At 55.4% G+C, this 57,671-nt stretch carries 58 protein-coding genes and 1 tRNA gene (2 of these 59 cut by a window edge); 21 read left to right on the top strand and 38 right to left on the bottom strand.

Annotated elements, in window-relative coordinates:
• The 6 genes from hisG to QP752_RS05035 all read right to left on the bottom strand — a co-directional run.
• Positions 1-644, bottom strand: partial view of an ATP phosphoribosyltransferase gene (hisG, locus tag QP752_RS05060; RefSeq protein WP_070362458.1) — the 5' portion only. It extends 205 nt beyond the left edge of the window; 644 of the gene's 849 nt are visible here — the first part of the coding sequence; the start codon lies at positions 642-644; its stop codon lies beyond the left edge, outside the window.
• Positions 645-656: 12 nt separating this feature from the next.
• Positions 657-920: a phosphoribosyl-ATP diphosphatase gene (locus QP752_RS05055; protein ID WP_070362457.1), complete on the bottom strand. Its 264-nt coding sequence runs from the start codon at positions 918-920 to the stop codon at positions 657-659.
• 41 nt (positions 921-961) lie between these two features.
• On the bottom strand, positions 962-1,630 hold the full coding sequence (locus QP752_RS05050) for an HAD family phosphatase (RefSeq protein ID WP_246814877.1): 669 nt from the start codon (positions 1,628-1,630) through the stop codon (positions 962-964).
• Positions 1,623-2,006: a hypothetical protein gene (locus QP752_RS05045; RefSeq protein WP_070477117.1), complete on the bottom strand. Its 384-nt coding sequence runs from the start codon at positions 2,004-2,006 to the stop codon at positions 1,623-1,625. The genes QP752_RS05050 and QP752_RS05045 overlap by 8 nt, the downstream gene beginning before the upstream one ends.
• The gene (mshC, locus tag QP752_RS05040; RefSeq protein ID WP_256020411.1) at positions 1,999-3,228 is read right to left on the bottom strand and encodes a cysteine--1-D-myo-inosityl 2-amino-2-deoxy-alpha-D-glucopyranoside ligase; all 1,230 of its coding nucleotides are present in this window, start codon (positions 3,226-3,228) and stop codon (positions 1,999-2,001) included. Before mshC ends, QP752_RS05045 begins: the two co-directional genes overlap by 8 nt.
• Positions 3,229-3,292: 64 nt before the next feature.
• On the bottom strand, positions 3,293-4,150 hold the full coding sequence (locus QP752_RS05035; protein ID WP_284804711.1) for an undecaprenyl-diphosphate phosphatase: 858 nt from the start codon (positions 4,148-4,150) through the stop codon (positions 3,293-3,295).
• Here QP752_RS05035 and QP752_RS05030 point away from each other — a divergent pair.
• The 5 genes from QP752_RS05030 (at position 4,149) to QP752_RS05010 (ending at position 7,853) form a co-directional block, all read left to right on the top strand.
• Positions 4,149-5,231: a YncE family protein gene (locus QP752_RS05030; RefSeq protein WP_284804710.1), complete on the top strand. Its 1,083-nt coding sequence runs from the start codon at positions 4,149-4,151 to the stop codon at positions 5,229-5,231. The two genes, QP752_RS05035 and QP752_RS05030, sit on opposite strands and share 2 nt — an antisense overlap.
• 2 nt (positions 5,232-5,233) lie before the next feature.
• Positions 5,234-6,343 carry a quinone-dependent dihydroorotate dehydrogenase gene (locus QP752_RS05025; protein ID WP_256041740.1) on the top strand — a complete coding sequence of 370 codons (1,110 nt, stop codon included), beginning with the start codon at positions 5,234-5,236 and terminating at the stop codon, positions 6,341-6,343.
• 107 nt (positions 6,344-6,450) lie between these two features.
• Positions 6,451-6,536 (top strand) — tRNA-Leu (locus tag QP752_RS05020).
• A 68-nt stretch (positions 6,537-6,604) separates the two neighbouring features.
• On the top strand, positions 6,605-7,261 hold the full coding sequence (locus QP752_RS05015; RefSeq protein WP_070363517.1) for a TVP38/TMEM64 family protein: 657 nt from the start codon (positions 6,605-6,607) through the stop codon (positions 7,259-7,261).
• Between the two features lie 43 nt (positions 7,262-7,304).
• The gene (locus QP752_RS05010; protein WP_070362453.1) at positions 7,305-7,853 is read left to right on the top strand and encodes a MarR family transcriptional regulator; all 549 of its coding nucleotides are present in this window, start codon (positions 7,305-7,307) and stop codon (positions 7,851-7,853) included.
• Here the strand turns inward: QP752_RS05010 and QP752_RS05005 are convergent.
• The 3 genes from QP752_RS05005 to QP752_RS04995 are packed head-to-tail and all read right to left on the bottom strand — an operon-like array spanning position 7,831 to position 10,339.
• A complete protein-coding gene (locus QP752_RS05005; protein WP_176754853.1) occupies positions 7,831-9,036 on the bottom strand; it encodes an SPFH domain-containing protein in 1,206 nt (401 codons plus the stop codon). The genes QP752_RS05010 and QP752_RS05005 overlap by 23 nt on opposite strands.
• Positions 9,036-9,467 carry an NfeD family protein gene (locus QP752_RS05000; RefSeq protein ID WP_070977209.1) on the bottom strand — a complete coding sequence of 144 codons (432 nt, stop codon included), beginning with the start codon at positions 9,465-9,467 and terminating at the stop codon, positions 9,036-9,038. The genes QP752_RS05005 and QP752_RS05000 overlap by 1 nt, the downstream gene beginning before the upstream one ends.
• 26 nt (positions 9,468-9,493) lie before the next feature.
• Entirely contained in the window at positions 9,494-10,339 is an 846-nt protein-coding gene (locus QP752_RS04995) for a DUF3097 domain-containing protein (protein WP_256000195.1), read from the bottom strand.
• 33 nt (positions 10,340-10,372) lie between these two features.
• Here QP752_RS04995 and QP752_RS04990 point away from each other — a divergent pair, with 33 nt between their 5' ends.
• Positions 10,373-11,122, top strand: coding sequence for a hypothetical protein (locus tag QP752_RS04990; protein WP_070362450.1), 750 nt, complete (start codon positions 10,373-10,375; stop codon positions 11,120-11,122).
• Here QP752_RS04990 and QP752_RS04985 read toward each other — a convergent pair.
• The 3 genes from QP752_RS04985 to QP752_RS04975 all read right to left on the bottom strand — a co-directional run bounded on the left by QP752_RS04985 (position 11,112) and on the right by QP752_RS04975 (position 14,764).
• Entirely contained in the window at positions 11,112-12,164 is a 1,053-nt protein-coding gene (locus QP752_RS04985) for a ferrochelatase (protein WP_284804704.1), read from the bottom strand. The genes QP752_RS04990 and QP752_RS04985 overlap by 11 nt on opposite strands.
• 19 nt (positions 12,165-12,183) lie before the next feature.
• Positions 12,184-13,731 (bottom strand): NlpC/P60 family protein, encoded by a 1,548-nt coding sequence (locus QP752_RS04980; protein ID WP_070977206.1) that lies wholly within the window; start codon positions 13,729-13,731, stop codon positions 12,184-12,186.
• A gap of 547 nt (positions 13,732-14,278) precedes the next feature.
• The gene (locus QP752_RS04975) at positions 14,279-14,764 is read right to left on the bottom strand and encodes a DUF6676 family protein (protein WP_256000198.1); all 486 of its coding nucleotides are present in this window, start codon (positions 14,762-14,764) and stop codon (positions 14,279-14,281) included.
• Between the two features lie 288 nt (positions 14,765-15,052).
• Here QP752_RS04975 and acnA point away from each other — a divergent pair, with 288 nt between their 5' ends.
• The 5 genes from acnA to QP752_RS04950 all read left to right on the top strand — a co-directional run bounded on the left by acnA (position 15,053) and on the right by QP752_RS04950 (position 20,957).
• A complete protein-coding gene (gene acnA / locus QP752_RS04970) occupies positions 15,053-17,833 on the top strand; it encodes an aconitate hydratase AcnA (protein WP_256008161.1) in 2,781 nt (926 codons plus the stop codon).
• 113 nt (positions 17,834-17,946) lie between these two features.
• On the top strand, positions 17,947-18,510 hold the full coding sequence (locus tag QP752_RS04965; RefSeq protein WP_070362446.1) for a TetR/AcrR family transcriptional regulator: 564 nt from the start codon (positions 17,947-17,949) through the stop codon (positions 18,508-18,510).
• Positions 18,511-18,536: 26 nt separating this feature from the next.
• Positions 18,537-19,265 carry a glutamine amidotransferase gene (locus QP752_RS04960; protein WP_284804700.1) on the top strand — a complete coding sequence of 243 codons (729 nt, stop codon included), beginning with the start codon at positions 18,537-18,539 and terminating at the stop codon, positions 19,263-19,265.
• A gap of 39 nt (positions 19,266-19,304) precedes the next feature.
• Positions 19,305-19,574: an ACT domain-containing protein gene (locus tag QP752_RS04955; RefSeq protein ID WP_070362444.1), complete on the top strand. Its 270-nt coding sequence runs from the start codon at positions 19,305-19,307 to the stop codon at positions 19,572-19,574.
• A 12-nt stretch (positions 19,575-19,586) separates the two neighbouring features.
• Positions 19,587-20,957: a PFL family protein gene (locus tag QP752_RS04950; protein ID WP_083329548.1), complete on the top strand. Its 1,371-nt coding sequence runs from the start codon at positions 19,587-19,589 to the stop codon at positions 20,955-20,957.
• Positions 20,958-20,975: 18 nt separating this feature from the next.
• On the opposite strand, the gene QP752_RS04945 is transcribed toward QP752_RS04950, so the two are convergent.
• The 9 genes from QP752_RS04945 to QP752_RS04905 are packed head-to-tail and all read right to left on the bottom strand — an operon-like array spanning position 20,976 to position 29,154.
• On the bottom strand, positions 20,976-21,224 hold the full coding sequence (locus QP752_RS04945; protein WP_143000871.1) for a PLD nuclease N-terminal domain-containing protein: 249 nt from the start codon (positions 21,222-21,224) through the stop codon (positions 20,976-20,978).
• A gap of 24 nt (positions 21,225-21,248) precedes the next feature.
• On the bottom strand, positions 21,249-22,877 hold the full coding sequence (locus QP752_RS04940; protein WP_070362442.1) for an ABC-F family ATP-binding cassette domain-containing protein: 1,629 nt from the start codon (positions 22,875-22,877) through the stop codon (positions 21,249-21,251).
• A gap of 44 nt (positions 22,878-22,921) precedes the next feature.
• Positions 22,922-23,314 (bottom strand): metal-sulfur cluster assembly factor, encoded by a 393-nt coding sequence (locus QP752_RS04935; protein WP_070362441.1) that lies wholly within the window; start codon positions 23,312-23,314, stop codon positions 22,922-22,924.
• A gap of 12 nt (positions 23,315-23,326) precedes the next feature.
• Positions 23,327-23,770, bottom strand: a complete 444-nt coding sequence (gene sufU, locus QP752_RS04930; protein WP_070362440.1) for a Fe-S cluster assembly sulfur transfer protein SufU — start codon at positions 23,768-23,770, stop codon at positions 23,327-23,329.
• A 3-nt stretch (positions 23,771-23,773) separates the two neighbouring features.
• Complete coding sequence (locus QP752_RS04925) at positions 23,774-25,045, bottom strand: cysteine desulfurase (protein ID WP_284804696.1); 1,272 nt, start codon at positions 25,043-25,045, stop codon at positions 23,774-23,776.
• Positions 25,045-25,800, bottom strand: a complete 756-nt coding sequence (sufC, locus tag QP752_RS04920) for a Fe-S cluster assembly ATPase SufC (RefSeq protein ID WP_070362438.1) — start codon at positions 25,798-25,800, stop codon at positions 25,045-25,047. Before sufC ends, QP752_RS04925 begins: the two co-directional genes overlap by 1 nt.
• Positions 25,801-25,823: 23 nt before the next feature.
• Positions 25,824-26,996, bottom strand: a complete 1,173-nt coding sequence (gene sufD / locus QP752_RS04915; protein ID WP_070362437.1) for a Fe-S cluster assembly protein SufD — start codon at positions 26,994-26,996, stop codon at positions 25,824-25,826.
• Positions 26,997-27,001: 5 nt separating this feature from the next.
• The gene (gene sufB / locus QP752_RS04910) at positions 27,002-28,447 is read right to left on the bottom strand and encodes a Fe-S cluster assembly protein SufB (RefSeq protein ID WP_070362436.1); all 1,446 of its coding nucleotides are present in this window, start codon (positions 28,445-28,447) and stop codon (positions 27,002-27,004) included.
• Positions 28,447-29,154: a metalloregulator ArsR/SmtB family transcription factor gene (locus tag QP752_RS04905; protein ID WP_071572611.1), complete on the bottom strand. Its 708-nt coding sequence runs from the start codon at positions 29,152-29,154 to the stop codon at positions 28,447-28,449. Before QP752_RS04905 ends, sufB begins: the two co-directional genes overlap by 1 nt.
• Before the next feature lie 141 nt (positions 29,155-29,295).
• On the opposite strand from QP752_RS04905, the gene mptB reads away from it, so the two are divergent.
• The 5 genes from mptB (at position 29,296) to QP752_RS04880 (ending at position 34,543) form a co-directional block, all read left to right on the top strand.
• Positions 29,296-30,942 carry a polyprenol phosphomannose-dependent alpha 1,6 mannosyltransferase MptB gene (mptB, locus tag QP752_RS04900; protein ID WP_284804757.1) on the top strand — a complete coding sequence of 549 codons (1,647 nt, stop codon included), beginning with the start codon at positions 29,296-29,298 and terminating at the stop codon, positions 30,940-30,942.
• A 6-nt stretch (positions 30,943-30,948) separates the two neighbouring features.
• Positions 30,949-31,881: an ABC transporter ATP-binding protein gene (locus QP752_RS04895; protein ID WP_070477084.1), complete on the top strand. Its 933-nt coding sequence runs from the start codon at positions 30,949-30,951 to the stop codon at positions 31,879-31,881.
• 59 nt (positions 31,882-31,940) lie between these two features.
• Positions 31,941-32,645: an ABC transporter permease gene (locus tag QP752_RS04890; protein WP_284804755.1), complete on the top strand. Its 705-nt coding sequence runs from the start codon at positions 31,941-31,943 to the stop codon at positions 32,643-32,645.
• 70 nt (positions 32,646-32,715) lie between these two features.
• Positions 32,716-33,663, top strand: a complete 948-nt coding sequence (locus tag QP752_RS04885; RefSeq protein WP_070362433.1) for a heme A synthase — start codon at positions 32,716-32,718, stop codon at positions 33,661-33,663.
• A gap of 28 nt (positions 33,664-33,691) precedes the next feature.
• Positions 33,692-34,543 (top strand): hypothetical protein, encoded by an 852-nt coding sequence (locus QP752_RS04880; protein ID WP_284804690.1) that lies wholly within the window; start codon positions 33,692-33,694, stop codon positions 34,541-34,543.
• Here QP752_RS04880 and QP752_RS04875 read toward each other — a convergent pair.
• Positions 34,540-35,454 carry a heme o synthase gene (locus QP752_RS04875; protein ID WP_070477079.1) on the bottom strand — a complete coding sequence of 305 codons (915 nt, stop codon included), beginning with the start codon at positions 35,452-35,454 and terminating at the stop codon, positions 34,540-34,542. The genes QP752_RS04880 and QP752_RS04875 overlap by 4 nt on opposite strands.
• A gap of 305 nt (positions 35,455-35,759) precedes the next feature.
• Between QP752_RS04875 and tkt the strand changes: the two genes are divergently transcribed.
• From tkt to pgl, 5 genes are all read left to right on the top strand, one after another.
• Complete coding sequence (gene tkt / locus QP752_RS04870) at positions 35,760-37,862, top strand: transketolase (protein WP_284804687.1); 2,103 nt, start codon at positions 35,760-35,762, stop codon at positions 37,860-37,862.
• A gap of 69 nt (positions 37,863-37,931) precedes the next feature.
• Positions 37,932-39,017 (top strand): transaldolase, encoded by a 1,086-nt coding sequence (gene tal, locus QP752_RS04865; protein ID WP_284804685.1) that lies wholly within the window; start codon positions 37,932-37,934, stop codon positions 39,015-39,017.
• Positions 39,018-39,029: 12 nt separating this feature from the next.
• Positions 39,030-40,568 (top strand): glucose-6-phosphate dehydrogenase, encoded by a 1,539-nt coding sequence (zwf, locus tag QP752_RS04860; RefSeq protein ID WP_071572603.1) that lies wholly within the window; start codon positions 39,030-39,032, stop codon positions 40,566-40,568.
• Between the two features lie 32 nt (positions 40,569-40,600).
• Entirely contained in the window at positions 40,601-41,515 is a 915-nt protein-coding gene (locus tag QP752_RS04855; protein ID WP_284804682.1) for a glucose-6-phosphate dehydrogenase assembly protein OpcA, read from the top strand.
• Positions 41,516-41,540: 25 nt separating this feature from the next.
• Entirely contained in the window at positions 41,541-42,269 is a 729-nt protein-coding gene (pgl, locus tag QP752_RS04850) for a 6-phosphogluconolactonase (protein WP_284804680.1), read from the top strand.
• A gap of 79 nt (positions 42,270-42,348) precedes the next feature.
• Here pgl and secG read toward each other — a convergent pair whose 3' ends face one another.
• The 16 genes from secG to fmt form a co-directional block, all read right to left on the bottom strand.
• Entirely contained in the window at positions 42,349-42,585 is a 237-nt protein-coding gene (gene secG, locus QP752_RS04845; RefSeq protein ID WP_070362425.1) for a preprotein translocase subunit SecG, read from the bottom strand.
• A gap of 113 nt (positions 42,586-42,698) precedes the next feature.
• On the bottom strand, positions 42,699-43,481 hold the full coding sequence (gene tpiA / locus QP752_RS04840) for a triose-phosphate isomerase (protein WP_070976872.1): 783 nt from the start codon (positions 43,479-43,481) through the stop codon (positions 42,699-42,701).
• Positions 43,482-43,505: 24 nt separating this feature from the next.
• Positions 43,506-44,723 carry a phosphoglycerate kinase gene (gene pgk, locus QP752_RS04835; protein ID WP_070362423.1) on the bottom strand — a complete coding sequence of 406 codons (1,218 nt, stop codon included), beginning with the start codon at positions 44,721-44,723 and terminating at the stop codon, positions 43,506-43,508.
• 105 nt (positions 44,724-44,828) lie between these two features.
• The gene (gap, locus tag QP752_RS04830) at positions 44,829-45,842 is read right to left on the bottom strand and encodes a type I glyceraldehyde-3-phosphate dehydrogenase (RefSeq protein ID WP_070976869.1); all 1,014 of its coding nucleotides are present in this window, start codon (positions 45,840-45,842) and stop codon (positions 44,829-44,831) included.
• A 381-nt stretch (positions 45,843-46,223) separates the two neighbouring features.
• Positions 46,224-47,198, bottom strand: coding sequence for a DNA-binding protein WhiA (whiA, locus tag QP752_RS04825; RefSeq protein WP_284804677.1), 975 nt, complete (start codon positions 47,196-47,198; stop codon positions 46,224-46,226).
• A gap of 47 nt (positions 47,199-47,245) precedes the next feature.
• Positions 47,246-48,214: a uridine diphosphate-N-acetylglucosamine-binding protein YvcK gene (gene yvcK / locus QP752_RS04820; protein WP_070976866.1), complete on the bottom strand. Its 969-nt coding sequence runs from the start codon at positions 48,212-48,214 to the stop codon at positions 47,246-47,248.
• A 37-nt stretch (positions 48,215-48,251) separates the two neighbouring features.
• Positions 48,252-49,142 carry an RNase adapter RapZ gene (rapZ, locus tag QP752_RS04815; protein WP_070477070.1) on the bottom strand — a complete coding sequence of 297 codons (891 nt, stop codon included), beginning with the start codon at positions 49,140-49,142 and terminating at the stop codon, positions 48,252-48,254.
• Positions 49,143-49,155: 13 nt separating this feature from the next.
• Positions 49,156-51,231, bottom strand: a complete 2,076-nt coding sequence (gene uvrC / locus QP752_RS04810) for an excinuclease ABC subunit UvrC (protein ID WP_284804674.1) — start codon at positions 51,229-51,231, stop codon at positions 49,156-49,158.
• A 15-nt stretch (positions 51,232-51,246) separates the two neighbouring features.
• Positions 51,247-51,780 carry a PH domain-containing protein gene (locus QP752_RS04805; protein ID WP_252930861.1) on the bottom strand — a complete coding sequence of 178 codons (534 nt, stop codon included), beginning with the start codon at positions 51,778-51,780 and terminating at the stop codon, positions 51,247-51,249.
• Positions 51,781-51,825: 45 nt separating this feature from the next.
• Complete coding sequence (ribH, locus tag QP752_RS04800) at positions 51,826-52,314, bottom strand: 6,7-dimethyl-8-ribityllumazine synthase (RefSeq protein ID WP_071572598.1); 489 nt, start codon at positions 52,312-52,314, stop codon at positions 51,826-51,828.
• Positions 52,315-53,583, bottom strand: coding sequence for a bifunctional 3,4-dihydroxy-2-butanone-4-phosphate synthase/GTP cyclohydrolase II (locus tag QP752_RS04795; protein ID WP_070977199.1), 1,269 nt, complete (start codon positions 53,581-53,583; stop codon positions 52,315-52,317).
• Positions 53,584-53,594: 11 nt separating this feature from the next.
• Positions 53,595-54,182: a riboflavin synthase gene (locus tag QP752_RS04790; RefSeq protein ID WP_070362415.1), complete on the bottom strand. Its 588-nt coding sequence runs from the start codon at positions 54,180-54,182 to the stop codon at positions 53,595-53,597.
• The gene (gene ribD / locus QP752_RS04785) at positions 54,182-55,147 is read right to left on the bottom strand and encodes a bifunctional diaminohydroxyphosphoribosylaminopyrimidine deaminase/5-amino-6-(5-phosphoribosylamino)uracil reductase RibD (protein ID WP_070362414.1); all 966 of its coding nucleotides are present in this window, start codon (positions 55,145-55,147) and stop codon (positions 54,182-54,184) included. The genes QP752_RS04790 and ribD overlap by 1 nt, the downstream gene beginning before the upstream one ends.
• A complete protein-coding gene (gene rpe, locus QP752_RS04780; protein ID WP_070362413.1) occupies positions 55,144-55,809 on the bottom strand; it encodes a ribulose-phosphate 3-epimerase in 666 nt (221 codons plus the stop codon). Before rpe ends, ribD begins: the two co-directional genes overlap by 4 nt.
• Positions 55,810-55,813: 4 nt before the next feature.
• A complete protein-coding gene (locus QP752_RS04775; RefSeq protein ID WP_284804673.1) occupies positions 55,814-57,268 on the bottom strand; it encodes an RsmB/NOP family class I SAM-dependent RNA methyltransferase in 1,455 nt (484 codons plus the stop codon).
• On the bottom strand, positions 57,265-57,671 hold the end of the coding sequence (gene fmt / locus QP752_RS04770) for a methionyl-tRNA formyltransferase (RefSeq protein WP_070477064.1). The gene runs 526 nt beyond the window's last position; 407 of the gene's 933 nt are visible here — the last part of the coding sequence; its start codon lies beyond the right edge, outside the window; the stop codon is at positions 57,265-57,267. The genes QP752_RS04775 and fmt overlap by 4 nt, the downstream gene beginning before the upstream one ends.

The raw sequence follows: 57,671 nt of genomic DNA, 5'->3' as shown, positions 1-57,671 counted from the left end.
TAATCGAGCATCAGGAAGTTCTCTGCGTTCAAGATGCCGCGGATACGCTGAAGCACTACCTCATGTTCGTTTGCTAGCGTTACGCCCTTACGCTTGATGACGACGGCTTCGCTGGCAAGAATGGGCTCCCCAAATGGTGCCAGCCCATGTTGTCGTAGCGTCGTACCAGTGGATACGACGTCAGCAATAACGTCCGCGACGCCCAACTTGATCGAAATCTCAACAGCGCCGTCAAGCTCAATGACTTCCTTCGGAGTGATGCCGAGCCCGTCAAGATAGTCAATCACGAGGTGCGGGTATGAAGTTGCTATCCGCTTACCTTCCAAATCAGGCACCGCCCACGTTTCAGACTGCGGGGCAGCAAACCGGAATGTCGATGCACCAAAGCTCAACGGAAGTACTTCTTCTACTTCGGCATGGGAATTGAGTGCCAAATCTCGCCCAGTGATACCCAGGTCAAGGTGGCCTTGAGCAACGTAAATAGCGATGTCGTTTGGGCGCAGGAAGAAGAACTCAATACCGTTTTCTTCATCCCAGATATTCAGGGCTTTTGACGTGCCCCTCCCCTTGTAACCGGCCTCTTTGAGAATCTGGAGCGCCTTCTCTGACAAAGAGCCTTTATTTGGAACCGCAAACTTAATCATCAGGCGAAATCCTTAGAGGTATTTATAGATGTCATCAGGGGTAAGACCTCGTTGCAGCATCATTACCTGGGTCCAGTACATCAGCTGGCTCATTTCCTCCGCCAGCTCCTCGTCAGACTGATACTCGGCAGCGATCCACACTTCACCAGCTTCTTCGATGATTTTCTTGCCGATGAAATGGGCGCCCTTCTCTAACGCTTGCACTGTGCTTGAGTCAGGGCGCTTGGAGTCGGCAGTTTCAGTGAGCTGAGCAAAAAGTTGATCGAAGTCCTTCACGCACAACACCTTAGCGGAAACAGAAGAGCTTTGAGCGCGGTTTATGGCGCGGAATACCACCTTGCAACATCATGAAGTGTCGCAGACTGTAAATCGCTGAAGGTGATTCTTGTGGCCGGCTTCGGGACATAGTCGGCCAAGCCAAGCACCCGTGCACCTGCCCTAATCGCTGCTTGCATTCCCGCCTGAGAGTCTTCAACTGCGATACAGCGCGACGGCTCAGCACCAACCAACTGCGCTGCTTTCAGATACATATCCGGAGCTGGTTTTGGGTTGGATACCTCATCTCCAGTCACGGTTGCTTGAAAGTAATCGTTGCCGATGAAGTCAATGCAGGTTTGAGCGAGCGCGCGTTCTGTGTTCGTCGCAATGGCCATCGGAATGCCATGGTCCCGCAGTATGTCAAGGACGTGGCGTATTCCCGGGTTCAGCTCAATACCTTGCCCTAGGAGTTGCTGCATCCGTTCTTGCATCCACCGCTTCAGCCGCTCTGTATCTCCGGGCTGCAAGGAATACCCGGTCCAAGTAGTGATGATGCTCAACGCTGTGGGGAAACTGACGCCCTCCGCTTTTCGACGCTCCTCCGCAGAAAGCCTCTTGCCCAAAAACTCAGACAGCTCAAAGGTTGCTTGCGCCCAAAGCGGCTCGGTATTGATGAGCGTCCCATCCATATCCCACAGCACAGCTTGGGGAGCGCGAACCCTACTCACGATTGAACAGCTCCTGGACGACGGATGGATCCGCGCCAATCTGTGCCGAGACCTTCGCGAAAATTCCCTCGATGTCCGACATCTCCTCTGGCTCGAGCACGGCATATTGATGCTTAGCGTTGAACTCTTCAAGATTGGCAATGAGGCCCGTGTAGAGGTCGCTGATGGTGGCGTCGTCAACCGGCTGCGCGACGAGCGACGCAGTGTCGAGAAAAATCTCGAGGATTTCACGGAGCTCAGGTAATACGGCAGGGTCAAATGGGGCTTCCCAGAGTTCGAGGTCCTGCTCTTGCAAATATTCACCGGATGCAAACACCCTCAAATCCTCGATGAACTCGTCGACATCGGATTGGAATGTGGATCGGAGACTACTCATCGTTGCTGCCTACCTTTACACCGAGTAAGCCTTCGATAGCTTGTCGAAGTAACCCGTTGTAATCGCCTTTGGCGGCGTCGATAATTTGAATCGCAGTTGGTGTGTCGAGGTCGTCAGCAAGGGCCTGGCGCAAATCTTGAATTGTTTGCTCCACGCGAGACTGCTGATCTGTCTGAGAAAGAATTGTGTGCCACGACTTGAGTCGATGCTCTGCTTGATCGAGTGCCTCGTAGGAGAAATCGCGGTCTTGGCGATAGTGGCCGGAGAAGACGGCAAGGCGAATCGCAGACGCTGAGTGTCCCTCTTCTGTTAGCTTGTGCACAAAGACGAGATTGCCGAGAGATTTCGACATCTTCACTCCCTCAAGCGCGATCATTCCCGCGTGCACGTAGTGGTGTGCCATCCGTTGTTCTCCAGTCGCAGCCTCAGCATGCGCGGCAGAAAACTCGTGATGTGGAAACGCTAGGTCCGAGCCTCCGCCTTGGATTGCAAACGGTACGCCGAGACGGTTCGCAGCGATGGCAGAGCACTCGACGTGCCAACCTGGGCGGCCGGGGCCGAAGGGAGAATCCCACGCGGGCTCCCCTTCCCTGTGTCCACGCCACACCAGCGCATCGAGTGAGTCTCGTTTCCCCTCACGGTCAGGGTCTCCCCCGCGCTCGGCAAAGAAATGCTCCATCTGCTCGCGCGTCATGTTTGACTCGTATCCAAACTGTTTGGTTGCGGTGATATCAGCGTAAATATCACCGTGGTCTAGGCGGTACGCTGCGCCGACGTCGAGCAAGCGCTGCACCATCTCAATGACCTCATCGACGGTCTCCATCGCGCCAACATAGTCCTGAGGCGGGATGACGGAGAGCACTTCCATGTCGCTGCGGAAAAGGTTGATCTGTTCCGTTCCCAGCTCGCGCCAATCGACGCCGTCTCGCTCCGCGCGCTCGAACAATGGATCGTCGACATCGGTGATGTTCTGCACGTAATGAACGTCGTGGCCGTTAGCAAGGAGCTGACGATAGACGAGATCAAAGGAGAGGTACGTAGCTGCGTGTCCAAGGTGAGTGGAGTCGTATGGGGTGATGCCGCAGACGTACATCCCCACCTTCCCCGAGTGATGGGCAGCTGTGTTAACGGGCTTTACCACCCTATCTGCGGTGTCATACAGAGACAGCGGCACCGGAGTACCAGAGACAGCAGGGACAACAGGTTGTGGCCAAGAATGCATAGTGACCACCATACCGCGGCACGCTCATGATGCGCGGTTACCGGCGTTCAAAGGCAAGCATTGCCTACACCGGCTGCATAGCTCCGGTAGCCAGCAGCACCATCACGATGATGCCAAGAGGTATGCGGTACGCAGCAAACCAGGAGAATGAGTGGTGCGAAACAAACTTCAGCAGCCAAGCAATGGAAATATATCCCAAAACAAATGCGATAGCGCTTCCGACGAGCAACTGCAGACCTGTTGCTGCTTGCCCTGCTTGCGGGTCAAACGCATCCGGTAGTGAGAAGATGCCTGATGCGAGCACAGCCGGGATAGCTAAGAGGAACGAAAAACGAGTTGCTACTTCCCGCTCAAGGTTCAAAAAGAGACCGCCCGAAATAGTGCCGCCTGAACGCGAAACACCCGGAATGAGAGCTAAACACTGCCACAGGCCCATCACGATGGCATCTTTTACTGTCAGCTGCTCGAAGCTACGCTTTTTCGTCCCGCGCTTTTCCGCCAAGATGAACACGAACGAAAACAAAATGAGAACCGTTGCAGTAATCCAAAGGTTACGGAAGTTCTCACGGATCAAGTCTTTCAGAGCAAAGCCAAGCACCCCGACTGGAATAGTGCCAGCGATGACCATCCACCCCATCCGGTAATCGAACCCGCGCTTCGTCTTATCAAACAGTCCGACACACCATCCAGAGAGGAACCTCCAAATATCCTTCGCAAAGAAGACCAGCACAGCGAGTTCGGTGCCGAGCTGAATGACAGCGGTAAAACTCGCGCCAGCGTCCTCGCCCCACAAAAGCTCGGACACAATGCGGAGGTGGCCTGACGATGAGACTGGAAGGAACTCGGTTAAGCCTTGGACGACCGAGAGGACAATCACTTGAGCCCATGTCATTGACTCTGCTAACTGAGAGGCGGCAATCATGTTGGAAAACCTTACCCGTGCGGAGAAAAATCCCCACATGCGTACAGCATTGATAAGGTTGACCTCCGTGAGAACAAAACGAAAAGTCGCCTTAATGCTGCCCATTATGGCCGTAGCTTTGGCTGTTGCGGCGTGTACTCCTGATGTCGTTGACCCAAATGACGCCATAAGTATGGGTAGCGCTGAACCAGTTGCGTCACCCCCTTCGGCACATCCTGACGGCCAGTTGCTTCAATTTGGCACCATCGTCGATGTGGATCAAACGAACGACTTGATTGGTGTGCGCACCCCGGATGCGCTTTACGTTGGGACCAGCGCACAATTCGAAGAAAACCGAGTAGAAGAGTTCAAGTTGGAGGATGCTTGCGGTGAAGTCTCGGCAAACGCTGGTCAGTTTGCGGTAGGGTGCGGAGATTTCATTGCCATCATTAACAAAGAGGGGCTTCAAAAAGTTGCTACCGACCACCCGGTGACTGTGGCAACAGTCACCTCGGACGGCAGTGTTTTAGCCGGAAGCGACAGTGCGAAGTCAGTGTGGTTGTATAGCAACGGTGAGCTCAAAAAGGAGTTTTCTGTCGCGCGCGAAACTGACCAGCTGCAGGCTGTTCCGGTAGATGGTGGTGCCGATTCCGTTGTGCGCGTGAACACATTTGACACCACCATTCAGGACCTTGATTGGGGCACAGGACGTCAGGGGGCAACGTTGCGTGCTGGGCTTGGCGTCGGCAAGGTTGCTGCTGGAGAGCACGGTATGGTGCTCGCTGCGGACGCGACGGGTAACCAGCTACTCGTGTACACCACCAATGAAGTCATCCGTCTCCAGCAGAGTGTGCCGGTGCCCTCCGGAGCGTGGGACGTCGCGTGGGATAGCGCTAATAAGCTTGCGTGGGTGACTTCAACCGAAAGGAACCTGGCGACTGCCTATGACATTTCCCACGGCGTCCCCGTTGAACGTGCTCAGGTCAGTACAGTTCCAGATGCACAAAGTATTGCAGCGCTCTCTGACGGAACACTCATTATCGGATCTGCGTCAGGTAGTGGCCTGCAAATAGTTTCCACTGAAAGCATTGAGGCCAAATAGAAATGAATCAACGCAATTTGTACGACACGGTATATGGGCTCGCACTTCGGGGAATGTTTACAATTCCGCCTGAGCGCATCCACGACATCATCATGGGCGGACTGAAAACCCTACAACGCCTAACTCCCCTCACCCGAGCTATGACTCGTGTCGTACGTGTCGACGGCCCGCTTCTCGAGCAGACGTTGTTCGGCGTGCGTTTCCCCGCCCCGGTGGGTCTCGCTGCAGGATTCGATAAGAACGCGGAAGCTCCGGACACGTGGTCGGCGATCGGCTTCGGTTATGCGGAATTAGGAACTGTGACCCCGAAGGCGCAGCCCGGAAACGAACGTCCACGGCTCTATCGCTTGCCGAAGGACAAAGCGATCCTCAACCGAATGGGCTTCAACAACGATGGCGCGCTGAGCATTGCAGAGCGTCTCCGAGCCCGGAAGACTCCTGAGATCGTTGGAATCAACATCGGGAAAAATAAGCTCTCCGAGGACGCAGTTGGCGACTACCGAGCTACCGCGACTGTGCTCGGCCCTCTGGCGGACTACCTTGTGGTCAATGTTTCTTCCCCAAACACCCCTGGGCTTCGCAACCTTCAGTCAGTTGAATCGTTGAGGCCAATCCTTGACGTGGTTACTACGGCAACTACGACGCCTGTGCTGGTAAAAATTGCTCCTGATCTCAGCGACGAGGATATCGATGCAGTTGCAGATCTGGCCGTCGAATTGAACCTTGCCGGCATCGTGGCGACCAATACGACCATCTCCCGCGAAGGCCTTCGAACCGATGCTGCCGAAGTGGAAGCCATGGGGGCGGGTGGTATTTCCGGCGCGCCGCTCAACAGCCGCGCGCTGGAGGTTTTGCGGCGTCTCCATGCGCGAGTCGGCGACCAACTCGTACTGGTCAGTTCCGGTGGCATTTCGACACCAGAGCAGGCATGGGAGCGTATTACATCCGGCGCAAGCCTTCTCCAGGGGTATACGCCGTTTATTTACGGTGGTCCGGGGTGGATCTACCGAATTCACAAGGACTTACAGAAGCAGCTTAAAGCCCATGGACTTTCCAATATTACAGATGCTGTTGGCTCCGAACTCCCCTGGATCGCCTTGAACTCCGACTAGCTTGGTGGCCTACGTTTGGGCACTTGTACTGGCGATTTGCATCTTGAATCAACGTCACTCTATAGTAGTGCAAGTGCCCAGCCGAGAGGTTGAAAGCAAAACACCCAGCCCGGGTGGCGGAATGGCAGACGCGCTAGCTTGAGGTGCTAGTGTCCTATTAACGGACGTGGGGGTTCAAGTCCCCCTCCGGGCACAATGACCGGCTTCCTCCAGGAAGCCGGTTTTTTGTTTAGGCCGCACTTAAAGACGAAGGGCAAACGGATGCGCCAACAGTCACCACTACGCGTGATGGTCATTTTGGTACTTCTCGCAATTGCACTGTGGGTGTGGCGCTTCTTTGAAATACCTTCGCTGTCGACGTTTCGCGAGTGGGCTGATAGTACGGGAGCCTGGTTCCCAGTCGTTTTCTGGTTGCTCTACGTACTCATCACACAGTTCCCGATCCCCCGTACGTTGCTCACCATTTCCTCCGGTGTTCTGTTCGGTGGTTGGTTTGGGATTCTGCTCGCTATCACCGCAACGACGGCCTCAGCAGGTCTTTCGCTAACTGTTGTGCGGTTTCTTTTACGTGACTGGGTTGAGAGCAAAATTTCTCACCCCAAGCTTCACATGATTAATGAACGGTTGGAACAGCGCGGTTGGCTGGCTGTAATGAGCCTGCGACTCATCCCCGGTATCCCTTTCTCGGTCATGAACTACGCTTCAGCGCTAAGTAGAGTCCGGCTTTTGCCGTTCATGGGGGCAACGCTCATCGGCTCGGCTCCTAACACGATTCTCGTTGCATTGTTCGGAGACACGTTGAGCGGAGATGCAAACCCAGTACTTCTCGGCGCAGTGTTTGCACTATCGGTTCTTGGCGTGACAGGACTGATTATCGACGCGCGCCACCCGGCGAAGCCGCGTCGAATAGAAGAGTAAAGGCTCGAGCGTGTACTTTCTTGAAGCACGCTAGTATGTACGCATGATTGCTGTGCATGCACGTTACCGTGGTCGCGAAAAAGGTCGCGCCGCGTTCGTCGAGTCCTCGGCTCACGCGCTCTCGACGCTTCCGGGTGTTTCGCCGTTCGAAGTCATTGGCGTTGAGGATATCCGCACAACAGTGGATGGGCCGGAGACGGCACTTAACCTCATTATGGCGCTGCTGTCAGATGGTAATTGGGCTGTCGGCCTGGGAATCACGCGCAGGCGACGTGCAGAGTTTGCCGCCACTGAGGCTGTCGGCACACGTGCAGCGCAAGTGAAAGTTATCACGGATGCTCATGCGCCTGACACCGAGGCAGAAGACATCTCAGCGACGTTTGCCCTGCTGGCGCACATTCTGCATAAGCGAACGTTTGAAGGCCGCGAAGCCACATCGCTCGTGCGCTCTGGGCTCAACCAAAATGAAGCCGCAGCGCAACTAGGTATTTCTAAACAGGCAATGAGCCAGCGCCTGCAGGCCGCCGGGTGGCAGGCCGAGCAGGCTGGCTGGAAACTCGCGCTACACCTTATGCGTCGCGCGAGTCATTAGATTCAATTGCCCGGTGTTCGCCCTTTTGGGCAACTTGCGGCGTTTCGGTCGGGGTAGAGACTTCGTCGAATGCGCTTGTCGGATCCGGGTCGTCGACGTGCTTGTTCGCGACGGCACGCGCCTCTGCAAGTGCCCGAGCAAGTTCAGGATCAGTGGAGGTATCAAACCACTGGTCCGTGCTGTCGTCTTCGCCGGCCATAGCGCGCGTTTGTGAATCTGCACGCTGGGGTTCGTAGCGGAACACTCCGTCGCTGTCCTTGCCAGCAAACGCCTTGGCGAACTGCTCCAAAGAATCGCCAAAGCTGTTCGGAATCATCCACATCGTTGATGCTTCATTGGCCGCGATCTTAGGCAGCTTCTCCAGGTACTGGTACGCAAGCATCTCCGGCGTCACCTCTGAGGACTTGATCGCCGCGTTGACTTTCTGAATGGCTCGCGCTTCACCTTGCGACTCAAGATATTTCGCCGCACGCTCGCCTTCCGCGCGTAGAATCATCGCCTGGCGCTCAGCTTCAGCCGCGAGAATAGCGGCGTGCTTCTCGCCTTCAGCAGAGAGGATTCGCGCCTGCTTCTCACCTTCGGCAGTTTTGATGTCCGACTCGCGCTTACCTTCAGCGGTAAGAATCATGGCGCGCTTTTCGCGGTCGGCTTTCATCTGCATTTCCATCGATTGCTGAATCGATGGTGGCGGATCAATCGCTTTCAGCTCAACGCGGCTAATACGCAGTCCCCACTTGGCGGTAGCAGCGTCAAGCTCACCCCTCAGGCGCCTGTTAATAGTTTCTCTCGAGGTCAGCGTTTCCTCAAGTGTCATCCCGCCGACGACATCACGCAACGTCGCGACGGATATTTGCTCAACACCTACCAAATAATTATCGACGCCGTAAATAGCCTTTGCCGGATCGTTAATCTGAAACGTCACCACAATATCAATTGCGACGGTGAGGTTGTCCTGCGTAATTACTGCCTGCGGAGGAAACGAAACGACCCTCTCGCGCGTATCAACGCGCGCTCTAACACGATCAATAAACGGCACCAGTAGTGTTAGCCCACCGGAAACGGTCCGTGTATAGGACCCCAGACGTTCAATAACTGCTGACTCACCTTGCGGGATTAGCTTCACAGATGCGAGCAGCACCGCGATTACCAAGATGAGCAGCAGCCCCAGTATTACCAAGGCCATTATGGCGACTCCTTCCATACGACGGCGATTGGGCCGTCAATATCTGAAACGATGACTGTGGAACCAGACTTAATGGTGTGGCTTGGATCAATTGCTCTCGCGGACCAAAGCGATCCGTCCAGTTGAATCTGACCGCTGCTCGGCGTGATCTCCTCAACCACTTGTGCACTCGCGCCAATGAGTGATTGGCCAAGCTCCCCCACCGCAGATGGGCGGCGCAAGCGCCTGTGCAAGTAAGGCCGGAGGAGGAACCAGAAACCGGCCGAAGCAACTACAAACGCCCCGATTTCAACCCCCAAAGGCACCCCGGCAAGCGCAATAGCAGACGTAGTAAGCGCCCCTGCTGCAATCATGAGGAACGTGAACTCCCCTACGGCGAGTTCAGCAACTGCGAATGCTACGGCAATGCCTAGCCAAATAAGACTACCCACGGCTTCACTATACAAAAACGATTCGGTCAGCAGTCGGATTTCTTAAGCTGCGGATTGGTGACAAAATCCACGAGTCGCTCAACTGCGCCGATAAGGGTGGAATCAAGATCTCGGTATGTCTCGACAGCATCGTAGACACGCCGCCAGCCATCCTTCGGGCTGCCCCACCCGGCACGTTGGCAAACCCCTGTCTTCCAATCCTCTCCGTAAGGCACCTTTGGCCAGTTCTTCAACCCAAGTCGTTCCGGCTTTACGGCTTCCCAGATGTCGATGTATGGGTGGCCTGTGACAAGTACGTGTGGACCTACCCCCTCGACGAGGCGGGACTCTTTTGTGCCGTCGATGAGGTGGTCAGCAAGCACACCGATGCGTCGCCCCGGTCCCGGGTGGAACTCCTCCAGCCTGTCGCTCAAGTTGTCAAGCCCCTCAAGATACTCAACGACGACACCTTCGACTTTGAGGTCGTGCCCCCATACCTTCTGCACGATAGCGGCGTCGTGAATACCTTCCACCCAAATTCGGCTTGGCTGCGCAACTTTCGCTTTCGCGTTAGCTACTTTTCGTGAACCGGAGTTTGAGTGGGTGCTCGATTCCTGCTGCGGAGCGACATAGCGGTGTAAGGAGACTCGCTGTCCCTCTACTTCGAAGGCTCCGGGAAGCATCTTAAAAAGGCGTTGTTGTCCGTGCCTGTCCTCGAGACGAACGAAATCACCGTCGTACGTACGCTCAAAACCAACCACGGCTCCCACGAATTCGTCGCCCACAATCTCAACGATGATGCCTGGCTCTGCGGGGATGCTGGGATACTTGGGCTTCTTGTTGCGCGAATGCCCTTGGAAAATATCTCCGCTGTAACGATTATCCGGTGTCATAGTGGCACTAGTCTATCGGTTACCATCAGACGAATGAATCTTCGCGCGCATGTTTACTCGCCACTGCAAAACACTGCGGTGTGGATCGCAGCGTGGTTGTATCACGTGACGTCGACAGACGAAACGCTCGCAGCACTTGACGAGCTCGGTGGAGGCCACCATTATGGCACCGGTGGGGGCGTAGAATTGCTCACCGAAATTCGCAGGGTAGCTAATCTTGAGTCCCGCGAGCCGGTCGTGCGGCTAGTCCTAGGTGGAGCGGGCGACACTCCTGCGCTGTGGGCGCACACAGCAGCGGCGGAAGCAATGACGGATGCAGGAGCCTTGATCATCATCGGGGCAGAAGGGCTCTATCACATTCTCATTCCGAGCTTCGAAACAGACGGCGTGCACTGGCGGTGGTTCGAGGATTATCGACGCCCACCAGAACCAGACTGGCTATCTCCTGGTGAGGCCGACCAAATGCTGAGAAGCGCAACAGATCAAGCTGCGATGATGATTGAGGCCGTCGCCCAGCCCAACGAAACGCTGTCCTCACCCCGACTGACGGTCGGCCATATCACCGATTTCTATGACACCCCAGGATTGCCAATTGCCACCACGCCAAGGGCAGCTCAGATTTTTGCGCGCGCGGATAGAGTCTCGGCGATCGTCGAGACGGTGACAGATCGGCTGGGAGATCACTCTTTTGATCAGCACTTGCTCGTATTGGGAAGGAGCATCCGAAGAGCGCGAACAGCAGGCGTTGCGGAAGCCGTTCGCGATTTTCGGGCTACTCGGTAACGCGCGGACGAATCGGAGCGCAGCAACCAGTGTGGCAAGGAACACCATTTTCGGTGCAGCCCTGCACCGAAATCGTGGACAGCGTAGGAGGCGTCGTGCCGCGGCTAATGCATTCTGCAATGTCAACGATCATCGATGCGAACCGCGGCTCGAGACCGATAGTCGGGACCCTGGTGAATTCAACGCCGAGCTTGTCGCACTCAGCCTTCAATTCGGTATCGAGATCCCACACAACCTCCATATGGTCAGTCAAGAACCCGATCGGCACGCAAACGATGTGAGTGACTCCCTGTTGATGGAGCTCCTTGACGCGGTCGATAATATCGGGCTCTAGCCACGGAGTCTGCGGGTTGCCGGAACGCGATTGCCAAACGTTTTCGTAAGTCTCTACTCCTGCATGCTCGGCGACGAGGCGCGAAGCCTCAAGGACCTGTCGCGAGTAAAGATGTGCGTCCTCGTGGACGCCAGCGGCGGCATCTGCAGCTGTGGGAATTGAGTGCGCCGAGAAGAGGATCCGGGTCGTTCGCAAAGCCTTGTCATCAAGTGACTCCATTGCTTGCTTCAACGAATCGCCCATGAGCCGGACAAACGTTGGGTGCCCGTAGAACTGCCACAGTTTTGTGAAATGCAGCTCAGGGTGTGCCTGGTGCAACCGAGCAATATCCTCATCATACTGACGGCAAGCGGAGTAACCGCCCCAAGCGCTCGTAGCGAAAACGAGGATGTCCCGATGCCCAGCTTCTGAGATTTCGCGTGCGGTATCTTCTGCGAAAGGATGCCAATTCCGATTTCCGAAATAGACCGGAAGATTATGCCCCCGCCTACTCAGCTCGGCACGAAGCTGCTCGATGATTTCTAGATTTTGGCCATTAATTGGGCTCACTCCACCGAAGTGGAAATAGTGCTCACCAACTACTTTCAACCGCTCTTTCGGGATGCCCCTGCCGCGTGTGACATTTTCGAGGAATGGAATTACTTCGTCCTCCCCTTCTGGTCCACCGAAAGAGAGCACGAGCAACGCATCGAAGTTTTTGAATGCCATGGGGAATGATTCTAATGAACTAAAGCAGACGGACTGCATTCGCTGACATACCAGACCAACGAACTGGAGCAATCTGAACATTCTGGCCAGCTTGGGGAGCCTCGATCATCATGCCGTCGCCGAGGTAAATTGCCACGTGCTGACTGCCGCCAGGGCCCCAGAACAAGAGATCGCCACGTTGTGCTTCACTCGGCGCAACTGGAGTTCCTCGCTGGTACTGGTAGCCCGTGTAGTGCGGCAGCGAAATTCCTACGCCAGCAAAGGCGTAGAGTACAAGCCCAGAGCAATCGAATCCAGACATGCTCCCGCCATTCACACCCACGGTTGGACCATTCGCGTCACCACCGCCCCAAACATACGGCGTACCGATCATCGCTTCGGCACGGGCGATTACTGTCTCTACAGACGAGGAATTTGCCGACGGTGCTAAGGCAGACCGAACTTCATTCGTAATCGACTCGAAAGTGCCAACTGCAGGAACGACCTGCGACAGATCGGAAGTAGCAGAGTCAGGCTGACCAGCGGAGGAATCAGCAGCCAGAACACTATTTAGCCCCTGTGCGAAAGCAGCAATGACGTCACTTGTGCTCGAGCCTCCATAGGGGTTCGCTGTTTCGCTGTGATCAGGCTGAGAGGAACCAACGAGGGCTTCAGAAGCGACGATGGTTGCCGCTTGGGTCAGCAAGTCAGTGACATCGCTCCCCTCGGAGTACTCGAGCCGCGGCGTATCTGCCTGGTTGGAGACCTCCACATATCCACCTGTACGCTGCGCCGTATTCACGGCTTGTACTAGTGCTTGTTCATTTGGAACCTCAGCTCCGGGGGCAATTTCGTTCATTCGTTCTTCGACGGCGTCAAGAAGCTCAGGCGAAACCTCATACGTTTCAGCTGGAGTCTCCTGAACCTCAGCTGACTGCGGCGCAGGGCTATTTGAGATGCCACGTTCCTGCGCGACGTCGCTCTCGATGCTGTTCAACTCCGCAGATGCAGCCTCGCGCTGCTCAATGACATCGTCTAGTTGTGAAGACAGAGAGGCAAGCTCATCACGCGTAGCGGATTCTGCGGCCGCAGCTTCGTCCGCAGCCTGCTGCGCAACTTCACTGGCCTGGCGCTGCAGAGATTCATCGTTCGCAGCCTCGAGGCGTGCTTGCTCAACTTCGGCGAGCTTTTGCTGTTTTTCCTCGCTTCGTTGACGGAGAAAGAGTGAACGGTCAAGTACATCCTTTTGCGATTGCTCTCCACCGAGTGCCTGAATCGGGCTTCCACCAGCGGAGTTGCGATACTGCGACCGAGTCACTGCGGATAGCTCAGCACGAGCTTTCTCAACTGCCGCCTGCGATTCCTCCAGACGACGCTTCGCCTCCTCAGCACCGCGGCGTGCCTGCTCAGAACGAGACTGAGCATCATGGAGGTCTACAAAAGCACGATTTGCCGCTTCCCGTAGTTGACCAATTTTCAGGTCTAGTTCGGCGATCTCAGCTTGCGATGCTGAAAGCTTGGCTACTAGAGCAGACGCAGTTGACTGCGCTGCGGGAGCAGCAACAGCAGGGCCCACAGGAGAGCTCAATGAAAAAGCCAACGCGAAACTGGTTGAACAAGCAAGGGTGCTGGACCAAACCTGGCGAGCACGCGTTCGCGTGCTCTTCGACGGGGTAACCACGAAGGTGCTCCTCACGCCGCACCCAACATCAACTCATGCAAAGTCTCACGCCGGACAAGCAAGCGAGTGACTAGCTCGCTGTCAGGCAAACCCGACCTGTGAAGACTCCGCGTGCTGAGACGAGTACGGCTCTGTTAAATCGACTACTGAAAACAGCCTCACGGTTGTGTACGACGCAAACATAGACGTGGTTTGACTGGACCACACGTGTCAAAAGTCAGTGCAACTTCCTTGACTAGAGGAAAGCTCTGACACGTTTGCAACACACCTCAGCTCATGAGGCAACAAACAAACCATACGACACTTAACTGATTTGTTACACAAACTTTATCTTCAGTAACAGAAGTTAAGGATTTTCACTTGACGACGAGAGCTCTAACCTTGGATTATGTAGGCACCAAAGTGGCAGTGTGATTATTGTCACTTAAAAGTCGCTAATCGAAACGTCAAGGCTCTACGCCTGACGCCAATTCTGGATAGCGGTGGCTCCACACGTGACGATGAGGACTACTGCAACCGCAATCAATACCGAAATCCAATCAAGCTGCCTAGAGGATGCCTCTTGCAGAAACTGCGCCACCCCATCTTCGTAGCTTGAGGCCCGTACAGAGGCGAGCTGGCCAGCCTCGATTGAGGACCGTGGAAACTTTTCTGATGTAGCAATGGCGACATCGGGCGTTCGGATATAGATAGTTTCGATTCCGGTGGCAAGATTGAGGTCTTGCGCCAGATCTCTTAACTCAGGAAGGCGGGGAGGCGTCGAGTCGAGAAAAACGAGCCCCACATTAAGGCCAGAATGATCATGCGCGCTCGACAAGGTGGAAGATAGTGACTGTTCCAGGCTGCCGGTGCCTTCATTGGCAGTCTCGAATGCGATACCGTCAATATTGAGCTGATCTACAAGGCTATCGAATCGTGGGTCTGGATTTTGGTATTGCATGTCGCGGCTACATTCCTCTGTGGTCGATGGGCCCCTCATTCTATCCTGTATGGCGATAATCACCTTGTACTCCCCCGTACAGTTCGCCTTAACTGCGGAGATTGTTGGGTTGTGCCCCAAATGGGGGGTTTAGCTCCATTTTTTCTCAAATCTTCCCTGTTGGACAACAAACATTACATCCGTACTGTTATCATTGCTACGCATAGGCGGTTAATCGCATATCTTTGAGGTTGACCGTTTGGACCTTGTTCCAATTTATCTGGTTTACGACGAGAAACGGAGCTTACTGTGACCGAAAGCAAGAACTCCTTTAACGCCAAGAAGTCGCTTCAGGTCGGCGAGAAGTCTTATGACTACTTCGCACTTGATGCGGTTGAAGGCATGGAGAAACTTCCATACTCCCTCAAGGTTCTTGGTGAAAACCTCCTCCGCACTGAGGATGGCAAGAACGTGACCAAGAAACACATCGAGGCTATTGCGAACTGGGATCCAGATGCCGAGCCATCTGTAGAAATTCAGTTCACCCCTGCCCGCGTCCTTATGCAGGACTTTACCGGTGTTCCTTGTGTCGTGGACCTGGCCACCATGCGTGAGGCAGTTTCCACACTCGGCGGTGATCCTGATCAGGTCAACCCGCTGAACCCAGCCGAGATGGTCATCGACCACTCTGTGATCATCGAGGCGTTCGGTTCCACCAACGCTCTCGACAAGAACGTCGCAATCGAGTACCAACGCAACGAGGAGCGCTACCAGTTCCTGCGTTGGGGTGCTGAGAACTTCTCGAACTTCCGCGTTGTGCCACCGGGGACCGGTATCGTTCACCAGGTCAACATTGAGTACCTCTCCCGTGTTGTATTCGATAACGATGGCGTTGCATACCCAGACACCTGTATTGGTACCGACTCCCACACCACCATGGAAAATGGCCTTGGCATCCTGGGCTGGGGCGTTGGCGGTATTGAGGCTGAGGCTGCAATGCTTGGCCAGCCAGTTTCGATGTTGATCCCACGCGTTGTCGGATTCAAGCTCACCGGTGAGATTCCTGCCGGCGTCACCGCTACCGATGTTGTGTTGACGATTACCGAGATGCTGCGCGAGCATGGCGTGGTTCAGAAGTTCGTCGAGTTCTACGGCAATGGTGTAAAGCAGATCCCGCTTGCAAACCGTGCGACGATCGGCAACATGTCGCCTGAGTTCGGCTCCACCTGTGCGATCTTCCCAATCGATGAAGAGACCATCAACTATCTGCACCTCACCGGTCGTTCCCAGGAGGACATCGACCGTGTGGAGGCATACGCGAAGGCTCAGGGCATGTGGCTTGAGCAGGACGCTCCAGAGGCGAAGTACTCCGAATACTTGGAGCTTGATCTCTCAACGGTCGTTCCGTCTATCGCTGGCCCGAAGCGTCCGCAGGACCGCATCCTCCTGTCCGAATCCAAGGACACCTTCCGTAAGCAGCTGCCGGACTACAACGATGCTGGCAACGAGACCTTTGAGCCAGTTCGTGCGGCGAAGGTTGAGACAGTTGACTTCAATCAGTCCTGGCCTGCAAATGGAGAATCTGCAGCGGTCGGCGCAGAGGGTCGTGCTTCGAAGCCCGTTATCGTTGAGTCGCCGCAGGGTGGCGAGTACACCCTGGATCACGGCATGGTTGCGATTGCAGCTATTACTTCCTGCACCAACACTTCCAACCCATCGGTCATGGTTGGCGCTGCTCTGCTCGCACGCAAGGCTGCGGAAAAGGGTCTGAAGGCGAAGCCATGGGTTAAGACAATCATGGCACCGGGTTCCCAGGTTGTCGACGGCTACTACGAACGCGCCGATCTCTGGAAGGACCTCGAGGCTGTTGGCTTCTACCTCACCGGCTTCGGCTGTGCATCCTGCATCGGTAACTCTGGTCCTCTGCCAACAGAGGTCTCCGACGCTATCAACGAATACGACCTGACCGCGACCGCAGTCCTGTCTGGTAACCGTAACTTCGAGGGCCGCATTTCTCCTGACGTCAAGATGAACTACTTGGCTTCGCCTCTGCTCGTCATCGCCTACTCCATCGCTGGCACGATGGACTTCGATTTCGAGACCCAGCCACTCGGCCAGGACCAGGATGGCAACGACGTCTTCCTGAAGGATGTATGGCCATCAACTGAGGAGATTGAATCCACCATTGCTGGCACAATCTCCCGTGAGATGTACGAGGCTGACTACGCCGACGTCTTCAAAGGTGACAAGCAGTGGCAGGATCTGGATATCCCAACCGGCAAGACATTCGAGTGGAACGACGATTCCACGTACATCCGCAAGGCCCCGTACTTTGATGGAATGCCAGCTGAGCCAAACGACGTTTCGGACATCGATGGTGCTCGCGTCCTTGCCAAGTTGGGTGACTCTGTAACGACGGACCACATCTCCCCTGCTTCGTCCATCAAGCCAGGTACGCCGGCAGCAAACTACCTCGATGCAAACGGCGTCAAGCGCCAGGACTACAACTCCTTCGGCTCACGTCGTGGTAACCACGAGGTCATGGTTCGCGGTACCTTTGCCAACATCCGTCTCCGCAACGAGCTTGTTGAAGACGCTGGTGGCTACACTCGCGACTTCACCCAGGAAGGTGCACCGCAGGCATTCATCTACGATGCTGCACAGAACTACCAGGCCGCTGGTATTCCGCTTGTCGTCCTGGCAGGCAAGGAATACGGCACTGGTTCTTCCCGCGACTGGGCCGCAAAGGGCACGAAGCTGCTCGGCGTCCGCGCTGTCATCGCTGAGTCCTTCGAGCGTATTCACCGTTCGAACCTCATCGGCATGGGCGTGCTTCCACTGCAGTTCCCAGAAGGAAAGTCTCACGCATCGCTCGGGCTCGACGGCACAGAGACGATCTCCATTAGCGGCATCACAGCGTTCAATGAGAACGGAACGATCCCTGAGACCGTCCGTGTATCCGCAACGAAGGATTCCGGCGAGACCGTAGAATTCGACGCTGTAGTCCGCGTAGATACACCAGGTGAGGCTGAATACTACCGTCACGGCGGTATTTTGCAGTACGTTCTTCGCCAGATGGTCAAGAACTAACACCGTAGTTACGTAACACGCTTGAGGGGTCTCCGCGGTATGTGGTGACCCCTTAAGTCTTTCTTTTTCTCCAATGCAATTATTAAGTAGCTCGAAAGGTTGGGCGCCTGACTATGCCGATCATTAGTGATGCAGAGCTCGCGCGGCGTCGCAAAGAAATCTTGGATGCGTCGAGAGCATGCTTCGCCAAGTATGGGTTTGAAGGAGCTACCGTAGCTCGTTTGGAAAAGGCCACTGGCAAAACGCGTGGTGCTATTTTTCATCACTTCGTAGACAAGGAAACGTTGTTTCTCGCCATCGCCAGCGAGGACGCTGAACGCCAAGCTGAGGTAGTTAGCCGACAGGGGCTCGTAGAAGTTATGCACGACCTCTTGCAACATCCGGAAGAAAATGACTGGTTCGTGACGCGTTCTGAGATTGTTCGAAAGCTCCGCACGGATCCTGCATTTGAGGCTCGGTGGAGGAAGCACCAGGAAGTACTTGATGAGGCCGTGCGGAAAAGGCTGGAATCGAATACGGCGATGCGGCAAGATGTGCCAATTGAAGTAATGCAGACCTATCTAGAGACAGTTCTGGAAGGATTCATAATCAAATTGGCCGCAGGTGAGCCACCAGAGCAGCTGGAAGCAATGCTAGACGTTGTCGAGCAGTCTGTTCGATCTTCGGTTTCTAGCTAGCTACCGGGCGATATAGACTGTTCGTCATGTCTAAGTTGCTTATGGTGTCGCTGCGAAATGGTGAGATCGGTGCTGACGTTGCTCACGCCGAGTACAACGACGTACTCAAAGCGACGAAGATGGATCAGACAGCTATAGAGCTCTGTCATATCTCTGACGAGCACGCCCAGCTGAAGTCACTGGATTCAGTTGAAGGCGTGATCGTTGGAGGTTGTTCTTTAAACGTTTCAGATGCACATACCTCAGCGTGGGCGCAGCATGTAGATGCTGTGCTCACTGAGGTTGTGGAATCTGGAAAACCCGTGTTCTTCGTTTGTTTCGGAACGAGCTGGCTGGTGCACTACCTCGGAGGAAACATCGTTCACACGCATCCAGAGGACTCTGGCCCGACACAGGTTTCGCTTTCAGACGCCGGTAAACGTGACGTACTGCTTCAGGGGTTCCCAGGGAACTTCACAGCGCTGACCGGACATACCGAGAATCCTGACGAGTCCACCCTCCCGCCCTCACTTGAGATATTGGCAGTTGGGAATAGTTGTCCGGTTCAGATGATTCGGTACGGTGATCATGTTTGGGCGACGCAATTTCATGCGGAGATGGATGCCAAAGCAATGCAGACTCGTATGGACTTCTTCGCTAACTATGGGTACTTCTCTCCGGAAGACTACGACAAGATCGTAAAGGGGCTGCCTCTTCACGATGTTTCGTGGGCAAACAGAGTTTTACAATCATTTACGCAATACTGCGTGGGTTGAGTAGAAACAACTTGTTTCTGGTAGCTAGAATTCCTACTTATGCATGCAATCATCACAACCACAGGTAAAGACCGTGTAGGCATCATCGCAGGAGTTGCGATCGCCGCGGCTGAGGTAAACCTCAATATCGTAGATGTTTCCCAAACTCTCATGGATGACTTCTTCACCATGATCATGCGTGTGGAACTTCCCGAAGGCGATGTAAACATGGAATCACTGCAAACTCACCTTTCAGCAGCTGGTGAATCTTTGGGGGTCATTGTTCGGATCCAGTCCGAGGACCTTTTCACCGCCATGAACGAAATCTAGGGAGGGGTTGCTGTGGCTGTTGATTTTGATTTCAAGTCCCAACACATTCTTGACGTCATCAAGATGATTGAGGACTACCGGCTGGACATTCGTACTGTAACAATGGGAATCTCACTCATCGGTTGTACACGTCCCACTATGGATGCAACGTGCCAGGCGGTCTACGACAGAGTGACGACGAAGGCAGCCCGTCTGGTAGAAGTTTGCCAGGACATTGAACGCGAGCTCGGTATTCCCATTGTGAACAAGCGAGTCTCCGTTTCTCCCATTGCTTTGGTCGCAGCTGGGGTGGACGGCAATCCGGTCGACATTGCAAAAGCGCTTGACAAAGCGGCGGGTGAGCTGGGAGTCAACTTCGTAGGTGGTTACTCGGCGCTCGTTGAAAAGGGGGCAACCACCTCTGATATGCGTCTCATCGAGTCCATTCCGGAGGCATTGACCGTCACGGAGAACGTGTGTGGCTCGGTGAACATCGCTACTTCCCGTGCTGGTATCAACATGGATGCTGTCGCGAAGATGGGGCGCGTCGTGAAAGAGGCAGCGGAGCTGACCAAAGACCGTTCTTCGATTGCGTGCGCAAAGCTTGTTGTGTTCGCAAATGCTGTGGGTGATAACCCATTTATGGCCGGAGCGTTCCATGGCATTGAGGAGCCTGACGCGGTTGTTTCAGTTGGTGTATCAGGCCCTGGTGTCGTCGACAATGCGATCCAGCGGCTCGGAAAAGCCAGCTTGAACGAGGTAGCTGAAGAGATCAAGAAGGCTGCGTTCAAGATCACCCGCGCAGGCCAGCTGGTTGGCAACCTTGCTTCAGAACGTCTCGGAGTGCCATTTGGCATCGTCGATCTCTCCTTGGCACCGACCGCTGAGGTTGGTGACTCCGTTGCGCATATCCTCGAACACATGGGGCTAGAGCAGGTTGGCACGCACGGCACGACGGCTGCGCTCGCGCTTCTTAACGACGCCGTCAAAAAAGGCGGCATGATGGCCTGCTCCCGTGTCGGAGGGCTTTCTGGATCCTTTATTCCGGTTTCGGAAGATAAGGGCATGATCGACGCGGTCCGCGCTGGCTCCATCAGTATGGACAAGCTCGAAGCGATGACGTCGATCTGCTCTGTCGGGTTTGACATGATCGCCATCCCCGGCAACACCTCGGCGGAAACGATCGCGGGGATGATCGCTGATGAGGCTGCAATCGGCGTCATGAACCATAAGACCACCGCAGCGCGCCTCATCCCCGTACCGGGCACCAAGCCGGGCGACGAGGTAAACTTCGGTGGCCTCCTCGGCTACGCCCCTGTAATCGAGGTAGGTACAAAACAAAATACGGAGTTTATTCAGCGCGGTGGCTTCATCCCTGCGCCGGTCCACGGGTTCCGGAATTAAACACCCCAGCGGTGGGGCTTACTTCCTCCCGAAGAGGAAGTAAGCAATCCATCCAAACATATTCACGCCGCCCACGGCAGGGCCCCATACCCACTTCGAGCCGCGGATTTTCCGGTTATCAGTCCTGGCCAAATGAACTAGCGCCGTAATTTTGCCCAGTAAATCGATGGAGGCGAGCGATGCAATGAGCCTGCGCTCCTGCGCGGACATGCCGCTCCAGCTATTACGTACGTCAAGTAACAGTGTTTCGAATCGTGTCGTATTCACGACCTCCACGTTACACTGAGTCGACTACGCCAATTCGACGATCTCCATATACTCGTCGCTCCACAGGTCTTCATCGCCTTCAGGCATGATGATCACTCGCTCTGGCTCGAGTGCTTCGACAGCTCCAGGGTCGTGCGTGACGAGAACGACAGCGCCGGTATAGGTTTTCAGCGCATCCAATACTTGCTGTCGGGACTGCGGATCCAAGTTGTTTGTCGGCTCGTCAAGAAGAAGGACATTTGCGCGCGAGGAAACGAGCGTTGCCAGCGCTAACCTCGTTTTCTCACCACCAGACAGTGTTCCAGCTGGCTGGTCTAGCTTGTCTCCCGAGAACATGAACGCCCCGAGTAGACCGCGTAGATCCTGCTGCCCTGCATCTGGGCAGGCTTCGATCGTGTTCTCCCAGACTGTTTTGTTACCGTCGATCGTGTCGTGCTCCTGGGCGAAGTACCCGATCTTGAGGCCATGCCCTGACACGATTCCGCCTTCCCCATCCGTGCGTTCAACGCCAGCAAGTAACTTGAGCAGCGTCGTCTTGCCTGCACCATTGGTGCCAAGCACTACAACTCGGGATCCTTTATCAACAGCTAGATCGACGCCAGCGAACACTTCGAGGGAGCCATACATTTTGGTAAGGCCCTTGCCAAACAAGGGTGTCTTGCCGCATGGTGCTGGCTTCGGAAAGGAAATAGACGCTACTTTATCCGCTACACGAATGTCATCAAGCTCACCCATCATGCGCTCAGCGCGAGCAAGCATCTGTTTAGCAGCTGCAGCCTTCGTCGCCTTCGCTCCGAGTTTGGCCGCTTGTTTTTGCAGTGCGGAAGCTTTCTTTTCCGCATTAGCGCGTTCACGGCGGCGTCGTGCTTCATCGAGTGCCCTGGCATCCTGGTACTTCTTGAAGCCCATGTTGTAGACATCAGCCTCAGCGCGCACTGCATCAAGGAACCAAATCTTATTGCATACTGCCTCAAGCAACTCAACATCGTGCGAAATCATGATCAAGCCACCATCGTGCTTGCTCAAGAACGAACGCAGCCATGTAATAGAGTCCGCGTCGAGGTGGTTAGTGGGCTCGTCGAGAAGCAGTGTGGTTTGGGACTTTCCAGAACCCGCCCGAGAGGCGAAAAGGATCTGTGCCAACTCCACGCGACGGCGTTGACCACCGCTGAGGGTACTGAGCTGTTGGTCGAGCACTCGTGCTGGAAGCCCGAGGTTGTCACATATCTGCGCAGCCTCTGCGTTCGCCTCGTAACCGCCTAGCGCGTGGTACTGCTCTTCGAGCCGGGAAAACTTCTCGATTGCTTTATCACGGGTCGCACCATCTGACTCTTCCATGATGGAACGCTGCCGATCCATCGAGCGTTGGATCTGATCAAGGCCTCGCGCCGAAAGAACGCGATCTCGGGCACTCTGCTCGATATTGCCTTCTTTGGAGTCTTGTGGCAGGTATCCGATCTCGCCAGTACGAGTAACCGTGCCCGCGTAGGGTTCTGTTTCTCCTGCGAGGATTCGCATCGTAGTGGTCTTCCCGGCACCATTTCGGCCGACGAGACCGATTCTGTCACCAGGTTGAACACGGAGATGCTGCCCAGGCGCTTCGAGAAGCGTCCGGGCTCCTACACGGACTTCGAGATCATTAGTAACAATCACAAAGGGTTACTCTACAAGGCCGCGTGAGTAGACGAAAACGTGGTCTAAACAGCGAAACCTAGTGCACGCAACTGCTCGCGCCCTTCTTCCGTAATCATCTGCGGTCCCCATGGTGGCATCCACACCCAATTGATGACGACTTCATCACACACAGTATTCGTCGTGATAGCGTGATCAGCTTGTTCTTCGATGACATCGGTAAGCGGGCAAGCCGGCGAAGTCAACGTCATGTTGACGACTGCTCGGTGGACATTATCGTTAGTTTCTACCCACACGTCATAGACAAGTCCAAGGTCAACAACATTGATACCCAACTCGGGGTCAATGACGTCGTGTAGGTACTCCTCTACTTCACCACAGATTTTGAGCTGTTCCTCGGTCTGTGCTGGCCGCTCGTCGCCATCGCCAAGGTTCGAAGTGTGATCGTTGTCCACCATATTTTCGCCTTTCTATTTGTCTAACGCCTCGGACGTGGCGGCTTCAAATGCTTTCCAGCCCAACAACGCACACTTGACGCGAGCTGGGAACTTAGAAACACCTGCGAACGCAATGCCATCGCCGATGGCTTCCGGATCCCCTTCTTTGGTCCCGCGAGAGGTGATCATTTCCTCAAACGAGTGCAACTTTTCCATCGCATCCGCAACAGGTAGCCCCACCAGTTCTTCTGTCATCACACTGGTTGAGGCTTGGGAGATCGAGCAACCTTGAGCATCGTAAGAGACGTCTTCAACCGTCTTTCCGTCGGCAGACAGGTGCACACGCAGCGTCAGCTCATCACCGCAAGATGGGTTGACGTGGTGCACCTCCGCTTCGTACGGTTCGCGCAGCCCCTTATGCCGTGGGTTCTTGTAATGGTCCAAGATTACTTCTTGGTACATAGACTCTAGGTTCATCGTCTAGGAATCCTCCTCGACTCCGAAGAAGCGGCGCGCTTCGCGAATGGCTTCAACCAAGGCGTCTACTTCCTCTTTGGTGTTGTACAGGTAGAAACTAGCGCGAGAGGTTGCCTGCACCTCGAGTTCTCTGTGAGCAGGCCACGCACAGTGGTGGCCGGTGCGGATAGCAACACCGTGAGCATCAAGCACCTGTCCTAAATCATGCGGATGCACGCCATCGACGGTAAAAGCGATCGCACCGCCGCGCTGTTCAGCCACCGCAGGACCAGCGATAACTAATCCTGGAATCTCTTGCATTCGTTCCAGGGCATACTCCGTCAACATATGCTCGTGGCGTTGGACATTTTCCATTCCGATGGATTCCAAGAACTCGACGGCAGCACCAAGGCCAACGACCTGGCTTGTCATCTGCGTGCCAGCTTCGAACCGTTGGGGCGTCGGCGCATACGTCGAAGAGTCCATCTTGACGATCTCGATCATGGATCCACCTGTCAAAAATGGTGGAAGTTCCCTGAAGATCGACTTTCTCGCGTATACGGCGCCCACACCAGAAGGTCCACACATCTTATGCCCTGAGAACGCTGCAAAGTCGACGCCAAGCTCGTGAAAGTTAACAGGCATATGCGGAACAGATTGGCACGCATCAAGGACCGTGAGTGCTCCTACTGCGCGAGCACGCCTCACGATTTCATCGACGTCCGCTACTGCACCAGTTACGTTTGATTGGTGCGTGAACGCAACAACTTTTACAGTATCGTCGAGTTCCAAGCTGTCAAGGTCGATGCGTCCATTAGCAGTCATCGAGTACCACTTGAGCGTTGCTCCAGTGCGGCGGGCCAGTTCTTGCCAAGGCACGAGGTTCGCGTGGTGCTCCAGTTCAGTGACAACAATCGTGTCTCCGCGTTTGATCTGGTGCTTACCGGCACGATCATCACCAAGAACATATGCGACGAGGTTCAGAGCCTCAGTAGCGTTCTTCGTGAATGCAATCTCCTCCCCGTCAGCACCAACAAAGTTAGCGATACGCTCACGGGCAGTTTCATAAGCGTCTGTCGCCTCCTCAGCCAGTTGGTAGGAGCCACGATGGACTGGTGCAAATGTGTTCAGGACGAATTCTTGCTCAGCGTTCCACACAGACTGCGGACGCTGGGACGTAGCCCCGGAGTCCAAATAGACGAGGGGCTTCCCATCGCGCACGGTCCGACTCAGGATCGGGAACTCTGCGCGAATCGCGTCTGTGTTCAGTGTTCCATCGGAATGTAAGTATCCCATTAGATGAACTTTTCGTATCCCTCTGCCTCGAGAACATCAGCCAACGAGGCGTCGCCAGTCTGGATGACCTTGCCATCCGAGAAGATGTGAATGAAGTCAGGCTTCACATACTCCAGGATCCGCTTGTAGTGGGTGATCATTAGGACACCGCCGTTGGTTTCTTCCTGGTAGCGGTTGATCCCCTCGGATACGATTCGCAGCGCATCGACGTCAAGGCCGGAGTCCGTTTCGTCCATCACAGCAAACTTCGGCTTGAGCAACGACAACTGCATGACCTCATGTCGCTTCTTCTCACCGCCAGAAAAGCCTTCGTTGACCGAACGCTCAGTGAAAGAAGAGTCCATCTTCAACAAGTCGCGAGCATCATTGAGTTCACGAACCCAATCGCGAAGCTTCGGCGCTTCCCCACGAACAGCAGTCACAGCAGAGCGCATAAAGTTCGAAGAAGAGACGCCCGGCACCTCAACTGGGTACTGCATTGCCAGGAAGAGTCCGGCGCGAGCGCGTTCGTCGATATCCATCTCGAGGATGTTCTCACCATCGAGGAGTACTTCGCCTTCAGTAACTTCGTAGCGTGGATGACCAGCGAGCGTGTAGGCAAGCGTGGACTTACCGGAACCATTCGGCCCCATGATGGCGTGAGTCTCTCCGCCCTTAATAGTGAGGTTTACGCCCTTGAGAATCGGCGTTGGCTCTTGACCTTCCTCGGTCGGCAGGACGTTTGCGTGGAGGTTCTTGATTTCCAGGGTAGACATTGTTTTACTGATTCCTTTTCGTTTTACTGGTTCGTTTGCTCGAGCTCTCCGGCCACACGTGCAACGAGTTCTTCACGGAGGTCTTCGAGCGGGACCTGATTGAGGACCTCGTTAAAGAATCCGCGAATGATCAAGCGCGTGGCTTCGTCCTCAGGGATGCCCCTGGACCGGAGATAAAACACTTGCTCGTCATCGAACCGACCAACGGTTGCGGCATGGCCGGCTCCAGCGATTTCACCAGTCTCGATCTCGAGGTTTGGAATTGCGTCAGCGCGAGCACCATCCGTCAAGACCAGGTTCCGGTTCGTTTCATATGTATCTGTGCCGTGCGCGCCTGCGCGAATCAGCACATCACCGACCCAGCAGGTTCGTGCTTCTGGCAGATCCGACGCCTTGTCGCCTTGCAACGCACCCTTGTACAGCACGTTCGACCGGCAGTTCGGAACGCTGTGGTCGACCAGCATACGGTTTTCGATGTACTGACCCGCGTCCGCAAAGTAAACGCCGTTGAGCTCGACGTCTGCCCCCGGAGCTTGGAACTTTACGCGTGGGGTGATGCGCACGATCTCGCCACCGAAAGCTGCGACGTTGTGGCGCAGTACCGAATCGCGCTCCATCAAGATGGACTGTTGACCAATGTGTACTGCGTCCAAGTCCCAGTCCGTATCTACGACTGCGCGTACGTGCGCGCCTGCGCCGATATGCCAATTGACGTTGTCTGCATGCACACCTGTGCCGGTGTACTTGACAACGATGTCAGCCTCTGCATGGGTCCCAACTTCAAAAAGGATCGTTGCAAAGGATGTCACGTCGGCGCCGGCACCAGTGATGGTGACGGTGATGGGCTTGGACAACTTGCTGTTACCAGGCACGGTAATCAAGGTGCCGGTTTTCGCGCTCGACCATGCTTGTGCAGCAACGCGGTCTACGGGCGCGCCGGCTACTTTGAGCTGATCGTCAGCTGCGTCAAGCTCCGTGACGACGACCTCATCTGGCGCATCAATCGTGATCTGGGCGTCAGCCTGTTGCGGGAACTCCCCGTTGTGCAGACCTCGGATGCGGCGAAGTGGAATGAACCGCCAGACTTCGTCACGTCCACGTGGAACGGGAAAATCCTCAACATTGAACGACGAAAACAGATCTCCCTTGTTGTTGTGAGGAGTTGCATTCGATACGGGATTAATCGTTGAAGTCATGGTGATTAGCCCACTGATCCTTCCATTTGCAATTCAATCAGACGGTTGAGCTCCAGGGCGTACTCCATCGGGAGCTCCTTGGCAATAGGCTCGACGAAGCCACGGACAATCATCGCCATAGCTTCTTCTTCGGCAATACCGCGGGACATCAGGTAGAACAGCTGCTCTTCAGAGACCTTGGAGACTTTCGCCTCGTGTCCGAGCGTAACCCGATCGTTCCTAATGTCGTTGTACGGGTAAGTGTCAGAACGAGAAATGTCATCGACAAGCAACGCGTCGCACTCAACGTTCGAGGCGGAATCATGCGCGTTTGCGTTGATCTGTACCAGGCCACGGTAGGCCGCGCGTCCGCCACTGCGCGCAACTGACTTTGAAACGATTGAACTCGAGGTGTGCGGAGCCATGTGTGTCATCTTGGCACCGGTGTCCTGGAACTGTCCTTCACCAGCAAAAGCGACGGAAAGCACTTCGCCACGGGCATACTCGCCAGTCATCCAGACTGCTGGGTACTTCATCGTCACCTTTGAACCGATATTGCCGTCGACCCACTCCATCACTGCGCCCTCTTCGGCCTTAGCGCGCTTGGTGACGAGGTTGTAAACGTTGTTCGACCAGTTCTGGATCGTGGTGTACCGGCAGCGGCCACCTTTCTTCACGATGATTTCAACGACCGCGGAGTGAAGCGAGTCGGACTTGTAAATCGGGGCGGTGCATCCTTCTACGTAGTGGACGTAGGCGTCCTCATCAACGATGATGAGCGTGCGCTCGAACTGGCCCATGTTCTCGGTATTAATACGGAAGTATGCCTGGAGCGGGATATCGACGTGGACGCCCGGCGGAACATAGATAAACGAACCGCCTGACCATACTGCCGTATTCAGAGCTGAGAACTTGTTATCGCCAGCGGGGATGACCGAGCCGAAGTACTCCTTAAAGATGTCCTCGTGCTCGCGAAGCGCGGTGTCAGTGTCTACGAAGATGACACCCTTCTTTTCGAGATCCTCACGAATCTGGTGGTAGACAACTTCAGATTCGTACTGCGCAGCAACACCAGCGACTAGGCGCTGCTTTTCTGCCTCAGGAATGCCAAGCTTGTCGTACGTATTCTTAATGTCTTCAGGAAGGTCATCCCAGCTCGTAGCTGGTTGCTCCGTAGAGCGGACATAGTACTTAATGTTGTCAAAGTCGATGCCACTCAGGTCTGCGCCCCAAGTCGGCAGTGGCTTCTTTTCAAAAATGTCCAAAGCCTTGAGGCGCTGTTCCAGCATCCATTCTGGCTCTTCCTTAATGCCAGAAATGTCCTTGACTACCCCAGCGTTAAGACCACGCTTTGCTGCCTGCCCGGCAGCGTCTGGGTCGTGCCACCCGTAGTTGTAGCTACCGATTGACTCGATAATCTCTTCGTCGTTCATTGGTTTCTCTAAACCGGGTGCGGGATTAGCTTTCGTCATTATTTTCCGCTCCTTTCAGATACGTTATTTTTCGGCCCGTGAACAGCAGCGAGTGGAATGTTTGTTGTGCAGACACCATTGCCCTCTGTAATGGAGGCAAGTGGTTGGATGTGTCGGCCTACGATCTTAGCGATCATTTCTTGCTCTGCTTCGCAAATTTCGGGATGCGCAGACGCTACTTGTGACACCGGGCAGTGATGCTGACAAATTTGAATTCCAGTTCCTGCCTGAGTCACCGAGGCAACATAGCCGTGACGCTCTAAAACGGACACGACTTCGAGCACGACTGATTCAAGGTCGCCACTGCTTGATCGCTCCGAAATCGGCTCCACTTCTTCAAGGATGCGTTCAATCCTAGTTTTGGCGAACTCTTTGACTGCTTCATGGCCGCCAAGTTCTTCAAGAGCTTCGATTGCATCAAGCGCCATATTCTCATAGTTGCTACCGAAGCTTTCTCGGCCTTCTTCCGTCAAGCAGTAGTGCTTCGCGGGACGGCCTCGCGGTGGCTCTTCTCCAGCAACCGGCAGTGGCTCACACGTCTCAATGAGTCCAGCCTCAGTGAGCTTATCCAGGTGCCGACGGATACCGGCAGCTGAAATTCCAGTTTGCTCACCAAGCGTTGATGCAGTCACCGGTCCGCTTTTCAGCAAGAGCGCCATCACTCGCTTGCGAGTGCCACCGTCAACTGACCGCGCTTGGTTCAACACTGGCTCACCTCGCTTCGATCTGCTTTGATCTCTGACTTTCCAACCGATTGGCTGTACACCGACCGGCCTTTACACAACACTACTGTGTCCTAATTCAATGTGCACGTTTAACCCGGTCGTTCGGCTACAATCTTGCCTGTGTTGTTCCAGGATTCACCGATAAAGTCTTTGCTTGATGCGTTTCCTCGCATCGGCAAGCCTGGATCACGGTCGGCTGGGCTGCACCGAGTCTCTAAAGAGGTTTGGCGAGGACAAGACTTTCGTTCAACCAACTACGCTGAGCAGAACCGGTTCGCCGTACTTCGATGGCTGGGTTTGGTCGGCACACTTCTCATTGGCTTGGGAGGCCTCGGGGGCGGGGCCTTGCCGGTCGTCGATAATCCTTGGTTCTCTCTGCCTGGCGGGGCCTTGCTTGGCCGAATGATGCAAGCGTCGTCTTCCATAGTTCTGTTCGGAGTAGGACTCTTGGTCTCCGCTTGGTTGTGTATGGGCCCCTTCGTTGGCGTAAGTGGCCAGAGGCCCCGCGTTTCGACGCCGCTTCTTATGCGAACATTCGTTGCATGGGTTGCTCCTCTGGTGATTACCGCTCCCCTCTTTACCCAAGACATCTATTCATACTTAGCTAATGGTGCAATTGTCCGGTTTGGTCTTGACCCGTACTCCGCTGGACCAGTCGAGCTTCTCGGGCCAGAACACCATCTAGCGCGCTCGGTCCCGTTTATTTGGGCGCATTCTCCAAGCCCCTACGGGCCTGTCGCGTTAGGTATTGCAGCGGCAATTTCTCGTATTACCTCCGACTCTATTGTGCTCGGGGTGATTGCGCACCGCGTCGTATCACTCGTCGGAGTGCTCGCCGCAGCGTGGGGGATCCGAAAGATTGCCGGCCGCTGTGGTGTACCAGAGACTGCCGCGCTGTGGCTCGGGGTGCTCAATCCGCTAACGATTCTGCATCTCATTGGTGGCATCCATAATGAAGCAATCATGCTCGGATTGGTGTTAGTCGGGTTTGAACTGGGACTTCGCGGGGCCGACAGGTTGAGGACCATCAGTTCAGCGCAAGCGTGGGGTTACCTGGCTCTCTCCGCGATCACCATTACCTGTGGAGGACTAGTCAAAGTGACAGGCTTTCTCGGTCTCGGTTTTATAGGCATGGCAATCGCTCGTGTGCTTGGGCAACGCCAGCGAAAAGCTACAGCTCTTAGCATCGCGGTGCTTTTTCAGACATTTATGCTCATTGTCACTACTGCCACCGTTTCACTTATGACAGGCATTGGGCTCGGATGGGTCACTGGTCAAGGCGGAGCAGCGTCGATTCGTAGCTGGCTTTCGATTTCAACAGACGTGGGCGTAATCAGCGGCTTTCTAGGAATGCTCCTAGGTCTCGGCGACCACATTGACGCAGTTCTCATTGTCACCCGCGGGATTGGAGTGGCCATCGCGGTGGCGTTTCTGGTTCGCCTGCTGTGGGCTACGTTGCGGGGAGCCATTCACCCTGCAGGTGGACTTGGCGTCGCAACGCTCGTGCTTGTTATATTCTTCCCAGTTGTACACCCTTGGTACCCTCTGTGGGCTATTTATCCCCTTGCTGCATGGGCAAATAGGTTCTTTTTCCGCGCCGGGGTGGCTGTGTACTCTGCTGTGTTTAGTTTTCTGGTGCTACCGCGTGGTCTCGGCCTGCAAGCAAAGACAGTTTTCACTATTTACGGTGTCTCAGCCTGTTGTTTTGTCGTATTTGTTGGGCTCAGTTTCCTGTTGTATCGGCGCTTTGGTGCCGGCAGGCTACACTAGCTATCCATGAACGCGCCTGTTCTTTCAGTTGACAATGTGAAGAAAACTTTTGGGGACGTTACTGCTGTAGATGGAGCATCGTTTGCCGCAAAAGAAGGAACCGTGCTGGCCTTGCTCGGTCCGAATGGAGCCGGCAAGACAACGACCATCGAGATGTGTGAAGGATTCACCCGGCCAACCTCAGGGACAATCACGGTACTAGGCGAAAACCCTGCAACCCACCCTCAGCGTGTGCGAGACCGAATTGGGATCATGCTGCAGGGTGGCGGATCATATTCGGGCGTCAAAGTCAGAGAAATGCTGAAGCTTTCGGCTTCATACAACGCGAACCCTCACGACCCTGAGTGGCTCATGGCCCTCCTAGGGCTCGAGGGAGTCGCCAATACCACGTATCGACGCCTCTCCGGAGGGCAAAAGCAACGCTTGTCCCTGGCGCTTGCACTTATAGGTCGTCCGGAGCTGGTTTTTCTTGATGAGCCAACCGCTGGCATGGACGCACAGTCCCGCAACGCTGTGTGGGATATTGTTTCTGCGCTAAAACGTGACGGAACCACGATCGTCCTAACTACTCACCTGATGGACGAGGCGGAGTCGCTCGCCGATGACATCGTGATTATGGATCATGGAAAGGTTGTCGCCGAAGGTTCACCGGCGGACCTGACCAGCGGATCATTTGAGCAGCAAATCACGTTTGGTACGGCGCAACCACTCGACCTCGAGAAGCTGAAGCAGCACGTGGCTTTGTGTCAGATCGATACAGCTGTGGCCCAAGTTCGCCCAATGCGCTACGTAGTCAACGGTTCGGTTTCTCCTGAACTTGTCGCCTGTATTACCGAAGAAGCACTTCGCCAATCCGTGCTGATTCGGGATATGCAAGTAAGCCACATGGCGTTGGAAGAAGTGTTTTTGAACATCACCGGTAAGGAATTAAGGAGCTAGCGGTGCACATCAAGGAAGGAACCTTTACGCCCGCCCCGCAACGGTCTTCGAAGTTTGCGATGGCCAGCGCTCAGGGACTCATCGAAAGCAAGCTGATGCTCCGTCACGGCGAACAGTTGGTGCTCAGCATCTTCATCCCGGCAGCGTTGCTCATGGCATCAGTATATTTGCCTGTTTTTGGGGATGACTACAGCCTCGACACCCTGGTGCCGATGGTGTTTGCCGTCGCGGCGACCAGCTCTGGATTTACGGGCCAGGCGATTTCGCTCGCCTTTGACCGCCGATACGGTGCGCTGAAGCGGACCGGTGCTTCCGGAGTCCCACCGTGGACGATCATCGTCGGAAAAATCCTTGGCGTGGTCGCGATGGTCTGCGTCCAGATTGCGGTGCTAGGAGCTGTTGCAGGTTTCCTTGGCTGGCGCCCCTCAGTCGTTGGCGCGGTGCTTGGTGCCTGCGTCTTGTTCCTGGGGGTTGCTTGCTTTACTTCCTTGGGCTTGCTCATGGGCGGCTCGCTAAGTTCCGAGATGGTCCTTGCCATTTCGAATTTAATGTGGGTGATCATGATGGGAATCGTGGGTTGGGTCGTCTATTCTGGCGACCTTAGCCACGCTGGTTGGTGGAACCTAGTACCCACGGTTTCGCTGGCAGCTGGTATTTCTGATGCACTCGCGCTGACTGCGAATGGTCCTGCGTTGCTTAGCTTGCTAGCGTGGCTCATCGTCGGCGTTGGCTCAAGCGTTCGCTTCTTCCGTTTCGATGATTAAGGCCATGCGCTCATCGACTAAGATTCGAGCCTGAATAGTCGAACGTGTTTTATACGTCCAAGGAAAGTGCATGACTTTACAACAGACCGGTGCGCCGATGACGCATCAGGATAAAAAGCAAGCCCCCAGTCTGAAGTTGCAACGAACTCTAGCCATGATTCTCTTGCTCTGCCAAGGCGGGATCACCGTAACAGGGTCGTTGGTGCGAGTGACCGGTTCGGGGCTTGGTTGCAATACGTGGCCACTTTGCCATGAAGGTTCGCTTGTCCCCGTCGCTGGTGCCGCACCTTGGATTCACCAAGCCATTGAGTTTGGAAACCGCCTGCTTACTTTCGTGGTCGCGGCTGCCGCGATCGCCGTGCTTTGGGCTGTCTACCGCGCATCCCGCGGTCGAGATGCCCAATTCTTGGCATGGTTCTCCCTCGTCGGCGTGGTTGTCCAGGCGATTATCGGCGGTATTTCTGTTCGCCTTGATTTGCAGTGGTGGGCGGTCGCCGTGCACTTCTTGCCTTCGATGGTGCTCGTGTGGGTCGCTGCATTGCTCTACATGCGTTTGGCAGAAGACGAGTCCACGGTTGCTCAAGACCGCTACCCCGGGCACATCCGAGTGATCGCCGTGATCGCTGCCGTTGCGTTGAGCTGTGTACTTGTGACAGGAACGATGGTGACAGGGTCCGGCCCGCACTCGGGTGACGCAAGCGTCGGTATGGAAGGTCGACTTGCGATTGACACAGCGTTGTTGGCATATATTCACGCAGGATGCATGTACGCGTATCTACTTCTTACAGTGATCACATTTTTCCTGCTACGTAGAGCGAAAGCCCCGCATGCGGCACAGAAAACTTCCTGGATTCTTCTTGGACTCATCGTGGTCCAGTGGGCAGTAGGTTTAAGCCAGTACTACATGGGCGTGCCGCGTTGGACGATTCCGATCCATATTGGGCTGTCGTCTCTAGTTGTAGCGTTCACCGCGTTCTTGTACGCGCACGCTGTGCGTCGTGAGTTGCTGTATCGCTAGACGCAAACACCATGTAGCCTGAGAAAGTATGAAAGCGATTGAGTTCGACGCGCAGCAGGTGCGTTGCATTGATATCGCTTCACCGTTCCCCAGCGATAGAGAACTTCTAGTCGAAGTCCTCTACGCTGGGTTTTTTCTTCACGACACCTCCTTCGGCAACCAAGGATGCGGTCGTGTCCTGAAAGACCCCCTCGACGAGGTTGCGCCAGGAACTGTGGTTGCGTGGAGCGATGCCACCGGCCCCATCGCCGAGCAGGTTGTCGTTGACCGAAGCCGGGTAGTCGCTGTATCGGACCTGATCGCCCCACGCATTGGTGCTTCAATGTTGAGGCCGGGAATGGCCGCAAGTTATTCGCTATTCGAAGTTTTGAAGCTTGTGCAAGGTGAAGCTGTCGTCGTCACGAATGCAGGTTCCGCAATTGGGTTGTACATGATTGCAATCGCTCGAGAGAAGGACATCATCGTGTATGCCGTTTCGGAAAGCGAGGAAGGCCGAGTAGCAGCAGATGAGGCTGGAGCAACAGCCGTATTCAGTGGCCAGCCAGGGACTGCTGCACAGATCAAAACGCTCAATGATGGGATCGGGGTGGATGCAGTTGTGCTAACACGCCCCGACTTCAAAAATGGCTTTGCGCACGAAGTTGGGCGCGGCTCTGCGCGTACGTGTTGCTATGAGGACTTAGCGTCGATACGAATGGATGCCAACGGCTTCCGTAAGCATGCACAGACCGTGACCAGAGTGCTCGAAGAAACACGATGGGAACCGCCAGTTCACGTGTGTGAATCAATAGATGACGCCAGCTCGCTACTGGGTTCCGAAACTTCGGAGGTTTGTGACAATGACCTTGGAGCCATCAAGCTCCAAGGATCCACGTGCTAGAAGAAGGTAGCGAATAGTGGAGTCCAACCGAGCACCGCATCAACGGAAAGCCCCAAGAACAACGCCGCAAGATAGTTGTTGGAGAGAATAAACAGCTTGAGCGGTTTCACCTTCTCCCCGCGCTTTACCCCAGCATGCAGCTGTGTGGCAACGGCGAGGAACAATGCACCCGAAATCAGCGCGGTTGCAAGATAGATCCACGAGGTGGCGGGAACCAGGAGCAGGGACACCCCGACGGTCCACCATGAGTAAATGAGAATCTGACGGGTTGTCTCCGCAGGGGAGGCTACCACCGGCAGCATCGGGACATTAGCGCGGGCGTAATCCGCTCGGTACTTCATTGCCAGCGCCCAAGTGTGCGGTGGCGTCCAGAAGAAGATGATCATGAACATCACGATCGCCTGCCACCACGCATCCTTGGAGCCGTCGGTGACATTATCTCTAATTGCCGCCCAACCGACCATCACAGGCATGCAACCTGCTGCGCCGCCCCAGATGACGTTCTGCCAAGTTCGCCTCTTCAGCCACTTTGTATACACATAGATATAGAAGAAGTTGGTCAGAATGATAAAGAACGCCGCGAGCCACGACTTACACAGGAATCCAAGCCAAAGCACACTCGCGACGAGAAGCGCCCAAGCAAATACGGCGGCTTTCTGTTTGGTGACCTTTGCCCGGACAAGTGGCCGTGCACGCGTTCGCCCCATTTTCTGGTCAATGTCGTAGTCGGCGACCATGTTAAATGCATTTGCCGCACCGGCCCCCATCCAACCACCGAACAGCGTTGCAAGAATGAGCCACACGTGCACAGTGCCACGGTCTGCTTGCAACATTGCGGGGATAGCTGCCACTAGAAGAAGTTCAATGACCCTGGGCTTCGTAAGCGCGAAGTATGCCTTGATGGTCTCCAATACTTCTCCTCCACATCAAACTTCAACCGTTCGGCTAGAACTCTTACGCAACATTGGTTCGCGTTCAGGTGTCGAGCATTTCGGCTGATATGGTACCGCAACGCATTACACGATGATCTTTTCAGCCCTCTTATACTTTGACCCTCCCGGTGATGTTAGCCTCCGCTCACCAATTTGTCAGAATTAACGTGGCGGCTACACCCGCGAGTTTTCTTCGCACTACACCGTTGGGTGTCACCACCACAAAGCGAGTTTTACACTAGGCTGGGTCCTGTTCTGTTTCCATAGCATGAATCGAGGATTCTGTGACGCTTTCAGCTGAACTTCAAGCAAAAACTGTACGTAACTATCCCGAAGACTGGACCGACGTGGATACGCGGGCAGTTGATACAGCCCGAATCCTCGCGGCTGACGCCGTGGAAAACTGCGGCTCTGGGCACCCAGGCACTGCGATGTCGCTCGCACCTCTTGCATATACGCTCTACCAGCGGGTGATGAATGTAGACCCCGCTGACCCACATTGGGCAGGGCGCGATCGCTTCGTATTGTCAAACGGCCACTCTTCCCTGACACAGTATGTTCAGCTCTACCTGGGGGGCATGGGACTTGAGCTCAAAGACCTCCAGCAGCTTCGTACCTGGGGTGCTAAGACTCCCGGTCACCCTGAGTACAACCACACGGACCACGTAGAGATTACAACTGGCCCGCTCGGCCAGGGGTTGGCATCAGCAGTTGGTATGGCGATGGCTTCGCGCCGGGAACGTGGCCTGTTTGACCCTGAGGCTCCGGCTGGCGAATCGCCGTTCGATCATTTCATCTACGTCGTGGCTGGAGACGGTTGTCTTCAAGAAGGTGTCACATCGGAGGCTTCATCTCTCGCAGGGACGCAGCAGCTCGGAAACCTGATTGTATTCTGGGATGACAACAGGATTTCGATCGAGGATGATACCCAGATCGCGTTCACTGAAGACGTTATGAAGCGCTACGAGGCCTACGGCTGGCAAACACTAACGGTTGAGTCCGGCGAGGACGTCGTCGCGATTGAGAAAGCGATCAAGGAAGCACAGTCCGACACCAATCGCCCAACGATCATTCAGGTAAAGACGGTCATCGGCTTCCCTGCTCCTACGCTGCAAAACACGGGTGCAGTACACGGCGCAGCTCTCGGTGCGAAAGAAATCGCAGCTGTCAAAAAGATTCTCGGCTTTGATCCGGAGATTCACTTCCCGGAGGAAGAGTCCGTTATCACCCATACTCGAAAGCTCCGGGACCGTGGTGCTGCGAAGCGTAAACAGTGGGACGAGACGTTTGCTGTTTGGGCTGAGGCCAACCCAGAGAAGAAGGCCCTGTTTGACCGATTGACGGCTCGAGAGCTCCCATCCAACTGGTCGCAGGACTTCCCAACTTGGGACGCTGACGAAAAGGGCCTTGCTACCCGTAAGGCTTCTGAAGCAGTAATCCAGGCTGCGGCTGCGGCCCTTCCAGAGCTTTGGGGTGGCTCCGCAGACCTTGCAGGCTCCAATAACACCCTTATCAAGGGGGCTGCATCGTTCGGGCCTCAGGCGATTTCTACCGATATGTTCAGCGCTGAGCCGTACGGTCGCAATTTGCACTTCGGCATCCGCGAACATGCCATGGGCGCGATCATGAACGGCATTGCACTGCACGGCAACACACGAGTTTACGGCGGTACGTTCCTGATCTTCTCCGAGTATCTCTACCCGGCAATTCGCGTCGCAGCACTTTCAGGTATCGACGGCTACTACGTCTTCACGCACGACTCGATCGGCCTGGGCGAAGACGGTCCGACCCACCAGCCGGTTGAAACGCTCACTGCGCTTCGAGCCATCCCGGATATGGCGGTGATCCGACCGGCCGACGCGAATGAAACGTCTGCTGCGTGGAAGTCTGCGCTGGAGGCTAAGCCGATGCCGAAGGCACTGGCGCTTTCCCGTCAGAACCTCCCTGTGCTTGAGGGCACAAAGGAAAAGGCATTCGAAGGTGTTGCTCGCGGTGCGTACGTACTCGTGGACTCCTCTACCCCGACGCTTGATTTGATTCTGATGGCTTCTGGCTCGGAAGTGCAGCTTGCTGTTGAGGCTGCGAAGTCCTTGGAAGCCGAAGGTATCGGAACTCGAGTTGTCTCGGTGCCTTGCATGGAGTGGTTTACGCAGCAATCGCCGGAGTACATTGAATCGGTACTTCCTGCAGAGGTTCGAGCAAGGGTCTCTGTCGAGGCCGGCCTGTCCATGCCATGGCATCGTTTTGTAGGCGACGCCGGTCAGTGTGTTTCCTTGGAGCACTTTGGTGCCTCCGCACCAGGTCCAGAGCTCTTCGAGCGGTTCGGCTTTACAGCAGACAACGTTGCAGCAGCCGGACGCGCGTCTGTAGCAGCGGTGCAGCGATAGTTGAAGAGTTGTCCTGGTCAAGCCCTCCCCTAGCTTGGCCAGGCCCATTTTTTAGAAAGGAATCTGAGCATGAACACAGTTGAAAGGCTTCGGGAGCTCGGCACGTCCACTTGGCTGGATGATCTCTCTCGCCAGCGCATCGCCACTGGCAATCTAGAAGCAGTCAAACGTGAGAAGTCGGTCGTTGGCGTGACAACCAACCCTGCAATTTTTGCTTCAGCAATGTCGACTGGAAGCGCGTACGACGAGCAAATCCAACAGTTGAGAGCGTCAGGTGCCAGCCCCGACGAGGCGGTTTACGCGATGAGCATTGACGACGTCCGCGACGCGTGCGACATCTTCCAGGACATCTACGATGCGACCGACGGCCTTGATGGTCGCGTTTCCATCGAGGTTGACCCCCGCTATGCTCACGACGAAGCGAAGACGATCGCTCAAGCGAAAGAGCTGTGGGCACGCGTGGGTAAATCGAATGCAATGATCAAGATTCCAGCCACAGACGCCTCGTTGCCAGCAGTCACAGCAGCACTGGCAGCTGGTATTTCAGTGAATGTCACGCTGATCTTCTCTGTGGAGCGCTACCGCGAGGTCATTCGCGCGTACAAGGAAGGTATTCGGCAGGCTGCAGCCAACGGCCACGATGTCTCAACCATTCATTCTGTTGCCTCATTCTTCGTGTCTCGCATGGACACCGAAGTCGATGCTCGCCTTGAGCAAATTGCTACTTCTGAAGCACTTGCGTTGCGAGGCAAAGCAGGCGTGGCAAACGCTCAACTGGCATACCGCTTGTTCCTTGAGGAATTTTCTTCGTTGGATGACCTTCCAGCTGGTGCCAACGTTCAACGCCCGCTGTGGGCCTCGACTGGTGTAAAGAACCCTGAGTACCCTGCCACGTTGTATGTGTCTGAGCTGGCTGGCCCAAACACGGTCAACACCATGCCGGAATCAACTATCGACGCCACCCTGGCTAGCGACAGTCTTCACGGCGATACTTTGTCTGCCAGTGCTGACGACGCGCAGAAGACGTTTGACGCTATCACCGCCGCAGGGATCGACTTGTCTGATGTCGTGCGAGTCCTCGAGCAGGAGGGCGTCGATAAGTTTGTTGATGCGTGGCAAGAATTGCTAAATTCCATGTCGGAAAAGCTGCAATAAAAAGGAGTACATGTGAGTGACGAGAGCACGCATTGGGTGAACCCGCTTCGGTCCCCCGAGGATAAGCGGCTTCCCCGCATTGCGGGTCCGTCTGGGATGGTGATCTTCGGTGTAACTGGAGATCTAGCTCGGAAAAAGCTCCTGCCGGCAATTTACGACCTCGCGAACCGGGGTCTCCTCCCACCGGGCTTTGCTCTCGTCGGGTTTGGGCGTCGAAACTGGTCTAAACAAGATTTTGAGGACTATGTGCGTGAAGCCGTTGAAGCATCTTCCCGCACCGCGTTTAATACGAACGTTTGGGACCGGCTCGCAGAAGGTATGCAGTTCGTCTCGGGCTCGTTCAATGACGACGCCGCGTTCGACGCCTTAGCCAATACACTGCGCTCGACCGATGAAACACGGGGGACGAACGGAAACTGGGCCTTTTACCTTTCTGTGCCGCCCGAGCACTTTTCGAGCGTTGTCCACCAGCTGGACCGCAGCGGAATGGCACAGCCTCACGACCACGGCTGGCGCCGAGTGATCATCGAGAAGCCATTCGGGCATGATCTGGAATCCGCCAAAGAGCTAAACCGAGTAGTGAATTCAGTGTTCCCTGAGCGATCCGTATTCCGAATCGATCACTATCTCGGCAAAGAAACCGTGCAGAACATTATGGCGCTGCGTTTCGCAAACCAGATGTTTGAACCAGTGTGGAATTCGCACTACATCGACCACGTACAAATCACGATGGCTGAAGATATTGGGCTCGGTGGCCGCGCGGGCTATTACGACGGTATTGGTGCAGCACGAGACGTCATCCAAAACCACCTGATTCAGCTGCTCGCCTTGATCGCTATGGAGGAGCCGACGTCGTTCTCCCCGGGGCGTCTTCGTGCGGAGAAACTCAAGGTCCTCCGCGCTACGACTCCCGTCGAGCCGTTCGATGAGACAACCGCACGCGGCCAATACGTAGCGGGCTGGCAAGGTTCTGAACGCGTAATCGGGCTCCGGGAGGAGTCCGGGTTTGACCCCAACTCTGCAACTGAAACCTATGCGGCCTGTACGTTAGAGATAAACTCGCGTCGCTGGGCAGGCGTTCCTTTCTACCTTCGCACTGGTAAGCGCCTCGGGCGTCGAGTGACTGAGATTGCCCTGGTCTTTAAGCGTCCTCCGTACCAGCCGTTCGAAGACGATCAGACAAAACTACTTACGAACAATGCAGTCGTTATCCGCGTGCAGCCGGACGAAGGCGTGCTGATGCGCTTTGGTTCCAAGGTGCCTGGAACTGCATTTGAAGTTAGGGATGTCAACATGGATTTCTCGTACGCAGAGGCATTTACGGAACAGTCTCCCGAAGCATACGAGCGGCTCATCCTCGATGCGCTACTCGACGAATCCAGCTTGTTTCCAACCAATGCGGAAGTCGAGCGGAGCTGGGAAATCCTCGATCCAATTCTCAACTACTGGGAGTCGCACGGACATCCAGATGAATACCGCGCGGGCACTTGGGGGCCCGCATCAGCAGACGCGATGCTGGCCAAGGACGGCCGCCAATGGCGTCGTCCATAATGTGTGCAAACAACGAACGTGAGGCTTAATCCTTGATTATCACTCTTCCCGACACGACCACCCGCGATGTGTCCACAGCGCTCCTAGAGGCTCGTGAAAATTATTCGTTGGCGACCGGGCGCGTGCTCACGCTCTTGGTTGCTGCACATGCGGAGGATGATGTCGATTCTATTCTGGAGACGGTCCGGAACGCGACCATGGAGCACCCGGCTCGAGTTCTCGTCTTGTTGCTCGACTGCCAGAGCGAGCAAACCTGGATGGATGCAGAGGTAATCGTCGCGGCGGACGCTGGCGCCTCTGAGATGGTTGTCATGACTCTCCACGGTGAACTTACCCAGCATCTTGACGCGGTGGTCACCCCGCTGTTGCTGCCCGATACCCCTATCGTTGCTTGGTGGCCCACAACTGTGCCAGATGTTCCTGCAGAAGCAGAGCTGGGTAATATCGCGCACCGCAGAATCACGAATGCGTGGCGCACTATGGGGGCAGAATGCATAGAGCAGCTGGCTAAGGCGTACGTCCCAGGTGATTCGGACATGATGTGGTCTAAAATCACGCCATGGCGCGGCGTTGTCGCCTCAGCTTTCGACCGCTATAAACAGCAACCACGCCGGATCTTGCTCAGCGGTATTACCGAGCATCCAAGCGTACAAATCGCAGCCTCTTGGCTCGATGCCTGCTTTGGCGTTGAGGTAACCGTGCAAAACGTAGCAGGCGCCGACGCCATTCCTGGCTCCCCAATCCAACACCTATCGCTGGACTGCGAACAAGGCTCTGTGCAGGTACAAATTGTTGATGAGCACACCGTGCGAGTTTCCGTACCGGGATACCCTGATGCGTTTGTTGCACTGAGTGCACGCTCGGACGCAGAATGCCTCGCTGAGGAGCTACGCCACCTCGATCCTGACGCCATGTATGCTCGGGCTTTGTTACATAACCTCCCTTAACTTCGCACCGAAAGAGGGTCGACGGATGTCCAATACAGTCAAGACCAACATCTTTACAAACCTCGAACAGCTTATCGACGTCTCCACCTCCGCATTCCAAACGTTGATTTCAGAGATCCACAGCTCCCCTACCGGTGGCGTAAACGGCGACGGAACCGCACGTGTTGTGCTTACTGGCGGAACAGCCGGAATCCGGTTCCTTGAATCGCTTGTTTCATCAGATATCGACTGGTCCAGGGTGAAGCTATTCTTTGGCGACGAGCGCAACGTAGCCGTCAGCCATCCTGATTCGAATGAAGGCCAGGCCCGGGCAGCGTTGCTCGATCATATAGATATCCCAGAAGGAAACATTTTCGGGTATGGGTTGGACGGAGGGACGATGGAGCCCGCTGTCACTCGTTATGAAGCGCACCTGAAAGTTGAGGCGCCTGAGGGGTTCGACCTCCACCTACTGGGAATGGGCGGTGAAGGCCACATTAATTCGCTATTCCCACATACGCCTGCTGTGAGAGAGGACGCCGCTCTGGTTGTTGCTGTGACGGATTCGCCAAAACCACCTGCGGAACGTGTTTCGTTGACACTACCTGCTGTTTGGAAAGCACAAAAGGTCTGGCTTCTTGTTTCTGGTGCAGAGAAGGCAGAAGCTGCGTCCGCAGTTGCAAACCGGGCAGAGTATCTTGACTGGCCAGCGGCCGGTGCTGTCGGCAAGGAAGAAACGATCTTGTGGGTCACCGAAGACGCGGCACCACGTTAGATTCCCGCAGATTCGGATTTTTGACCAACGAAAAGGCCCGCCGGAAGCTTATTGCTCCAGGCGGGCCTTTTGCTAGCGGCTAGGCAGCAAAAGTCTGAATTAGATTCAGGCCCACGATGCATACAAGCCAGATGAGCGTAATGATAACCGTGTAACGGTCGAGGTTCTTCTCCACGATAGTGGAGCCGGACAGGTTAGCCTGCACGCCACCACCGAACAGGCTCGAAAGCCCGCCTCCCTTGCCTTTGTGAAGCAGCACGAACACTGTCATCAAGACCGCAGCGATTACGAGCACGATCTCAAGAGCCAACGTCATGGTGGTAAATCCTCACTATAAAACCTACATTGATGTAACTCGGACCAGACTACACGAAGTCACCGAATGGTGTTATTCGACGCGCTCTGGTCCGAGCGACATATCTTGCAAATCTACTGTACTGCTTGGGCAGCCGCAGCAGCCAATTTCGCGAAATCCTGGCCGTCAAGAGACGCACCTCCGACAAGACCACCGTCAACATCAGGCTGAGCGATGATCTCACCGACAGTTTCCGTCTTTACGGATCCGCCGTACAAAATACGGATGCCATCAGCAACCGCATCACCGGCCAAGTCACGGATCAGGCCGCGAATAGCCTGGCACACTTCCTGCGCATCGGAGGCAGAGGCAACCTTGCCAGTGCCGATAGCCCATACCGGCTCATATGCAATGACGGTCTTCTCCAACTCCTCGTTGCTCAAACCGTCCAGGGATTTCTTCGTCTGCTCTACGACGTAGTCGACATGGGTGCCTTGTTCGCGAATGTCTAGCGGCTCACCGACACACACGATTGGGTTCATGCCGTGCTCAAGTGCCTTCTTTGCCTTGCGGGAAACTAGCTCATCATCCTCACCGTGGTACTCACGGCGCTCGGAGTGGCCGACAACTACCCACGTGCAGCCAAGCTTCTCCAGCATTGTGGCCGAAACTTCGCCGGTGTAGGCACCAGCATCGTGCGCTGACACGTCCTGTGCACCATATGTGATCTGCAGCTTGTCGCCTTCAACGAGAGTCTGGATAGAACGAAGGTCGGTAAACGGCACGGTCAATGCAACGTCCACGAACTCATAGCCGTCCTTCGGGAAAGCGAACGCGAGTTTCTGGGCCGAAGCGATTGCTTCGAGATGGTCGTGGTTCATCTTCCAGTTACCAGCAATCAGTGGTTTGCGAGACATTTTCATACTCCTTTTCAACAACGACTACTGTCCAAGTACAGCAACGCCGGGCAGCTCTTTGCCCTCGATCAGCTCGAGCGATGCGCCACCGCCCGTAGAGATGTGGGAGAACCCAGCCTCATCGAGGCCCAGAATGCGAACAGATGCTGCGGAATCGCCGCCACCGACCACCGTGAAGGACCCGTTGTCCTTCGTAGCAGCGATCATTGCTTCAGCAACGGCTTTTGTGCCAGAGGCGAACGCTGGAAACTCGAAGACGCCCATTGGCCCGTTCCAGAACACGGTCTTCGAGCTCTTCAGCGCCTCACCATAACGCGCGGCAGTCTTCGGGCCAATGTCGAGAGACATCCAGCCTTCCGGAATAGCGTCGGCCGCGACGGTCTGCTTCTCTGCATCCTTTGCAAACTCAGACGCTGCGATCAGGTCCTCAGGCAATAGCAGCTTGTCGCCGAAACGGCCGATGAGGTCCTTGCAGGTCTCAATCATGTCTTCCTGCAACAAAGAGTTTTGAACGTTGTAGCCCTGTGCAGCCAGGAAGGTGTAGCACATGCCGCCACCGATAATTACCTTGTCAGCCTTCGCCGCAAGTGCCTCGATGACTCCCAACTTGTCGGAAACCTTCGAACCGCCAAGCACAACAACGTATGGATGATCTGGAGCATCCTTCACCTTGCTCAGAGTCTTGACTTCCTTCTCGACGAGGTAACCAGCGTAGGCAGGAAGCTTCTTAGCAACGTCGTAGACGGAGGTTTGTGCGCGGTGTACTACACCGAAACCGTCAGAAACAAACGCGCCGTTGTCCGCAGCTAGTGCTACAAGCTCAGCTGCGAACTCAGTGCGCTCAGCCTCGTCCTTCGAGGTCTCGCGTGGGTCAAAGCGTACATTCTCGAGAAGCAGAATCTCGCCACCGGTAAGCCCATTTGCCCGCTCATGTGCATCCTCACCAGAAACATCACCGGCGAGCGCTACGAACTGACCTAGGCGCTCACTTAGGGCTTCAGCCACTGGCTTCAAGGAGAACTTAGGGTTCACTTCCCCCTTTGGGCGGCCGAGGTGAGCCATGACAATGACTTTCGCGCCACCTTCCAAGAGCGCCTTCAAAGTTGGCAGTGATGCGTCGATACGACCAGCATCGGTAATATTGCCGTCCTCATCAAGCGGAACGTTGAAGTCAGAACGGACCAGGATGTGGCGATCTTCGACGCCTTCATCCAGAAGCTGTTGCAGCGTTTTCATTGTCATGGGACTCTCCTCAGTTGACTGTTGTTTGCAGTAGTTTTCTTTTCAAACAGTAGCGAAAGAAATGGCCCGAAGTGTGCGTACTGCACACCCGGGCCGTTCTAGGTCTTATGCCAAGTTATCCGCGACGTGCTTCGTCATGCGGACGAACTGAGAGGTGTAGGACCACTCGTTGTCGTACCAAGCAATCAGCTTGACCAGGTTGCCGTCGATGACGCGGGTCATCCCAGCATCGAAGATGGAACCATGGGTGTTGCCGATGATGTCGGAGGAAACGATTGGATCCTCGGTGTACTCAAGCGCCTTGCCAAACTCTGGGTCCTGAGCAGCCTTCTTGATTGCTGCGTTCACCTCATCAACGGTGACGTCCTTGTTCAGCTCGACGGTCAGGTCGGTTGCGGAACCGGTGATCGTTGGCACGCGCATTGCGAAGCCATCCAGCTTGCCCTCAAGTGCAGGCAGAACCAGGGCAACTGCCTTAGCAGCACCCGTCGTGGTTGGGACGATGTTCTGAGCTGCTGCACGGGCACGACGCAGGTCCTTGTGAGGTGCGTCCTGAATGCGCTGGTCGCCAGTGTAAGCGTGAATGGTGGTCATCAGACCGGACTTGATGCCGAACTGCTCTTCCAGAATCTTCGCGACTGGTGCAAGGGAGTTCGTGGTGCAAGATGCAGCGGAGATAATCTGCTGATCATTGCTGTAGTCGGTGTGGTTGACGCCCCAGACGTAGGTGCCATCGACGTTCTTACCCGGTGCGGAGATGATGACCTTCTTAGCGCCAGCCTCGATGTGAGCCTTTGCGTCATTGCCATCGGTGAAGCGGCCGGTGCAGTCAAGGACGATGTCGACGTTTGCGTCGCCCCATGCGAGCTTGGATGGGTCCTTCTCTTCGGTAACCTCGATGCGGTGACCATCAACGGTGATGGAGGACTCGTCGTACTCAACGTCGCGGCCGAGCTGGCCATACGCTGTGTCGTACTTGACAAGGTGGGCCAAAGTCTTGTTGTCGGTCAGGTCATTAATCTTCACGACCTCAAGGTCGCTCGAGTACTGATCCAGGATGATGCGGAATGCCGAGCGGCCGATACGACCAAAGCCATTAATGCCAATACGAATAGTCACAGTCTTTACTCCTCTATGTCGGAAATTGTTGAGACTTGCTGATGGGCCGGTACCAATCTCTTTCCGTTCTCGGTGAGCTCCTTGGTTCAGCCCGTTGCTCATCAGTTTAGCGAGAGATTTCAACATGTGCATGGCCACGATGCCGCAAGAGACGCCCTAAAGGTGCATCACCAAAGAGACGGCGAAACCGGGGGTATCGTCTCATAATTTCACCAAGCATGAATGTCTGTTTACCGCCAAAGCCACACCTAATGCGACTCAAACAACGACAAAGGTAATCTCTTTTACCCCCGCGGGGCGTATCTGGCGAAGCTGCTTGTGCGCTATCCCCCGGAATTGTGATGTTGCACACAGGGCGGTCTGGGAGCGCCCCAGAACGCTCTATGTTGCCTTCGTGTCTTTACCGCGAGTGTTCGCTATACCGAGCTCAGCAGCCCGCTTGTCAGCAAGGGACAACAGCCGACGAATTCGCCCAGCGACCGCATCCTTCGTCATCTGTGGGTCAGCCAACCGGCCAAGTTCTTCAAGCGAGGCTTGCCGGTGCTCAACACGCAGGTATCCGGCTTCGGCGAGATGCTCAGGCACATCGTCGCCGAGGATCTCCATCGCACGTTCCACACGCTGAGCGGCTACCGTCGCAGCATGTACGCTTCTGCGGATGTTGGCGTCGTCAAAAGTTGCCAACCGTTGACCGCCACGCATCTGCGCTTGCTTCTCCCGAAGTTTTGCGTCCCACTCCAGGCGAGCAAGAGGCGCACCCATTCGACTGAGAAGCACCCCTATCGTCTCCGCATCACGGACATGTACACGCTCAACACCGCGAGTCTCCCGCATTCTGATGTGGCACCCAAGACGACGCGCTAACCCCACTAGGGCAAGCCCAGCTTCCTCGCATGGGCACTCGACCTCTAAAGCGGCAGTTCGGCCCGGCTCTGTGAGCGCTCCCCTAGCGAGGAACGCACCCCGCCACGCGGCTTCAACTTCAGCAATTTCTCCCGAAACGATTTGCGGGGGCATACCTACCACGAGATGACCAGACTGCGTCCGAAGATTTAGACGCCGATACAGCGCTTCAACACCAGTATCTAGACGTACTTCGTATTTCGTTTCCTTTGTCGCCGAGCCAGGTGAAACCACGGCGAACTTTGGTGAGCTCATGAAAAGAGTTTCAAGAATCAGGATTAAGCGACGTGCCACCGCCTCTTCCGCGAAATCCGCAATCATAGTTACCCCGTGGATTGAGGCGTCAAGTTTTCCTGCAAACCGAACTAACGCGGATGCCTCGGCGGCCGCGGCAGACTTCGCTCCTATTGGAGTTCGAAGCAGCTCTTCTTTGGTTTTGGCGGTCAGCGACACCGAGTGATCCTTTCTACAAAAACATCGGTGGATTAGTGTAGCGCACGTTATGCGTGAAAATCACGAACGAGAGATAGCAGCTCATGTGCAAGCTTGCGTGGATCATGCCGGTTTGTGTTGCGGTACTGATCATCAACTTCATGAATATCTCGGAACAATACAGTTGCACCCACGCGATCCGCGGCTCGCCCGAGATGAACGCGTTCGCCCTCCGTCGGGCTAATTGAGTTATCAGCCAGGAACACATCAACATGCAGGTTCGGAGCGTGCTGCTCGAAGACATGAATATGGCGTTCCGTGCTAAATCCCGGTGTCTCTCCTGCCTCCGGAGAAAGATTCAGCACTACAACTACCAACGCGGACGTCTCATTCAACGCGCGGACAATGTCCGGAACGAGTAGATGCGGAATCACCGACGAAAACCACGATCCAGGCCCGATTGTCACCACTTCTGCGTCCATGATCGCCTGCACTGCTTCGTCGGTTGCGGGAGGATTGTGGGGCAAAAGGCGGACGCGTCGCACAGTTCCGGGTGTGGTGGCAACGGCAACTTGACCGCGAACAGAACGCAAAACACGGGGGTCGTCGTCTAACCCCGCGACATCGGCCTCAATGTCGAGAGGCATAGGACTCATAGGAACAACCCTGCCCTGTGCGCCTGTCCATGAGCCGATGACGTCCAACGCTTGCTGAATATCGCCGAGTTCCTCGCTTAGTCCGGCAAGGAGCAGATTGCCAACTGCGTGCCCTGCCATCGCTCCATTTCCGCCAAATCGGTGTTGTAATGTATCTCTCCACAGAGCGCCATCTTCGTCATCCGCGGTCAGGGCTGAGAGCGCCATCCGCAGGTCACCAGGCGGAATGATATCCATCTCACGGCGTAGCCGACCGGATGAGCCTCCGTCGTCAGCAACTGTTACCACGGCGTGGATGGCTCGAGCCTCAGCCGCCCGCGCCGCCAATAGTGTTTGGTATAAACCGTGCCCTCCCCCAAGGCAAGTAAATGCAGGTCCCATAATTTAATCAGTGCTTCTTTCCAACGATAAAGAGCAGCTAGTTGCGTTCCAAGTCACGGTGCAAGACGTTGACGTCCACGTCATCGGACTCCCGAAGCCTGCGTACAATCTCCTCCGAAATTGCGACTGACCGGTGGTGCCCGCCAGTACAGCCGATCCCAACAGTGATAAAGTCCTTACCTTCATGACGGTAGCCCTTGAGCATATCCTTCAGCATTGTCAAGAAGTTATCGACGAATGCCTTCGCTCCAGGCTGCGACAGAACATAGTCTGCGACTGGTGCATCGATACCTCGAAACTCCCGAAGCTCGGGGATCCAAAACGGATTTGGCAAAAACCGTACGTCCAACACTAAATCCGCATCACGAGGGGTCCCGTGTTTAAACCCAAACGACTCCACGGTGACGTGCTGTTTCGGTGCAGAGAGGTCGCCAACAGAGGCCTCAATCGACCGACGCAGGTCGTGAACTGAGAGGTGTGTCGTATCAATAATGAGATCTGCACGCTCCCGAACCGGGGCGATCTCCTTTCGCTCCCGTTCGATCCCCTCTTTCAGCGTGTCATTGCCCTGCAACGGGTGCGTACGTCGCACACTGTCGAATCGGCGGATAAGGACTTCATCGCGGGCGTCAAGAAATAAGATGAACGGAGATAGGCCTTTTGCCTCAATCGCCTCAATCGTCTCCATTAACGAGCCATTGAACATCCTGGCACGTACATCAGTGACTACAGCGAGATGGTCAACGGGGGAATCGTCCGCAGTTGACATCTCGACAAGATCGAGAATGAGCTGCGGAGGCAGATTCTGGGAAACGAAGTATCCCTTATCTTCAAAAACTTTCGCGGCAGTCGACAAACCACCACCAGAAAGCCCGGTGATTATCACAGGGCGACGAGATTCGGATGCAGGTAATAAAGGCGAAGTCATAGGCCCATACTAGCTAGGCTTCGATGTCCTTGTGTAGGTGCTTGTAAATCGTCTCTGCCAACTTCGGCCCGACCCCCGCTACCTCCTGCAATTGCTCAAGCGAAGCCTTGCGAATCTGTTTGACACTGCCGAAATGCTTCACCAGTTCTTTTCGCCGAGCAGGCCCCAGCCCCGGTACGTTGTCCAGTACTGATGCTCTCATCCGTTTCGAACGCTGCTGTCTGTGATAGGTGATCGCGAAGCGGTGAGCTTCGTCTCGTATCTGTTGCAGCAGGTACATACCCTCGCAGTTTCTGGGCAAAATGATTGGTTCATCGTCATCGGCAACCCAGATTTCTTCCAGTCGCTTTGCCAGCCCGATGAGCTGTACATCCACGATACCAAGCTCATCGAATACCGCCTGTGCTGCGTTTACCTGTGGTTTTCCGCCGTCGACGATAAACAATTGTGGTGGATAGGCAAATCGTTGATTGCCGGTGGAAGCAACCTCACTCGCCTCCTCCGCAAACATCATCTTGCTTACTTCTTCGTCGGGATTGGCGAGTTTGTCCTCGTGGTAGCGCTTAAACCTCCGTCGAGTGACCTCAGCTATCGATCCAACATCATCGGAGCGCCCATCGCCGGCTGCTTCTTTAATTTGGTATCGCCGGTAATCGTTCTTCTTCGGCAGACCATCTTCAAACACAACCAGCGACGCCACAACGTCTGTGCCCTGAATATGAGAAATGTCGGTGCACTCAATTCGTAACGGAGCTTCATCCATGCCAAGCGCCGACTGAATATCCTGCAATGCCTGTGAACGGGCAGTGAGATCGCCTACGCGTTTCAGCTTGTGCTGATGGAGTGCTTCAGCGGCATTGCGGTGGACTGTCTCCAGCAACGCTGCTTTGTCGCCACGTTGCGGCACGCGGATGTCAACCTGCGCACCTCGAAGCTGTGTCAATAGCGTAGAGACGTCGGCCAACTCTTCTGGAAGTTCCGCAACAAGGATTTCACGCGGCACCGGAATACTCGGCACCGCTTCGCGATGCGATTGCTTATCGACGCCCCTTCGTCGGAATTGCTCTGTAATTTGCAGGTCTTCTTTTCGCTCCTGGGCGTCACGCTCAACGGCATCTGAGTAGTACTGAACCAGAAAGTCCTGCATCAGTGTGGGAACTGCAGGGTCCTTTTCCCCCTCTTCTAACCGGTCCAAACTGCCGGGTTCGTCGCCGGTCTTCTCAACGACCCAGCCTCGCTGGGCACGAATGCGACCACCACGAACGTTAAAGATTTGCACAGCTGCTTCCAGCTCATCGCTGTCCATAGCAATGATGTCAGCATCCGTATCACTGCTGAGCACTACGGCTTGGCGCTCCATCACTTTGTCCAGTGCGCCAAGGTCATCGCGAAGACGCGCTGCCTTTTCAAACTCGAGTTGTTCTGCCGCAGTAGCCATTTGCTGCTTGAGGGATCTGACAACGTGCTCTGTTCGTCCGCCCATAAACGAGAGGAACCCGGCAACAATCTCGTCATATTCCTGTTGATCAACACGTTGTACGCACGGTGCCGAACACTTATCGATGTAGCCCAACAGGCATGGTCTCCCGAGCGACTCATGTCGATTAAACACACCGTTCGAACAGGTACGAATCGGAAACACTCTCGTCAATAGATCAAGCGTTTCGCGTACGGCCCACGCGTGCGAGAACGGCCCAAAGTAGCGGACACCTTTTCGTTTCGGCCCCCGGTAGAAGAATGCCCGGGGGTAGCGCTCTTTCACGCTCACAGCGAGCATGGGATACGTCTTGTCATCCCGGTACATGACGTTGAACCAGGGATCAAATCTCTTGATCCACGTGTACTCAAGCTGCAGCGCCTCGACTTCGCTCGCTACAACGGTCCACTCCACGGAGCTGGCGGTAAAAACCATCTGGCGCGTTCGCGGATGGAGCTGCGCCGGAGGCTGGAAATAGTTGCTGAGTCGAGCTCGCAGGTTCTTCGCCTTACCGACGTAGACGACGCGACCATGAGGGTCGCGAAACTTATAAACACCTGGGTCGGTGGGGATCGTCCCTGGAGCCGGACGGTAGGAAGTGGGATCAGCCAAGACGCTCCGCGCTCCCTATTCTGACGGCATGTACTTAGCTTCGAGCTCGCGGAACTCCGCAACTGCCTGCAACGCTAACTCTTTATCTGCAGCCTGAATCGCCCACAGCGGAACGTATTCAAAGTCCGGAAGCTCTAGCCGGGCCATTCGGGCGCCCTTTGGGAACGAAAGCCCGTAGATAACTAGCCAGGGATAAAATCGCGTCCCGATAATGTTGGCTACCTCGACGCCGTCCTCATTGACCTGGACGCACGGCCGCGTCAACACCAGCCAGGTCAGAATCGAGAGGATGATACCGACTCCAACGAAAGCAAACTTGTCGAGCCACGTAATTGTGAGGCCCGAAAATTCCACGTCAACGACAGCGGCCATGAAGATGTGCACGGCCATCAGCACAAGAATGCATACAGCTGCGACTTTCTTCAGAAATGGGGACCGAATCGTCAGCTCCCACGGCTTAGTCGAGATCGAAGCATGTGGGTCTAGTGCGTTGAGGTATGCAAGCTCCGCTTCATCAATCTTGCGTGCAACCGACTGTTCTTCGCTCACTACTCTTTACTCCTCGCTGCCGTAGCACACGCTACGTTCTTTCAGTTATGAATCTTTCTTCGGGGTCGCTCGGACTTTTTCAAGCTCGATGAGGGCACCGATTGCTGCCTGCACGGCTTCCGCGCCCTTGTCTTCCTTCGCGTCCTCTCCACCAGCACGCTCGTAGGCCTGGTCTTCTTCTTCGACGGTGAGTACTCCGTTTCCGACCGGCGTTGATTCGTCGAGTGCGATGCGGGTCAACCCTGCGGTCACCGAGTCACAAACATACTCAAAGTGCGCCGTCTCACCTCGAATTACGCACCCTAGCGCTACGACAGCGTCGTAACGCTGAGCACAGGCCTGCACCACAACCGGCAATTCTAACGCGCCAGCGACGGTAAATTCCGCATACTTAGCACCCATTTCTCGGGCAGTCGAGATCGCCCGGTCCCGGAGACGCTCCACGATTTTCTGGTTCCACAGTGTCGAAACAATGGCGACTGTATAGCCCTCGCCACTTATCGTCTGCGCATCAGGTGCACCGACACTTGCCATCTAATCGTCCTCCTGCTCAGTCCACGAAGCAGCCAACGGGAGATCATGCCCCATGCGCAACTGCTTGGTTCGTAAATACCGGATGTTCTCGTGAGTAGGCACAATTTCGATTCGAGCCCGCTCTTTCACGATCGGACCGAAGCCGCTGAGCGCTTCCACCTTTTCCGGATTATTGGATAACAGTGTAAACGAAATAATACCAAGGTCTTTCAAAATCTGTCCGGCAACCGAATACTCGCGGGCATCGACGGGCAGCCCCTGCTCAAGGTTGGCATCAACGGTGTCAAGGCCCTGGTCTTGCAGGCGATAGGCCTCGAGCTTGGCGAGGAGACCGATACCGCGACCTTCGTGCCCGCGAACATACACGAGCACACCACAACCCTTTTCTTGAATCCGACGCATCGACTCGTGGAGCTGCGGACCACAGTCGCACCGCTTCGACGCAAAGGCATCCCCCGTCAAGCACTCGGAGTGAACCCGCACAAGTACATCGTCACAGTTCGCGACGTCCCCGACTACCAATGCGATGTGCTCGGAACCATCGATGCGATTGCGATAACCGTACGCGGCAAACGTACCGAACTCGGTCGGCAACTTGGTTTCGACAGTGCGCTCGACTGTCATCTCATGGCGGCGTCGATAAGCAATAAGCTGCTCGATGGAGATCATCTTGAGACCGTGCCGGTCGCTGAACTTGCGCAGTTCATCAAACCGCGCCATATCCGTCGGATCCTCCTCGGACACAATTTCGCAGAGCACACCGCACGGAGTAAGTCCTGCCAAGCGCGCGAGATCGATTGAGGCCTCGGTATGTCCATCCCGCGTGAGCACCCCTCCCTTGCGTGCGCGCAGAGGCACGATATGGCCCGGACGAGTGAAGTCGTGCGGCCCGTACTTCGTATCGACGAGGCGTCGAATAGTCTCAGCTCTCGATGTTGCGGAAATACCTGTCGATCCTGTCGCTGCATCGACAGTGACCGTATAGGCGGTACCTCGTGCATCTTCGTTGTGCGCCACCATCGGTGGCAACTGCAGTTCATCTGCGCGCTCGTCCTCGAGCGGGACGCAAATGTATCCGGAGGTGTATCGCACCATAAACGCTACGAGCTCTGGGGTTGCGAACTCGGCGGCGAAGATGAGGTCCCCCTCGTTCTCCCTATCCTCGTTGTCAACAACAACGACTGCTTCACCGCGAGCAATAGCTGCTACTGCATCTTCGACGGTGTCTAGCTGCGAATTACGTCCAACGGAGTCCTGAGGAGCATTCATGGAACCCAATGTTAGTGCCTCACCATGTTCTCAACGTATTTGGCAATGATATCGACTTCGATGTTGACCGAATCACCTGATTTCCATGAGCCTGCGGTTGTCGCCTGTAGGGTCGCAGGGATGAGCGAAACTTCAAACCAACCATCTCCTACTGCAGAGACGGTCAACGAGATCCCGCTGATCGTGATAGAGCCCTTTTCCACCACGTACTTTCGTACTTTTTCAGGGAGCGAAAACCGCAGTACGTCCCAGTGCTCACCAGGCGAGCGATGTTGAAGTGTCGCCACTGCATCGACGTGCCCCTGCACAATGTGACCACCAAGTCGGTCTCCCACTGCTAGTGCGCGCTCAAGATTGACCAGGGTTGCTTCCTTGTATTCACCGATACGGGAACGACGCAAAGTTTCAAGCATGACGTCTGCAGTAAAAGAATTTTCTGTGGCCTCAACTACTGTGAGACACACCCCGTCGACAGCAATCGAGTCTCCAAGTTCCACTCCTGCAAGTACGGTCTCTGCGCCGATACGGATCCGAACTGCGTCGTCGAGTGGCTCGATTGACGCCACCGAACCAACTTCCTCAACCAGTCCTGTAAACACTATGCAGTCTCCATTTCTATCAATACGTCCTCGCCAAGTTGGTGCACGTCGCAGATCTTAAATTCGAATGCGTCGCCTATCGTACGCGCCAGTGCAGCGTCCAGCACCGAGCGACCTTGGCCTAGCAGTTTTGGCGCAATATATGCTTGCACCCGGTCGACAACACCGCGGGTAAAGAAGCTGCTGAGGAGATTCGCTCCACCCTCAACAAGTACGTCACGGCAGCCAAGTTCCCAAAGTTCTGCGCATGCTGCCTCAGGGGTCGGATACTGCAAAAAGCCTAGCTCGCGTAAGTTTCCTTCGGGCACTTCTCTCGTGCCGATTACAACGCGGCGAGGCTGGTGCGGATACAGGCTTCCATCCGGTCTACGCGCGGTGAGCGAAGGATTGTCAGTGATCGCGGTTCCGGTCCCAACGATGATGGCGTCGCGTTGAGCGCGGTCACGGTGCACGAACTGGCGCGCCTCAGGTCCGGTAATCCACTTGCTGGAGCCGTCAATCGCTGCGGTGAACCCATCCAACGTCATCGCAAACTTCGCGGTCACGCTGACCCGATTGTGGCGTATGGAGGAAATCCAAGGCTGAAGGGCTTCAACGCGGTAAGGCTCGAAGCGGACGTCGATACCCGCGGCTTCAAGCCGCTGAGCACCGCCTGTAGCGAGAGGATTCGGGTCAGCCGTGAGATACACAACCTTGGCAACACCCGCAGAAATCAGTGCCTCTGTGCACGGGCCAGTTCGTCCAGTGTGGTTACACGGCTCCAACGTGACAACGGCTGTAGCGCCTTCTGCACGAGCTCCTGCCTTACGAAGTGCTTGAACCTCCGCATGTGGCCCGCCGACGGGGGCCGTCGCACCGGTAGCGACTAGAACTCCGTCTGGGCTATACAACGCACATCCAACTGGTGGATTGGGACTCGTAGTCCCGCGGACTGCATCCCCTGCTGCGATAGCTGCTTCGATCACGCGACGCCAGCCGCTTCCTTTGCCATCCGACGCAGCGTATCTACTGCTTCAGCGGGATTATCTGCGCCGAATACTGCGGATCCAGCCACGAAGGCGTCCACACCGGCCTCGGCCGCCTGAGCAATTGTGGAGTTGGCGATGCCACCATCGATCCCAATTACCGTGGACAAGCCAGCAGCGCGAATGTGGTCACGCAGGGTAAACACCTTCGAGAGCACTTCCGGCATGAACTTCTGTCCGCCAAAACCGGGCTCCACACTCATCACGAGCACTTCCTCGAAATGCTCAAGATCGTCGAGGTATGGCTCGATTGGTGTGCCCGGTTTAATAGCAAATCCCGCCTGCACGCCTAATTCACGGCACTGCTTCGCAGCAGCGACGTGGTCATTCGTTGCCTCGACGTGGAAAATCATTCGATCACCACCAGCGTTGGCATAGGTCTCGAACCACTGCTCAGGTTCCTCGATCATGAGGTGCATGTCGAGAAACTGGTCGGTCACCCCGTTGACTGCTTTGGTCACATCCGGACCAAAAGAAAGGTTCGGCACAAAATGACCGTCCATGATGTCTACGTGGAGCATGTCGGCGTTCGGAACTTTCTCAACATCTTCGCCGAGAGCTGCATAGTTCGCGGCGAGGATGGACGGCGCAATATAAATCATGCCTCTACCCTAGTGTTTTCTTGCGAAGAACTGCGAAGAACATTGCGTCAGTTCCGTGGCGGTGTGGCCACATCTGCACACTACGATGTGGACCGACGTTTTCCATTGGCGCAACAAGTTGCTGTGCGTCGCACTCCTCGACTTCGCCTGTGGCCAGCACAGCGTCAACGATGCCTCTGGTCTCCCGAATATCTGGCGAACATGTCGAGTACACGATTACGCCACCAGGTTTTGTCGCAGTAATGGCTGTGTTGAGCAGCTTGAGCTGTAGCTGGGTGAGCGAAGCGATATCTGACTCGTGCTTCGTCCAGCGTGCTTCAGGCCGACGCCTCAACGATCCGAGGCCGGAACAGGGGGCGTCGACAAGCACTCGGTCGTATCCAGACTCGAGCTCAATGGTTGTCGCGTCCCCTGTGCGAACACTGACCGGCAAACCTTTCGTCGCCTTCTGCACAAGCTCCGCACGGTGAGGCGCAACCTCGACTGCATCAACGCGTGCACCATCAATTGCCGCCAAGGAACCGATGAATGCAGCCTTGCCACCCGGGCCTGCGCAGAGGTCCAACCAGCGTCCCTGGTCGTCAGCGACGGTCGCTTGGACAAGTGCCCGTGCTATCAACTGAGAGCCTTCGTCTTGTACCGCTGCGAAACCATCACGTACCGGCTGCAGCTCACCTGGGTTCCCCTCAGGCAAATACACGGCATACGGGGAGTACTTGCCAATGTCGCCACCAGTGATGAGTGCCAACTCCTCCGCGGAGATCTCGCCGGGCCGTGCGACAAGATGCACGATGGGACGCTCCGAGTCAGCTTCGAGGGCCTCGGCCAGCTCCGGATCATCTGCTTCAACCCCTAACGCCGTTGCAAAAGAACGAGCAATCCAAACAGGATGCGCGTGCTCGAACGCGATGCGCTCCAGTGGCTCATTGGGCTTGCAGGTGTCTATCCAGTGCTTCGAGGGTTGCCGACTCATCGTTCGCAGCACCGCATTAACAAAACCTTTCGCGCCCTGTTTCCCAGCGCCGATAACCAAGCGCACAGAAGTATCAACCGCGGCATGCTGCCCGACTCTGGTGTACAGCAACTGGTAAGCGCCTAATCGCAGAGCTGCGCGTACCTCAGCATCGAGATCAGCAATAGCGCGGCTCGAGCACTCCTGAAGAACTGCATCAATCACTCCGAGCGATCGCAGTGCTCCATACGTCAGCTCCGTGGCAAATGCAGCATCCTTGCCGCGCACCTTGTGTTCACGGAGTATTCCTGGCAAGACCAAGTTCGCGAACGCCCCGTCTATGTCGACGCGCATCAGCGTCGACCACGCTGCCTCACGAGCAGGGTCACCAATATCAACCTTTGGCGCTTGCTGGTTGGTTCGCTTTTGTGCAACCTTCGCCGTCTTCTTGCTTACTGTCGCAGGCTTACGACGCCCCGCAGACCGGGATCGGAACCCTCCGCTCATACAAATTTCACCCCTGCCTCAATAGTCTCGGTTGCGAGCCCGCGCCCCCACGCATCTGCAGCCATACGCTTCTTCCCAGGCGGTTGTATCTCTTGCAAGATCACATCGACTGTCCCAGTCCCAACTCGCACCCGATTCTTTTCGACGGCCACTTCGCCCGCGCCAAGCGTATCCGAGTCACCGATCGACACCGGCCCGATTTTGACACGCTGCTCACCGAGCATTGTCCACGCACCAGGTCCTGGCGTGTATGCGCGGATCGTACGATCAACTACTTCGGCGTCACAATCCCACTGAATCCGAGCATCCTTGCTCTGAATTTTCGGGGCATATGTGCCATCCACGGGCTGTGGTTCCGGTACTATGCTGCCACTGGCGAGACCATCCATCGTGGCAACAAGCA

It is taken from the genome of Corynebacterium sp. UMB10321, assembly GCF_030228725.1.
Lineage (GTDB): Bacteria > Actinomycetota > Actinomycetes > Mycobacteriales > Mycobacteriaceae > Corynebacterium > Corynebacterium pseudogenitalium.
This window is presented reverse-complemented; position numbering and strand designations above follow the sequence as displayed.

Coding starts and splice junctions, on each gene's coding strand:
- QP752_RS05045 (WP_070477117.1), bottom strand. CDS start 2,006: ATGAGTAGTCTCCGATCCACATTCCAATCCGATGTCGACGAGTTCATC.
- mshC (WP_256020411.1), bottom strand. CDS start 3,228: ATGCATTCTTGGCCACAACCTGTTGTCCCTGCTGTCTCTGGTACTCCG.
- QP752_RS05030 (WP_284804710.1), top strand. CDS start 4,149: ATGTTGGAAAACCTTACCCGTGCGGAGAAAAATCCCCACATGCGTACA.
- QP752_RS05035 (WP_284804711.1), bottom strand. CDS start 4,150: ATGATTGCCGCCTCTCAGTTAGCAGAGTCAATGACATGGGCTCAAGTG.
- QP752_RS05025 (WP_256041740.1), top strand. CDS start 5,234: ATGAATCAACGCAATTTGTACGACACGGTATATGGGCTCGCACTTCGG.
- QP752_RS05015 (WP_070363517.1), top strand. CDS start 6,605: ATGCGCCAACAGTCACCACTACGCGTGATGGTCATTTTGGTACTTCTC.
- QP752_RS05010 (WP_070362453.1), top strand. CDS start 7,305: ATGATTGCTGTGCATGCACGTTACCGTGGTCGCGAAAAAGGTCGCGCC.
- QP752_RS05005 (WP_176754853.1), bottom strand. CDS start 9,036: ATGGCCTTGGTAATACTGGGGCTGCTGCTCATCTTGGTAATCGCGGTG.
- QP752_RS04995 (WP_256000195.1), bottom strand. CDS start 10,339: ATGACACCGGATAATCGTTACAGCGGAGATATTTTCCAAGGGCATTCG.
- QP752_RS04990 (WP_070362450.1), top strand. CDS start 10,373: ATGAATCTTCGCGCGCATGTTTACTCGCCACTGCAAAACACTGCGGTG.
- QP752_RS04985 (WP_284804704.1), bottom strand. CDS start 12,164: ATGGCATTCAAAAACTTCGATGCGTTGCTCGTGCTCTCTTTCGGTGGA.
- QP752_RS04975 (WP_256000198.1), bottom strand. CDS start 14,764: ATGCAATACCAAAATCCAGACCCACGATTCGATAGCCTTGTAGATCAG.
- QP752_RS04965 (WP_070362446.1), top strand. CDS start 17,947: ATGCCGATCATTAGTGATGCAGAGCTCGCGCGGCGTCGCAAAGAAATC.
- QP752_RS04960 (WP_284804700.1), top strand. CDS start 18,537: ATGTCTAAGTTGCTTATGGTGTCGCTGCGAAATGGTGAGATCGGTGCT.
- QP752_RS04955 (WP_070362444.1), top strand. CDS start 19,305: ATGCATGCAATCATCACAACCACAGGTAAAGACCGTGTAGGCATCATC.
- QP752_RS04935 (WP_070362441.1), bottom strand. CDS start 23,314: ATGGTGGACAACGATCACACTTCGAACCTTGGCGATGGCGACGAGCGG.
- sufU (WP_070362440.1), bottom strand. CDS start 23,770: ATGAACCTAGAGTCTATGTACCAAGAAGTAATCTTGGACCATTACAAG.
- QP752_RS04925 (WP_284804696.1), bottom strand. CDS start 25,045: ATGGGATACTTACATTCCGATGGAACACTGAACACAGACGCGATTCGC.
- sufC (WP_070362438.1), bottom strand. CDS start 25,800: ATGTCTACCCTGGAAATCAAGAACCTCCACGCAAACGTCCTGCCGACC.
- sufD (WP_070362437.1), bottom strand. CDS start 26,996: ATGACTTCAACGATTAATCCCGTATCGAATGCAACTCCTCACAACAAC.
- sufB (WP_070362436.1), bottom strand. CDS start 28,447: ATGACGAAAGCTAATCCCGCACCCGGTTTAGAGAAACCAATGAACGAC.
- QP752_RS04895 (WP_070477084.1), top strand. CDS start 30,949: ATGAACGCGCCTGTTCTTTCAGTTGACAATGTGAAGAAAACTTTTGGG.
- QP752_RS04890 (WP_284804755.1), top strand. CDS start 31,941: ATGGCCAGCGCTCAGGGACTCATCGAAAGCAAGCTGATGCTCCGTCAC.
- QP752_RS04885 (WP_070362433.1), top strand. CDS start 32,716: ATGACTTTACAACAGACCGGTGCGCCGATGACGCATCAGGATAAAAAG.
- QP752_RS04880 (WP_284804690.1), top strand. CDS start 33,692: ATGAAAGCGATTGAGTTCGACGCGCAGCAGGTGCGTTGCATTGATATC.
- tal (WP_284804685.1), top strand. CDS start 37,932: ATGAACACAGTTGAAAGGCTTCGGGAGCTCGGCACGTCCACTTGGCTG.
- pgl (WP_284804680.1), top strand. CDS start 41,541: ATGTCCAATACAGTCAAGACCAACATCTTTACAAACCTCGAACAGCTT.
- secG (WP_070362425.1), bottom strand. CDS start 42,585: ATGACGTTGGCTCTTGAGATCGTGCTCGTAATCGCTGCGGTCTTGATG.
- tpiA (WP_070976872.1), bottom strand. CDS start 43,481: ATGTCTCGCAAACCACTGATTGCTGGTAACTGGAAGATGAACCACGAC.
- pgk (WP_070362423.1), bottom strand. CDS start 44,723: ATGACAATGAAAACGCTGCAACAGCTTCTGGATGAAGGCGTCGAAGAT.
- yvcK (WP_070976866.1), bottom strand. CDS start 48,214: ATGGGACCTGCATTTACTTGCCTTGGGGGAGGGCACGGTTTATACCAA.
- rapZ (WP_070477070.1), bottom strand. CDS start 49,142: ATGACTTCGCCTTTATTACCTGCATCCGAATCTCGTCGCCCTGTGATA.
- ribH (WP_071572598.1), bottom strand. CDS start 52,314: ATGGCAAGTGTCGGTGCACCTGATGCGCAGACGATAAGTGGCGAGGGC.
- QP752_RS04795 (WP_070977199.1), bottom strand. CDS start 53,583: ATGAATGCTCCTCAGGACTCCGTTGGACGTAATTCGCAGCTAGACACC.
- rpe (WP_070362413.1), bottom strand. CDS start 55,809: ATGATTTATATTGCGCCGTCCATCCTCGCCGCGAACTATGCAGCTCTC.
- QP752_RS04775 (WP_284804673.1), bottom strand. CDS start 57,268: ATGAGCGGAGGGTTCCGATCCCGGTCTGCGGGGCGTCGTAAGCCTGCG.